We start from the raw sequence: 53,564 nt of genomic DNA, 5'->3' as shown, positions 1-53,564 counted from the left end.
GCTTTTCGTCACCCACTACAGTTGACAAAGAGCCTTTATTAAGTAATGCTACTTAAACTGACTAGGAGCCCCTGTATAACCTGCCCAATCCTTACTATAAAAGCGGTCGTTCAAGTTATAGTTAGGTGCGGGTGTTGGATTACTTACAAATGGATCAACAGCCTTGTCAAAGGCCACCCAACCTTTCCATCCCATATGAATGGTATCTTGCATGAAGTAAGGTTGATCTCCATCTTTTGAGAAGTCAGCAATATTGGTGAAGCCTTGACTTTCCAATTGATAACGGATTTTAGAAACCGTAGCATCATACATTTCCTGACTTAGTCCCGTATAAGCCATCCACTTGCTATTAACAGGTGGGATAACAAAGATAACATTAGTATTTGACTTAGCAAATTGATTTAACACCAACTGTAGGTCACCATATTCTTGTGAAACTTCATACGAAAGATTCTTTTGGAAACCTTTAAGTTTACCAATCTTTTTAGCCAAACGTTTCTTATAGAAACGGTCATCGATACCAAAGTCGTTTGACTTGGTATGAGCTTCTGCATCTCTTACGGCAACCTGGTCAAGTGCCTCGTAAGAGAACTTGTCTGGCAACTCTTTAAGATAAGGAAGAACCTTCTTGTCGTAATTTGCATTATTTGATGCTGCAAAAGGACTGAACAAGGCATCTTCTCGCTTATTAAGCTCTGCCATAAATTGAATATAAGTCTTATCAAGAGAATTTAAATCTTGCCCATTAGCCACTTTAGAAAGTTGAGATTTCATAGTAATCTCAGGTTTCATCTCTAAGATGCGCTGAGCTGCATACTGAGAATTTGCATCCGTCTGATTTTGACTTAAGAAACTACTAAGTTGGTCGTTATTGTAGAACTGCTGGAAAGCCGCAGAATTGTAACCTTTTTTAGTAAACCACTGTGGTGACAAGACATAGACTGCTGTCCCATTTTTCAATTCGGGAAGCATTTGTTGCATTCCCAAATATTGGTTTAGAGAGGCAGCCCCACGTTGTCCAATAAAATATGGGCGATAGTTACGGTCGTATTTTTCAGCTAAAACAGCTGGATGAAGGGCATCAAAACGCAACCACTCACTAGACCCAAAGAAAGGGACAAATCGATGATTCTTATCAGAAAGAGCTGTCGTCTTATTAATACGGCTCTTAAAGTTCTCAGTTGTCAAGGTTACTGCGTTACGTTTTTCAACCTCATAATTATGTTTTCTGCCTTGAGGGTAGGAAAAAATAACTACTACTACCAAGACTAAGGCACAGATTATAGGGCCAAAAATTTGCCATAAACGCTTAAGCATTGCGAAGCTCCGTTACCCCTTCAACAATCTTATTAGCTGTGTTCCAGTCATCACGACCAAATTCTGAAACTGGCACACGAATATCGAAACGTGATTCCAATTCAACGATAAGCTCAACTGTTCCCATAGAGTCGAGAACACCAGCATCGAAAAGGTCTTCATCCATCATGTCTGAAACATCTTCCATGAAGAGTTCATCAATAATTTCAATAACTTCTGATTTTACATCCATTTTTATAATTCCTTTACTTATTTTTTAGTGAACCAAAGGTCATTCAAGAATCCAGAGAAAATCAAGAATGACAACATAACAGTGTTAAATGTAATAAAGATTCCCAAAGCCTTCGTCCATTTATTTTCAGGAAGTGGCTCAAGACCAGCTTTCTTACGTTCTTTATTAATGGTCTTCTTCTTACGTAACCATGCATCATTAATTCCTAGACCAATACCATGGAAAATACCATAAGCAATGTAGTACCAGGTAACTCCATGCCAGAATCCCATAACCATCATATTAATGACATAGGCAACATTTGATGTCGTGTTACGGTTTTTGAAAACCTTGTTACGCATCAAAACCATAACCAAACGCATAAAGACAAAGTCACGGAACCAGAAAGACAAGCTCATATGCCAACGATTCCAAAATTCTTTCAAGTCTCGTGAGATGAAAGGTTTGTCAAAGTTGATTGGGCTCTTAATCCCCATAAGGTTAGATGCTGCTAGGGCAAACATCGAGTAGCCTGCAAAGTCAAAGAAAAGATCAAAACCGAAAACATACATAACACCAAGTGTTGGTAAATTAAAGATACCACCTTGAGCTAAAGCTTGTGTTTTCAGTGAAGGTAAAAGCATACTTCCAAAAATTTGAGCCAAGACAAATTTATAGAGAAAACCGAGCATAATATACTTGACAGCTTGCTCCAACATATTCATCAACTCATCTCTCTCAGGAATCGCTTGGTAATCTTCGTTAAAGCGTTTGAAGCGATCAATAGGACCACTCGTAAAGGTTGGCATAAAGAGCATGAATCGGAGGAATTCTCCAAGTGTAAACTCTTTAAGGACACCATCCCGCATCTCGATAATCATACCAACTGATCGGAAGGTCAAGTAAGAAATACCAAGAAAGTTTAAAAGGGACTGAGTACCATTTATCGCAGGCTCTACCTTAACAAAAATCAAGGGAAGGACTACAAGAAATGAGTGTAAATAGAAAACCCATTTATTGTCCTTTTTACTGCGGTAATGTTTGTAGGAATAAACCCAGATGATTTGCCAAACGATATAGAAGAGTAAGGCTAGTAATTGGCTAGCATGTGTTCCTGTCAGAGCAAGAACAATAAAGGCTAGACTGACCAAACACTCATAAATTGCAAAACGCTTTTTAAAGAAGAGACCCACAAAGATTGGCAATAGAGCTAATCCAAGATAGATAAAATAGAAGGGATTACCGTAGGCTTCTAAATGGGGGAGCTGTTTCAAGAAGTCAATCATCGGTTGTTAACCTCACTGATAAGACCCTTGATATCGATTTTCCCATTTGGTGTTAAAGGCAAGCTCTCACGATAGAGGAACTTAGTAGGCATCATGTAAGACATCATGATATCTTCTAAGTCTGCCTTAATCGCCTTGGTGATATCAATTTCACGTTCAAACTGCTCACGAACACCATCCTTAAGAATCACATAAGCCAAGAGGTTCTGAACCTTATGGTCTTTATTGTAACGTGGCACAGCTACTGCTGAATCAATATACTTAGACTTATTAAGGTTTTGTGAAACATCCTCTAGCTCAATACGGAAACCATTAAATTTAATCTGGAAGTCCATACGACCACCGTAAAGAAGGAGACCTTCATCAGTCATCGTTCCTACATCACCAGTATGGTAAGCAGGAAGGCCATTAAACTCGAAGAAGGCTTCCGCAGTCTTTTCAGGATTGTTCATATATCCTTTTGAAACTGCTGGTCCTGATACGATGATTTCACCCTGTTGACCATTTGGAAGGATATTGCCATCCTCATCGATAATATAAGTCGGTGAATCTTCCTTGGTATAACCAATCGGCAAACGCTTAAGGTTAGCCAGCATCTCATCAGTTACTGCTACTGCTGATAAGGCGACAGTTGCTTCAGTTGGTCCGTAAGCATTGATAATACGTGCTTCTGGGAAACGTTGGCGAAGCTTTTGAGCAGTCTTGACAGTCAACTCTTCTCCGTCAAAATAGAAATGCGTAATTTCTGGCATCTTCTCTGAATTGAAGTCTTCAGACAACATTGCCATATCTGCAAAAGATGGTGTTGATGTCCAAATGGCAATTGGAAGTGAGAAGATCGTTTCAAAGAGCTTCTTGAAGTCCTGTGTAATAGCTGAAGGAAGAGCATAAAGTGTTCCTCCAAGTGCCAATGTAGGTGCCCAGTACATTACCGATAGGTCAAATGAATAAGGCGGTTGAGCCAGCATTTGTGGACGTTTTGGAGTCGCAAATTCCTTATCCGTAATCATCCAGTTGGTGAAACTAAGGAGATTATTGTGTGAAATTTGGACCCCTTTAGGCTTACCTGTAGTTCCTGATGTGAAGATGATGTAATAAGTATCATCCCCCTTAACAGGATGAGTCACTTCGTAGCTAGTCTTGCTTTCAAAAGCTGTTGTCACTTGATCCAATGTTAGAATTGGAGCTTGGACTTCCTCAAGTGGGAAGTCATTGATAGCAATAATCAGACTAGGCTCTGCTACTTCAACGATAGCCGTCACGCGCTCAAGAGCTGAGTGACTATCAATTGGAATATAAGCGTGACCAGATTTAGTCAAAGCGACAAAAGTTGCCAACATTTCATACTCTTGACCGCCATAAACCACAACAGGTGATTTTTCTGGAATATCAAGACTATCAATCTTGGCAGCTAGGCTATCCGAGTCAGCTTTTAAGTCACCGTAAGTGTGAACTTCCCCTAAAATATTGTAAACAGGAAAGTCAGGTTGTGATTGAGCAAACTGCTCAATCGTTTCGATCATATCTTTAATTTTTGTATTCGTCATTATTCTTCCTAAAATTCGTTATAGATAAAATTACCTTGACCTTGTCCTAGGTAATTGTAGAGATAAATTAGGGCCATAAAAATGGCGAAATAAAGCAAGGTTTGTCCTAAAAACACTAGGACGTTTTTATGTTTTAACATTCTAATTTTCGATACCTTTTTTTATATAATATCCTCTTTAGTTTACCATCTTATCAGTATTTTTTCCAATAAAAAAGAAAAAATAACTAAATTTCATTTCTTTTTCATTAATAAGCTTCCGTGATAAATGATTGGCTAAAATCATAAAAAACAGAGCTTAAAAGCTCTGTCGGATTTAACTATTTTGTGTCTTTTGGGCCGTCTGCATACGATAGTACATTCCCTTAGCTTGCATCAGTTGTTCATGGGTTCCGTGTTCAACGATATCTCCATTATTCATGACCAAAATAAGGTCCGCATTCTCTATGGTAGATAATCGATGGGCAATGATGAAACTTGTTCGACATTTCATTAATTTAGCGAAGGCCTCTTGAATGAGAAGCTCTGTACGAGTATCGATACTAGAAGTGGCTTCATCCAAAATTAAGATTTTAGGCACATTGACAAATATGCGAGCAATGGTCAAAAGCTGACGTTGTCCCTGAGAAAGGGATTGCCCCGCATCATTCAAGTAGGTGTCGTAGCCTTGAGGCAACTGCTGAATAAAGAAATCAGCATTGGCAGCCTTGGCCGCTGCTATGACTTCTTCACGACTGGCTTCTGGATTTCCATAGGCAATATTATCATGAATAGTGCCGACCTCAAGCCAAGTTTCCTGCAAAACCATCCCAATCTGTTTCCGAAGACTCTCACGAGTATAATCTGTAATAGGTCTACCGTCCAGTAGAATGTTCCCCTTATCCAAATCATAGAAACGCATAAGTAGGTTAATCAAGGTAGATTTCCCCGCTCCTGTTGGACCAACAATGGCAACAGTACTTGCGGCAGGGATATCAATGCTCAAATCCTTGATAAGAGGTTTATTAGGCAAATAGCCAAATTGGACATGGTCAAATTGAAAACGTCCCTGCACATCTGCTTCTTCCAAGACCGCCTTACCTGTTTCTGTTATTTCCTCTTCATCCAATATCATATAAAGGCGATCAGCACAGGCCAAAGCACTTTGAAGTTCAGATAGAACAGATGAGATATCATTAAAAGGTTTGGTATACTGGGTGACATAATTTAGGAAGGTAGTCAATTGTCCCACTGTAAAAGCGCCACCCGACATGATTCGATAAGCACCAACACCTGCAATGAGAGCATAGATTAGACTATTAACAAAACGTGTAGCTGGGTTAACCGCTGACGAATAAAAGATAGCACCCTGTGAATAATCAGCATACTTACCATTGACGTCTTTAAAACTCCTAACCATCTGGTCTTGAGCATTTAGACTCTGTACTAAAGCTTCTTGAGTCAGACTTTCCTCAATCAACTGAGTCTGCACACCTCGCCATTTAGTTTGATTGCGATAGAGTTGATAGCTCTTCTTTGCGATAAAACGTGCCACAAGCATTGACAGAGGCGTCATCACTAGAACTAAGAGCATCATGAACCAGTCCAAACGAGCCATGGTAATGATAATAACAAATATGGTCAAAAGCCCGACGAAAAATTGGTTAAAGACCATGAGAAGTCCGTTATTTAATTGGTCACTATCTGTAGTCACACGGCTAACCATATCTCCAGTTCCTTGACGGTCAAGGTAACTGAGAGGCATGGCATGAATTTTCAGCATTACTCTCTCACGTAAACTTTCACTATAAGAGTAAATCAAACGGTTATAAATTAAAGGATTTAGCCACTGGATCGCACTATTGGCTATGATAACTACAAGCATCTGCCATATTAATCGTGACATCAAAAGAACAGCATTCATCTTAAGAACAGCATCAACTGCATCACCAATTAAGATAGGTAAGTAAACCGTTAAGGCAACTTGAACAATGGTCCCAATAGTTGCTAAGGAAAAGAGGTAACGCTGGCTTAAGATATCTCTGCTTAAACGTTTAAGCGTCGATTTATTATTTCTAGCCTTCATCAGCGACCTCCTTTTGGTGTTGAGAATAATGAATGTCTTGATAGAGTTTATTAGTGTTAAGCAATGCTTCATGATTTCCCAAGCCAACTTGATGCCCCTTATCAAGCACCAAAATTTGATCAACTGCTTTTAGGCTATTTGTTCTTTGCGAAATAATAATCAAACTCGTTGATTTAAGATTGTCTCTGATAGCCGCTAGTAGGCGACTTTCAGTCAAGTAATCTAGGGCTGAGGTGGAGTCATCCAAAACCAAGAATGGTGCTGGTCTCATCAACGCACGCGCAATAGTCAAACGTTGACGTTGACCCCCCGAAAAATTACGGCCAAATGACTCAACTGGCTCATCTAAACCAAGGTCCTTATCCCTTACAAAATCAGCAGCCTGAGCCATGTCAAGAGCATGCCACAGTTCTTGCTCACTAGGTTCGTGATCAAGCCCTAATGACAAGTTTGAACGAATGGTTCCCCTAAATAACTCGGCTTTTTGCGGGACATAGGCAACCCAAGAACGCCACTCTTTAAGGTTTTTTGGTGATTTTTGATCTTTGAAAATAGCTAAAGAACCAATCTGAGGCTGATATAAGTTCATGATTAAGTTCACCAATGTCGATTTACCCGAACCTGTACCACCAATAATACCTAGTGACTGACCTTGAGTAAGACTGACATGAATCTCTTGGAGTGATGGCGAACTAGCCGTAGGATAGGTAAAGGTCATGTGGTCAATAGCAAGTCCTGTTTCCGACCAATCTGGCTTCCTGAGTGTTAAAGGTGCCTCAATATCCTCATCTTGGAGTTCAAAAATAGCTTGTACCCTTTTCGCCGAAATAAAGCTCTGGTTAAGATTGGTCAACATCATAGCCAATTTAAGAAGCTCCGTCAAAATTTGTAAGAGATAATTGACCAGAGCAATCAGCATCCCTTGAGACAAGAGCCCACCTTGAATTTGCAGATTTCCTTGCCAAAGGACAGCAATCAAAGTCATATTAACAACTAAGAAAGTCAAAGGACTAATGAGACTTGCTATCACACCTGTTTTTAGTTGCCACTTCTTCAGGTCTTTATTAACAGTCGTGAAGTTATCTAATTCACGCTCACTCTGACCAAAGGCACGAATAACCCTCATACCTTCAAGTTGTTGGCGCGTATTAGTAACAATTGACTCATTAATCACTCGAATCTTGGCATATAAAGGATTGACGATGCGACTAGCTAGTACAATAATAAGGGTCAATACCAAGACCATACCAAGAAACCAGAGGGTCAAGCGTGGACTGATTCGGAATGCCATAATAATGGCTCCTGTCACAATAATTGGTGCCCTCAAAAAGAGCCTCAAAAATTGATTTATCCCCGTTTGGATTTGAAAGGTATCACCAGTCAGGCGTGTTACCAAACTTGAAGTTCCAATCTCATCCCGCTTTTCCTTTGATAAACGCATGATTTTCGCATAGAGGTCATTAGTCAACACTCGCGCATAACCAACTGCTGCTCTTGATGAAAAATACTGTGCTGAAATAGCAACGACAACACCAATAACGGCAAGTCCAAATAAGACAAAAATCATCAAAAAGAGATGATTTTTGTCTTTATTTGGAATAGTTGTGTCGACAATTCCAGCAATGACTAGTGGGACCAAAAGTTCGAAACTGGCTTCGATTAATTTAAAAACGGGTCCCAGGATACTGTCTTTGACATATCCTTTAAAATAAACTAATAATGCTTTCATTTGTCTTTCCTTAAGAATGAAGTGTATCCTCTTAGAGACGAGAGAACATACGCATCAAAAAGAGGTTAAACTGCACTTCTTTGGCGTAATAAATATTTCCGCCATTTGTATAAAGCTTACCCCCACCATAATACATGGCAACAGGTTGATAATAAGTATAGGTTTCCTCACTAGTGTTTCCTAGACTTGGAGCAACGACATTTTTTGAATAAGCTTTTGCTAATTCGACGGTGTTAACTCCACCATTATCAGCCACATAATCGATATAGGCCTTACCAAAATTATAAGCTTGTACTGCTGTCCAAGGATCCACCTTATGGTGGGCAGCTTCTTCCAGATTTTCTGACAGCACCGTCACCCCTTGACGAATACTTTCTTTTCGATCTGTGATGGAGTTAGTCACCCCTGTAGAACTTTCACTGGACTGCATCACGTCATCTGTCTTCCCCTTGGTTTCTGTGTAGATCATAGCCAACACCAAATCGACATTGGTTGTATTATCGATGTCGTCTTCAGCCAAAACCTCCTTAACCATGGATTCATAGGTTAAGACATGTTGAATATTGGCATGGATTCGATAACATTGGATACCTATGATGAGGACTACGACAAAAACCGCCAGACGTCTTATCCATTTAAACATATTATTTATTGATGATATCCTCGATATTTTTGATGAGAATAGAGTAGGTGCCATCAGGATTTTGAATAAATTCAACACTATCAGCATCCTGATACACATTATTAGGCACGATTAACTCAATTCCGTTCGATAACGATAATTTTTGATTCTCCAATTTCTTAATTTGACGTGAATGGTCAATATCTGATACCGAAATAGGCTCAGGTATAGCCTCTTTGAGCTCATCAACGAAAGTCAAACGAGCTGTCAAATTATTATCAAAGAGCTGGTCTGCCAATTTTTCAGGTGATAACTCTTGGTCTTCTTCCAAATTATTGAAAATAGCAGATTTCATTTTTCCTTGGAAGTTAAAGTCATCCTGATTAAAATTCTCGGCAATCTTCTGGGCAGTATCTTCAACCATCTTAATCGATTTTTTGACAGATTGTTCAGGCTGGACTTGCAACAGATTTTCAGAGAAATAATTGGCAAAGCTTCCATTATGCTTGATTCGCTTTTCAATCAAATAATACTGCTTACTACTACGATTGATTACCAAAGCTTCATCAGGTGTCTGGGCCGCAGAAGGCAAATTATTTTGTGACAATTGAATAGGATGTTGGCTATCTCCCAAAGAATGAATCAAACTGTCCTTGAGAGCAATACGCAAGAAAGCAAAATACTCTTGCCCTTCTTTGTCAAACTGAATAAAGACCAAATCATTGGTCTTTTGATCTTCAGAAATGACAAATTCTTCCTTCCAAAGTTGGGCAATCTTAACTGAGCTTTCCATCAAATCATCTCCTAGATGACTAATGAAAACATTCTCTGCATCGAAAAAGCCACGTTTAGCCTCATCAGAGAAAACTTTAGAGAGTTTCTTTCTAAAATACTCATCTAAGCGTGGCGTTATTTCAAGAGGCCCTTCTGCTAAAACCAGCTCCGTATCATTTGGCGAAAACTGGTGAATGATAATGCGTTTAATATATAAATCTAACATATTTTTTAATAGAGTGGGAAAGCATCTGTAAGAGCTTTAACCTCTCCACGAATGCGTTCCAAAACTTCAGGTTTATCGTGATTTTCCAAAGCTTCAACCATTAATTCAGCAATTTTACGGCTCTCAGCTTCACCCATACCACGACTTGTAATGGCTGGACTACCAACACGGATACCAGATGTCTTGAATGGAGACAATTGCTCGTAAGGAATACCATTCTTGTTCAAAGTAATATTAACTTCTTCAAGAACGTTTTGTGCAACCTTACCATTTTCAACAACTTTAGTCACATCAACCAAGAAGAGGTGATTGTTAGTTCCACCTGAGATAACACGGAAATCTGGATGTTGATTGAAAACGTCAGCCATGGCAGCTGCGTTCTTGATAACATTTTCCCCATATTCCTTAAAGGCAGGGTCAAGTGCTTCTTTAAGAGCAACAGCCTTAGCAGCAATAACGTGTTCCAATGGACCACCTTGCAAACCAGGGAAGACCGCAGAATTCAATTTCTTAGCGATATCTTCATCATCAGTCAAAATTAAACCACCGCGAGGACCACGAAGTGTCTTGTGAGTTGTTGTAGTGGTCACATGTGCATGAGGAACTGGACTTGGATGATGACCAGAGGCTACAAGACCTGCAATGTGAGCCATATCTACCATGAGGTAAGCACCTACAGCATCAGCAATTTCACGGAATTTAGCAAAATCAATAATACGTGAGTAAGCTGAAGCTCCAGCCACGATGAGTTTTGGTTGTACTTCTTTAGCTTGAGCCAGAATAGCATCGTAATCAAGGAGTTCAGTTTCCTTATCAACGTTGTATGCCACAAAGTTATAGGTCTTACCAGAGAAGCTAACTGGTGCACCATGTGTCAAGTGACCACCCGCTGACAAATCCATCCCCATAACCGTATCACCTGGTTGGATCAAAGACATGTAAACTGCTGCATTGGCTTGGCTACCTGAGTGAGGTTGCACGTTGGCAAATTTTGCTCCAAAAAGTTCTTTGGCACGCTCAATAGCAAGAGACTCGACCACATCAATCACGTCTGTACCACCATAGTAACGTTTACCTGGATAGCCTTCTGCGTACTTGTTAGTCAAGAGAGTTCCTTGAGCAGCCATTACTGCTTTAGATACCACGTTCTCAGAGGCAATCAACTCAATATTGTTTTGCTGACGTTCAGCCTCAGCATCGATGGCGTTCCATAGTTCAGCATCATAAGCTTTAAAATCATCTTTATCAAAAATCATAGAGGTCTCCTTTGAGGTCTAATGGGCTTTCAATCAACTCGCCCGCATATAGTCGAAAGTTATCTCACACTTTCATAGGTCTCTGTTAGTCATTTATTCTATGGTCAACTCTGGTAGAGTCGCCAATAGGTCTTCTTTTGTAATTTTCCCTTGTCTGAGAATCCTAGCAGGTAACACAGACAAGTCTAAAATCGTCGAATCTACCCCTAACAAGGCATCATCATCTTGATAGCCAGTCACCTGAAAATCAAATTGTACTCTAATATCGTCAAAATAACGACCACTAGCCTTCCCAGACTTATTGGCTGAGGGACCAATCAAAGGCCCTTCCGCTTGGATCAGCTCTCTAGTAACAGGATGGTCTGGCAAACGGAAGCCAACCGTCGCCAATCCTGAATTAATCCATCTGGGGACTTTATCATTAGCTTTTAAAATGATAGTCAAAGGTCCAGGCAAAAAAGCATCATAAATTTTTTTGAGATAGTCGGGCTGCTCTTTTGAATAAGACAGGATATCTTCATAAGAAGCGACATTCAAATTCATAGCTTTATCTCTAGGACGATTTTTCAGCTCATAGACATGGTTCACAGCACTCTCATCCATAGCCTTAGCAAATAGACCATAAACAGTCTCTGTGGGAAGGACAACTGCTCCACCGTCAGCCAAGATTTCTCTTAACACTTTATTACTTTTCATCATCCATCACGACCATTCTATCTTGCCCAAATTGGTCCTTAAGAACACGCACACGCTTATCTGGAAAATGTAGAGACAAGAGTTTCTTCAAATCACGGCCCTGCTTATAGCCAATTTCAAAGTAGAGCTTTCCTTTTGGAGTTAAATACTTATCTGCGTCCTCAATAATCTGTCTATAAATAGCAAGTCCCTCTTCATCAGCAAACAGAGCCATTTTGGGCTCGCTAGCCAAGACATTGGTACCAACTTCGTTCTTATCATTTTCAGAAATATAGGGAGGATTTGACACAATGATATCAAAACTACCAGAAATATTTTCGAAAACATCCGATTGCACTAAGCTAATGTCTACCTGATTTAGTTTAGCATTCTCTTTAGCAAGTACTAAGGCGTCAGCTGACAAGTCACTAGCTGTTACTTGCCAAAAGGGGCAACTCTTTTTCAAAGATACCGAAATAGCACCACTCCCAGTTCCGATATCAAGAATCTTGAGCTCTGAGCTAGGGTTTTCCGCTAAAATCAAATCCACTAGTTCCTCAGTTTCAGGACGTGGAATCAAGACACGCTCATCAACCTGAAAACGCAAGCCATGAAAGTCTTCATAGCCCAAAATATACTGAGCAGGCTTGTGATTCATTAGTTGGCTGAATACATAAGCTAACAACTCTGCATCTTCATCTGAAACTTCTTGACGCAATTGAAGAACAAAATGAGTCAAGTCCCATTGCTTCAAACCACGATAAACGAAGGAAAGGGCCTCTGGCTCTTCGCCAACAGCATCAAGCTGCTTCTCATAGTCAGCCAGGACATCCGCTAAAATCATTTGTTAAGCTCTTCCAATTTTTGAGTTTGATCGTAAAGAACTAGGGCATCAATGACTTCATCCATTTTCCCAGCCAAAATCGTATCTAATTTTTGAAGGGTCAAACCAATACGGTGATCAGTTACACGGTTTTGCGGGAAGTTGTAAGTACGGATACGCTCTGAACGATCCCCTGTACCAACAGTCGATTTACGCTCAGCATCTTGTTCATCTTGAGCGATTTGTGCAAAGTGGTCCGCAACACGCGCACGGATAATCTTCATAGCTTTATCACGGTTCTTCTGTTGTGTACGTTCTTCTTGCATCTCTACTTTAATTCCAGTAGGAATGTGAACCATACGAACCGCAGTCGCAACCTTATTGACGTTCTGACCACCGGCACCAGAAGCGTGATAGATATCGACACGAAGGTCCTTAGGATCAATTTCGTACTCTACCTCTTCAACTTCTGGCATAACCAAAACAGTTGCTGTAGAGGTATGAACACGACCTTGACTTTCAGTCACAGGCACACGTTGCACACGGTGTGCTCCTGATTCATATTTGAGTTTAGAATACACGGATTGCCCTGAAACCATGGCAACCACTTCTTTGATACCACCGACACCATTATAAGAGGCTTCCATGACCTCAAAGCGCCAACCTTGTGTTTCTGCGTATTTTTGGTACATAGCTAGAAGGTCACCCGCAAACAAGGCAGCTTCATCACCACCTGCAGCCCCACGGATTTCAAGGATAATATTCTTGTCATCATTAGGGTCTTTTGGCAAAAGAAGAATTTTCAATCGTTCTTCATACTCTTCTTTAGCGGCTTTGGATTCTTTGAGTTCTTCCTTAGCCATTTCTTCCAAGTCAGGATCACCGCTTGCTTCCTTAATCATCTCTTCAGCATCTGAGATACTTTGGATGACTTGCTTGTATTCACGGTAAGCTGTCACAGTTTCACGAGTATTTGCTTCTTCACGTGACAACTCCATGAAGCGTTTAGTGTCTGAAACGACTTCAGGGTCACTAAGCAATTCACCCAATTCCTCATAACGGTCTTCAACCGCTTGTAACTGATCATAAATATTCATTTGTTATCTTTTCTCCTTATATAACTAATAGTCATTTTAGGCCTTATTCAAAGGGATTATGTTTTCGTGAGGTGGATTAAACCAGTGCTTTCGGCAAACAGAGATATAACTCTCGTGGCCTCCAATTTGAACTTGTGCTCCCTCATAAACTGGCTTACCATCTTCCATACGAAGAACCATGGTTGCCTTTCTCGAGCAATAATGACAAATGGTCTTAATCTCATCAATCTTATCAGACAAAAGCAAAAGGTATTTAGAACCTTCAAAGAGATTGTTCTGAAAATCATTTTTGAGACCAAAAGCCATCACTGGGATATCTAACTCATCAACAATTCGTGCCAAATCATAGACATTCGCACGGGTCAAAAACTGAGCCTCATCAACTAAAACACAGTAAGGTCGTGGATCCATATGAGCAATGTAACCAAAAATATCCGTATCATCACCAATAGGATAGGCCTTCCTCTTCATGCCAATACGACTAGAGATATAGCCGACCCCATCTCGATTATCCAAACGACTGGTCAACAATACTACTGGTTTCCCTTGTTCTTCGTAATTATAGGCAACCTTAAGAATTTCAATGGATTTCCCAGAATTCATAGTGCCATAGCGAAAATAAAGTTGTGCCAAACCAGTCTCCTCTAAAATATGTATTGTACTTATTTTATCATAATTCCAAGCGTAAAAGGGAGGGAGACTGAACAATTTTTGAAAAAAGTTCGCCTCACTCCCTTATTTTTATGATAGGTTTAACTTGTGTTTCAAACGGCTCAATCTTATCACCCTAATATAGTTTTACCAGTCTAATAACTTCTTATGAATAGGCTTTAGCCAATTTTTCAAGGAGTTCTTCTTTCTCCTCATCACTAGCAAATGAAGCTTCGATTGCTGTCTTATTATGAGCATAGAAGTCTTGAACTGAGCTATCAAAATGCTTGTGATAGAGTTCGTACTCTTTGGTCAGGTTTGTATCAGAAACGGTACGATTGTCCGTATTAATAGTAATATTAGCACCTGCCGCTTTCATTTTTAGATAAGGAAAATCATCAACTGTAACGGCTGCCTTGGTCTGGAGATTACTTGTTAAACATAACTCTCCTGTGACACCATTTTTGACAAACTCTTCCAAAAGCTTAGGCTCCTGAGCCAAGATTGTTGCATGGCCATTACGCTTAATTCCCATGGCAATCGACTCAGCCAAAAAAGCAGGGCAACCACACTCTCCAGCATGAAAAGTCATCGGACGGTTGTAACTTTGGACTTGTTCAATTAGAGGTTTAATCGCTTTAGGTCCATAATGATGCTCATCTCCGGCAAAATCAAAACCAACAAAGTCACTATCTTCAACCTTATTTGCTTCATTAAGAATACGAGCCGTTAAATCTTGATTTGATTGACGCATGCCACAAACTAGGGCCTTAGCTACAATTCCAAATTCTTCTTGAGCTTGACGTAAGCCTTGACAAACGGCATCAATGGTTTCAGCGACAGTCAACCCCTTATCCATTGACAATTCGGGAGCAAAACGCACTTCAATATAGATAACATTTTCAAGAGCAGCCTGTTTAGCGACATCATAAGCCGCAATGGTCAAAGCTTCCTTTGTTTGAAGCAAAGGACGAATATAATCAAAAGCCTCTAGATAATCTAGGAGACTCTCACAGGTAGCCGGGGCTGTCACATGGTGTCTGAGCTCCGCATCATCCTTAGGTAACTCAATCTTTGCTAAGTCAGCTAGGTGACGAATAGTTTCCAATGATAGAGAACCATCCAAATGGCAGTGTAGTTCTGTTTTAGCCAGCTTATGAAAATCAATAGCAGTCATTCTTTTCTTCCTCTCTAAACATTATGTTTTTATCAGATAAAAATTAATTTTTACTATCTTATCATTCTTATAGAAAAAGTCAAGGTGTCGCGCTAATAGGACGTAGTAGATTCTTGAAATGCCATTAGCATTTTGTTAGGATGTAACTATCAAGAATACAAGGAGAAACTTTATGTCTGACTATATTTTACCAGAAGTTTGGCAAAATCCAACCTCTATGGGAGGTGCCTGGGGCGGCCTCAATCAACCTACAGCTGGTGCACGTTTTGAACAAACTTTACCTAAAGGTGACCAACCTTTCCAACTCTATACTCTTCCGACACCTAATGGTATCAAGGCAACTATCATGCTTGAAGAACTGAAAGAACTCGGTGTGACTCAAGCGGGCTATGACGCTTATCGTATTAAGATTGGTGACGGTGACCAATTCGGATCCGACTTTGTTTCGATCAATCCAAACTCAAAGATTCCAGCCATGATGGATTACTCTGAAGACCAACCGGTTCGTGTCTTTGAATCAGCTAACATCCTGCTTTACTTGGCTGAAAAATTCGGAAAACTCATTCCAACTGATCACGCAAAACGTACGGAAGTTCTCAACTGGCTCTTTTGGCAAACAGGTGCTGCTCCCTTCTTAGGTGGTGGCTTTGGGCACTTCTTCCACTATGCACCTGAAAAAATCGAATATGCCATCAACCGCTTTGCCATGGAAGCCAAACGCCAACTTGACTTGCTAGATAAAGAATTAGCAACCAAACCTTATATTGCTGGTGATGAATACACTATCGCTGATATCGCAATCTGGTCTTGGTATGGCCGTCTTGCTCAAGATAAGATTTGGGACAAGGCTGGTATTTTCCTTGATGTTAAAGAATACAAGCACCTTCAAGCATGGACTGAAAAAATTGCCAACCGTCCTGCGGTTAAACGTGGACTTGAAGTCGACTATAAAGATATCTAGTTTTACAACGGTTTGCCTAGGCTAACCGTTTTTCTATTATTTCATGATATAATAGAAAAAAAATCACAAGGAGATATTCATGACTGTATTTCAAGCTATTTTAGAAAAAATTAAAGCCCATGACACTATTATTATTCACCGCCACCAAAGACCTGACCCTGATGCCATTGGTAGTCAGGTAGGACTGAAGGAAATTTTAAAAACAAACTTTCCAGATAAAAAGGTTCTTGCGACAGGTGTCAATGAACCTACCTTATCTTGGATTGCTGAAATGGATAAGGTAACTGATCAAGACTATGAAGGAGCGCTTGTTATTGTTACCGATACAGCCAACACTCCTCGTATCGACGACGACCGTTTTGATAAGGGGGACTTTCTTATCAAAATTGACCATCATCCTAACGACGATGCCTACGGCGACCTCCTCTTAGTTGATACGACTGCTTCAAGTGCCAGCGAAATTGTGACTGACTGGGCTCTCACTCTTGGCCTTTCCTTGTCAGATGCCGCTGCTCGTGTTCTTTACAATGGTATTGTTGGCGACACAGGTCGCTTCCTCTTTCCGTCTACGACACCTAAAACACTTCAAATTGCGGCTAAACTTCGTGAATACGACTTTGATTTTGCAGCAATGGCTCGTCGTATGGATAGTTTCCCATTCAAAATTGCTAAATTACAAGGTTATGTTTTCGATAATCTAGAAGTCGATGAAAATGGTGCAGCTCGAGTTGTCTTGACACGAAAGGTTTTGGATGAATTCAATGTCACTGATGCTGAAAGTTCTGCAATTGTTGGCACTCCAGGTCGTATTGATTGCGTCGAATCTTGGGCTATTTTCGTAGAGCAGCCTGAAGGGCATTACCGTGTACGTCTGCGCAGTAAAAGCATTGTCATCAACGAGATTGCTAAACGTCATGACGGTGGAGGCCACCCACTTGCTAGTGGTGCCAATTCCTACAGCTTAGACGAAAACGAACAAATCTATCAAGAAATCAAGGATACCGTTGCCCATGCAACTCACTAATCGTCGTGTACGTCTCATGGGGACTGTGATTGACGTCTCTATCTATCATGAAGAACCAGAACCCCTGCTAGACCAGGTTGAAGCACTCCTACATACCTACAATAAGCGTTTCTCAGCCAATGATGACAGTTCCGAACTCATGAAAATTAACAAGGCAGCAGGCTTACATTCGGTGACGGTTCACCCAGAGCTTTTTGAACTTATTGCTCTTGGAAAATGGCATAGCTGCCAACCTGAAAGTCACCTTAACATTGCCATAGGACCTCTCATTCAGACTTGGCGCATTGGTTTTTCGGATGCCAAGTTGCCTCTGCCTGAAGAAATTCGTCCGCTCCTGCAAATTATCAATCCCAATGCCATTGTTCTATCCGAGGAAAATCAAAGCGTTTTTCTCAAAGAAAAAGGGATGAAAATTGATCTTGGTGCCCTGGCAAAGGGATATATTGCAGATCGTATTGCAGATTTTCTTAAAGCGGAAAAAGTGACCAGTGCCCTAATCAATCTTGGAGGTAATGTTCTAACCTTTGGACCAGCTCTCCATAATCCTGATAAAAAATGGCGGATTGGTATTCAAAATCCCAAGGAGACTAGAAACACAAATCTTATGGTGCTTGCTATAAGAGACCAATCTATTGTCACTTCAGGAATCTATGAACGCACTTTTGAAATAAATGGCAAAACCTATCATCATATTTTCGATAGTCAAACTGGCTACCCTGTCTCTAGTGATCTAGCTAGTCTTACCATCATTTCATCCCTCTCAGTCGATGGTGAAATTTGGACGACACGTTTATTTGGCTCAAGTCTAGAATGCATTTTCCAGGAAGTTAGTTCACAACCAAATCTTGAAGCTATCATCGTTGATAAAGATAATCGATGCTTTCAGACAGGTGGCATTTACAAAATGCGAATTTCCTAAAAAATAGTAAAAAAGACTTGTCAAGAAGACCACCTTTTGATAAACTAAAATAGTTAAAAAAACTATGGTGCGGAAAGTACCATGGCAGAAAGGAAATATTTTAACATGAAAAAAGATATCCATCCAGATTACCGTCAAGTAGTATTCATGGACACAACTACTGGTTACCAATTCCTTAGCGGTTCAACTAAACACTCAAACGAAACAGTTGAATTCGAAGGTGAAACTTATCCACTTATCCGTGTAGAAATTTCATCAGATTCACACCCATTCTACACTGGCCGTCAAAAATTCACTCAAGCAGACGGACGCGTGGATCGTTTCAACAAAAAATACGGTCTCAAATAAGCAACATCTTGTTGTTAAGCCATTCCAATTGGAATGGTTTTTTTGTATTCTCTTGGCTGTAATCTCTCCTACTCCCCTCCTTTAAAATAAAAAAACAGCTTCCATATGGAAACCATTTAATCCTATTAACCTGCTTTACCAATAGCCAAAGCCCAGATAAAGAAGAGGGCAAATCCGAACAAGAAAATCAAACCTGCAATAGCAAGTCCTTTCAACCAAGTTGGAAGGTCTCTCTTTGCTTTTGTAACAAGTACATAATTCAAAAGCGCAAAGAAAGGTGTTGTAAGGAATGAACCAATCATGGCAAAACGAAGCATTGTTGCTACTTGACCTTGGAAGAAGAAAATAATGATGAGACCAAGAATAGCTGTCAATGTCATCCAAACATTCAATGGTGTTTGATTTTTTTCTTTTTGGTTAAACAAAAGACGAAGAGAAATTTCGTTAACACGTGAATAACCATCGATAACAGTAATCACAGTACCAAAGATACACAAGAAAGCGATAAAAGTAATCAAATAGCGTGACCACTCACCAAGTACTGAGGCATACATACCAACAAACTGAGCAATATACTTAGCTGATGCTGCTTCTACTGGTTTACCAGTTGGATACTGGATAAGAGCACCGAGTGCTACAAAGAATACTGCAAGAATAGCTGTTCCGATGTAACCAACGTTAAAGTCAAAGAGGGCATCATCAGTGTTAAAATCAACCGTTTTCTTTTTCTCAGCTGACCAAAGTGAGTTAATGGCTGAAATTTCAATTGGAGCTGGCATCCATCCAAGAAGTGAAACGATAAATGGAAGGGCTGCTAACTGCCATGGTGTTTTTTCAACGAAGTCAGCACTGTACTCTGGGTGTTTGATTGCCGCAATAATAACTGCTGCTACTGTTGCAATAGTCAAGGCTGACATGATCCATTTAGCCATACCATCAAGAAGTTTGTAACCACCAAAAAGTAACATACCCCAAATGATTGCAACCAAAATGATTGACCATGTGGTAATACTCAAACCAAGCATTGGAAAGGCACTAGCAATGATGGCTGAACAAAGAATAGAAACACCTGCAGTATTAACCAAGGCTGAAAAGACATTCAAAATAAAGAATACCCAAAGATAGAACTTACCTTTCTCAGCATAACCTTCAACAAGGGTTTTACCCGTATCTGCGGTATACTCAGCACCAAAACGGAAGAATGGGTATTTGAAGAGGTTAGCCAGAATAACCAAGCCTAACAAGGCCCATCCATAAGAACCACCCGCTTGGGTAGATGAAACGATGTGGGAACCACCTACGGCCGCCGAAGCCATTAGGATACCGGGTCCCATTGCTTTTATTTTACTACGCCAGGTAGACTGACTAGTTACACTTGTTTGTGACATAAGAGAATCTCCTAAAACAAATTTTCAGAATAATCTGAATTCATGTTTACCATTTTACACAATTGTTGGAATAATTTCAATAGCATTTCACATATTTTCTGAAAAATAGAAAAAAGCCATCCAAACGGATAGCTCTTTTACTATTTAGACAGTCCTGTAAAGAAATCTACGATAGCTTGCCAAATTTGTGCAAAAATATTTTTGCTATTCTCAAGGGTTTTGTTGGCATTAAAGTTTAGGTTGATTCCAGAGAAGGTATTACCAGCTTTCGAAACGATAGAATCTTTAAGTGAACTCAAGGTTGACTTAAAGCTAGCACTGTCAATGATTGAAGACTTAGACAAATTCAAAGCAAAATTCACCAGAAGATTAACTTGCGTATCAGAAAGATCCAAGTTGTAGTTATTGATGGTTTGCTGAACAATCGTTTTAGCTTGATCTTCAGTCAACTTATTCCCTTTATCAGCAACAGCTGACTTAATATCAGTCATAGCTACATTAAGCTTGTCTGCATCATAGTCAGTCTTACCAGAATTTTCCTCATTGATTTGAGAAAGGGTTTTAAGTTCCTCTTGCGCAAGCTCTTTACTTTCATCTGAAACTTTAGCCCCATTTTGCTCAAGGGAATAGTAAATACCAGCCAGGGCACTTTCTCCTGTAACTGCAATTGGTGCTGCTACCGTAATCTTAGCATGTTCAATACCAAGTGTCGTGGCAGCATTACGGTACATATCTGGAGTGATTTTCGTGATATTTTGCGGTGTCACAATCTCTACACTCAAGGTTTCCTTAGCACCCAGCTTAGCAATCTTAACCGAAGAATATAGCTGAAGACTAGAATCGTCAGCCACATTCATGATATTAGCGTAAGCAGATGTCGTCAAGGTCTTGACATTAGTATCCTTACTACTATCATACCCTAATAAATTCAAGGTTTCATTTCGTTGCTCTTCCGACAATGAATACCCCATCACATAGTCTGGTTGAACATAAGATTCATCAATAACCTTTTGGACTTGTGATGATGTTGCTGCTTGAGCAACCGAAGTAAAGGCTGTTACTGAAGCCAATATAGCCATCCCAGTAACAAGAAGTTTTTTCAATTTCATGTGTGTTTCCTTTCGAAAATAGAATAGTATTCCATAATCTCCTAAAGGACGACTGACTCTAGGCCCAGCCGCTCACCTATTATACCATGACTTAAAAAATTAAGGTCAAAAAAACTACTCGTGCAACTCCAAAGGAAGACCATCTGGATCAGCAAAGAAAGTCATCTTTTCACCGGTAAAAGTGTCCTTGCGAATAGGTTGGCAGGAGATACCCTTTTGTTCTAACTCTTGGACGACCTCTTCAATATTAGTCACTCTGAAAGCTAAATGACGTAAGCCACATGCCTCAGGATAAGACGGACGTTTTGGGGGTTCCACATAGTTCGGATCACTGGTCTTATTGCCGAAGATTTCAAGTTCTATACCTCCACAGCTTAGGTCTAACTTATAATCATGACGTTCCGGACGGTGATTTTCCCGAATAATCTCAAAACCAAGTTTATTGACATAAAAATCTCGAGACAAGTCATAATCAGAAACAATAATAGCAACATGGTGCACTGTATTTAAAAACATATTTTCCTCCATTGAAAAAGGCCCGAAGGCCCTTTTTTAACTTTGAAATTGATTGTATGACTTATTAAAGGCTTCAATAATATCTGAACTTGCCTTGTCAAAATCTACCTGTGATTTCAATTCACCTTTGACGATTGTACGCTGAGTTGCTTCGGCATCCGTACAAGTTACAAGGGTAACTTCAGACTTGCCAGGTGTATCATCAACTACTGCTACTTCAGTTGGTTGGACCACCTTCACCTCACTAATAACATAAGTATAGACTTTATTTTTATCCGTAAGATAAATCTTCATACCTTCCTTAGCCTTATCTAGTGGTGAAAATAGCATGTCAGATGCACCGGCAATACCAAAGACGTGGTGGCTAGCTAGTGAATAGTTGTTTTCACCACCCATGACTTGATCTTCTTTCATCGTTCCTGCACCGTAAGTCAACTCTGTATTGCCAAGTCCTTTGAAAATAGGGAGATTGATACCTACCTCTGGAATAGCAATACCACCAACGACAGGAAGCTCTTGAGCATCCATCTGTGCCTGCAAGACAGACTCTATACTAATTGATTTAACGGTATCAAAGTCAAAGCTAGTCTTAGCTTCCTTGTTTTTCTCAATAGTCTTTTTAGAAACCTTGCTCACTTGATACTTATTTGTATTCCAAGCAATCACTGTGTTTCGAATAGACTTATTGAAAATCAAGGCTAGACCAACAACTAAGAGAACAACAATCAACACCCAGCGAAGAATATCAAGCCACTTACGGCGTTTTTTTGTTACGTTATTTTTCTTATCTTTGCTCATTAGTTGTCACCACTTTCTTGATCTTCGGAAGCTTGTTCAACTTCTTCTGGCTCAACTAAAGCAAAGGTTACAATACGAGCAGAGTCATCCAAACGCATGACCTTAACCCCTTGAGTGGCACGACCAGTTTGTGAAATATTAGCAACGGCAGTACGGATGATAACACCTGTATCGGTGATGACCATGATATCCTCATCACCAAACACTGTTACAATACCTGCTAGGTTACCATTCTTCTCTGTGATATTGGCAGTCTTGATACCTTTACCACCACGACCCTTCGTTGGGTATTCAGTAGCTGAGGTACGCTTACCGTAACCCTTTTCAGTGATAATCAAGACTTCTTGGTCTTCTGTAATGGCAGCTGCACCAACAACTTGGTCACCATCACGAAGAGTTACCCCTTTAACACCGGCAGCCATACGACTCATGCTTCGAATAGTGTTCTCTTTGAAGCGTACACTGTAACCAAATTTAGTACCAATGACAATTTCTTCATTACCAGTAGTCAAGAAGACATTGATTAGCTCGTCACCTTCTCTAAGTTTCAAGGCAATCAACCCATTTTGACGAATGTTCTTAAATTCCGCTTCTTTTGTACGTTTAACTAGACCTTGGCGAGTTACAAAGACAAGGTGATTATTTTCAGAAGCTTCATCACTCTTAGCATTAATGACTGTTTGAATGGTCTCACCTTCGTCCAACTTCAAGAGATTGACGATGGGTAAACCTTTGGCTGTGCGACCGTATTCTGGGATTTCATACCCCTTAAGACGGTATACACGCCCCTTATTAGTCATGAAGTAAAGGTGATCATGAGTGCTTGTTGAGACAATATCACGAACAAAGTCATCATCGTTAACACCAGTACCTTGGACACCGCGACCACCACGTTTTTGTGAACGGAACTCGTCTTGGGCTAAACGTTTAATATACCCTTTATTTGAGAGAGTGATAACAACATCTTCTTCCTCGATGAGGTCCTCATCTTCAAGAGAAATAACTTCTCCGACCATAAGCTCTGTGCGGCGAGCATCTGCAAATTTACGCTTGCTTTCGTCCAATTCTTCCTTGATGATAGCAATGACACGTTCTGGTTTTGCCAAAATATCAGCTAAATCAGCAATCAGAGCCAAGAGATCATTGTACTCATTTTGAATCTTATCACGTTCCAAACCTGTCAAACGACGCAAACGCATATCAAGAATAGCTTGACTTTGACGTTCCGTGAGTTCGAAGCGAGCCATCAACTCAGCTTGAGCCTCAGCATCAGTTTGACTGTTACGGATAATCGTAATCACTTCATCCAAATGATCGAGGGCAATCAACAAACCTTCTAAAATGTGGGCACGTGCCTCAGCCTTATCCTTGTCAAACTGTGTACGACGAACCACAACTTCTTGTTGGTGAGCAATATAGTCAGCCAAGATTTGACGCAAGGAAAGGATTTTAGGCACACCCTTTTCAATGGCCAACATATTGAAGCTGAAGTTAGTCTGAAGTTGCGTTAATTTGAACAAATTGTTCAAGATAACATTGGCAGATGCATCACGACGCACTTCGATGACAAAACGTACCCCCTCGCGAGAAGACTCGTCACGAACTGCTGTAATTCCCTCAATACGTTTTTCCTGGGCCAAACGAACGATATGTTCATGGACCTTAGTCTTATTGACCATATATGGAAACTCAGTGACAACAATACGCTCACGACCTGATTTAGTTGTTTCAATTTCAGTACGCGAACGAAGAACAATAGAACCCTTACCAGTTTCATATGCACGGTGAATACCAGATTTCCCCATGACCAAGCCACCAGTTGGAAAGTCTGGACCAGGAAGAACTTCCATCAGTTCTCGTGTTGTGACTTCAGGATTATCCATCATCAATTTGACAGCATCAATCGTTTCAGCCAAATTGTGTGGTGGGATGTTAGTCGCCATACCAACGGCAATCCCTGTCGCACCATTGACAAGAAGGTTTGGAATACGTGACGGAAGAACGATTGGCTCACGTTCTGATCCATCATAGTTATCTTGAAAATCAACGGTATTCTTATTGAGATCACGAAGCATTTCCAAGGCGATTTTAGACATACGCGCCTCAGTATAACGCTGAGCGGCAGCCCCATCACCATCCATAGAACCAAAGTTCCCGTGACCGTCAACCAACATGTAACGGTAGCTCCACCATTGCGCCATACGAACCATGGCTTCATAGATAGATGAGTCTCCGTGTGGGTGATATTTACCCATGACATCCCCGGTAATACGGGCAGATTTTTTATGTGGCTTATCAGGTGTCACCCCAAGCTCATTCATTCCATATAGAATACGACGTTGTACAGGTTTTAAACCGTCACGAACATCTGGGAGAGCACGAGACACGATAACACTCATGGCATAATCGATAAAGCTCGTCTTCATCTCAGACGTCAAATTAACGTCAATTAAATTATTATCTTGCACTCAAAAATGCCTCTTTTCTTTCATTCAAATCATTCCAAACTCTAATAAAAGAGTATAGAAAATTTCTATAATATTATACCATAAAACGCTTTACTTTTCAGTTGTGTAAACGCTTTCATCTATTATTTCCTTATTATTTCGTGACATCCATCACTTAAAGTGGTAGAATAAGCAGTGTACGGGGTAACCCAATTAAAAAATAAGGAGATGTTTAGACCCATGACTGCAACTAAACAACACAAAAAAGTCATCCTCGTTGGTGACGGTGCCGTAGGTTCATCTTACGCTTTCGCACTTGTAAACCAAGGTATCGCTCAAGAACTTGGTATCATCGAAATTCCACAATTGTTCGAAAAAGCTGTTGGTGATGCGCTTGACCTTAGCCACGCGCTTGCTTTCACTTCACCTAAAAAAATCTACGCAGCTAAATACGAAGACTGTGCGGATGCTGACCTTGTAGTTATCACTGCTGGTGCTCCACAAAAACCAGGTGAAACTCGTCTTGATCTTGTTGGTAAAAACCTTGCTATCAACAAATCTATCGTTACTCAAGTTGTTGAATCAGGCTTCAATGGAATCTTCCTTGTAGCAGCTAACCCAGTTGACGTATTGACTTACTCAACATGGAAATTCTCAGGATTCCCTAAAGAACGCGTTATCGGTTCAGGTACTTCACTTGACTCAGCTCGTTTCCGTCAAGCACTTGCTGAAAAACTTGGCGTTGATGCTCGTTCAGTTCACGCCTACATCATGGGTGAACACGGTGACTCAGAATTTGCCGTTTGGTCACACGCTAACATCGCCGGTGTAAACCTTGAAGAATTCCTTAAAGACACTCAAAACGTTCAAGAATCTGAATTGGTTGAATTGTTCGAAGGTGTTCGTGATGCCGCTTACACAATCATCAACAAAAAAGGTGCTACTTACTATGGTATCGCCGTTGCCCTTGCTCGTATCACTAAAGCTATTCTTGACGATGAAAATGCAGTACTTCCATTGTCTGTATTCCAAGAAGGTCAATATGGTGTAAGCAACGTCTTTATCGGTCAACCTGCAATCGTAGGTGCACACGGTATCGTACGTCCAGTTAACATCCCATTGAACGATGCTGAACAACAAAAAATGAAGGCTTCTGCTGACGAATTGCAAGCTATCATTGATGAAGCATGGAAAAACCCTGAATTCCAAGAAGCTTCAAAAAACTAATCTAACATTAGTTAAATAAAAGTCTCCAGTAGGAGGCTTTTTTCGTATTAAAAAAAAAAGACAGCTAATTCGACTGAATTAGCTGTTTAAGATTATTTAGCTGAGATAGCTGCTTTAGCAATATAGCTAAGCGGTTGGTTAAAGTGTGGTAAGAAGAACAAATCAAGCAATTGAAGACGGTCAATAGTTACACCTTCTTGGATAGCCAATGAGAACATGTGGATTCCCATAGAGATGTCCATGCGTGATACCATTTGAGCACCAAGAACTTTGCGTGTATCTTTGTCATAGACAATCTTGATTGTAACGTCTGCATTTTCATCTTCCATAAAGGCAGCTTTTTGAAGATCTGTTGAAGATACTACTGCTGGATTGAAACCAAAGCGTTTTGCTTTTTCTTCTGTCAAACCAGTTGATACCATGTTCAAACCATAGATTGAGATACCATTTGATCCTTGAACACCGTTTGATTCAACATCGCCACCACCGGCATTATGACCACCGACAATACCTGAACGAACAGCGTTCGAAGCCAAGGCAATGTAGTTCACATCATCGAGGGCATTGTCATAAACGGTAGCACAGTCACCAACTGCATAAACATCTTTGATTGATGTTTCTTGTTTTTTATTAACAAGGTAAGCGCCATTACGGAATGTTTCCAACTTACCAGCACCGAGAGCTGTATTAGGACGGAAACCAACAGCAAGAACAACCATATCGACATCGTAAGCATTTTTATCTGTAACGATGCGTTCTACCTTAGTTTCACCTTCTACTGCTTTAACAGTTTCACCAAATGCCAATTTAATACCGTGGCTTTCCATATTTTTAGCCATAAGGTCAGTCAAGTCATGGTCGTAATAACCTGCCAAACATGTATCAACAACGTCGATAAGGATAACTTCTTTTCCATGACGTTGGAAAGCTTCAGCCAATTCAACACCAATGTAACCAGCACCTACAACCGCCACACGTTTGATATCTTGAGATTTGTCGTTCAATTTATCAATAACTTCTTGAGCGTTTTGGAAAAGTTTAACGAATTGAAGGTTTTCAAGCGTAGCTTCGAAAGTACGGCTACCTTCTTTAATTTCGGCACCTTCGATTGGAGGCAAGATTGGTTGAGAACCTGTTGCCAAAATCAATTTGTCATATGATTCAACATGCTCTTTACCATCTACGAGGGCTGTAACAGTTTTACCATCAAAGTCAATAGACTCAACTGGTGAGTTCATATAAACTTTAGCGCCCTTGCTTTCAAGTCCTTCTTTGTTGGCATAGAAAAGACCATCAGAACCTGAGATTTGATTACCGATCCAAAGGGCCATACCACAACCCAAGAATGAAATGTTAGAGTTTTGGTCGAAAACAACTACTTCATTTTGGTCTCCGTAATTATCGAGAATAGTATTAATACTAAAAGTACCAGCGTGGTTAGCACCAACAACTACGATTTTTGACATAAGTTTGTCCAACTTTCTTTTGATAATAGTTTACTAATTTATTCTACCATAATCGGAAAACGGTTACACCTTTTATGCTCAGACTTTGTTACTTTTTGAACAAATTAAATTTGTATGCTCAAAACCCAAATAGGTCACGACAAAATCTGTAGAAAAACACTTTATGATGATGACGACCTTCCTCTACACCATCTCCGTCTTATCAAATCTTAGTAAGTCTACTCGGCTCTTTAACATAAAAAAAGAGTGAGCAAGTCTCTCTTTAGAGAATACCAACACTCTTTTATCACTATACTAACTCATTAAAATCCCAAACATCTGTCCAACCTTCATAAAATTCGGGTTCGTGACATACCATGAGGACACTACCTTTAAAGGCCTGAAGGGCACGCTTCAATTCATCCTTGGCGTCAACATCCAAGTGGTTGGTCGGTTCGTCCAGAACAAGGACATTATTTTCACGATTCATAAGGAGACAGAAACGAACCTTAGCTTGTTCTCCACCTGAAAGCACCTGAATTTGACTTTCAATATGCTTAGAGGTTAATCCGCATTTGGCTAGAGCTGCACGAACCTCAGCTTGATTTAGAGCTGGGAAAGCGTCCCAAACCGCTTCAAGAGGCGTCTGACGTGAGCCTTCTGCTTCTTGTTCAAAATAACCTAGGTCAATAAAATCACCTGTTTCAACTTCTCCTTCGAGTGGTTGAATAATACCAAGCAGGCTCTTAAGCAAAGTGGTCTTACCGATACCATTGGCACCGACAATAGCTACCTTTTGATTACGTTCGAATGTAAGATTCAATGGAGCCTTGGTCAACGGACGGTCGTAACCAATAACGAGATCTTTGGTTTGGAAAATAAAGCGTCCAGGTGTACGGCTTTCCTTGAAATGGAATTCTGGTTTTGGCTTCTCTGCCTGCAACTCGATAATTTCCATCTTATCCAATTTTTTCTGACGCGACATGGCCATATTTCGAGTAGCAACACGCGCCTTGTTACGGTTAACAAAATCTTGAAGGTCTGCAATTTCCTTTTGCTGACGTTCATAGGCTGCTTCCAATTGAGCTTTCTTCATTGCATAGACAGATTGGAAATTGTCATAATCACCTGCATAGCGAACCAGATCTTGATTTTCAACATGGTAGACAATGTTAATCACATCGTTTAGGAACGGAATATCGTGCGAAATGAGGACAAAGGCATTTTCATATTCTTGAAGATAGCGTTTGAGCCAGGCAATGTGTTCAGCATCCAAATAGTTAGTTGGCTCATCAAGAAGCAAGATATCTGGTTTTTCAAGCAATAACTTAGCCAAGAGAATCTTGGTACGTTGACCACCTGAAAGGTCCGTTACATCTGTATCCATACCAAAATCCATGACACCTAGTGCACGGGCAACCTCATCAATCTTAGCATCTAGTGTATAGAAATCACGCGTTTCCAAACGATCCTGAAGCTCACCTACTTCTTCCATCAGAGCATCAACGTCGGCTCCTTCGTCAGCCATAGACATGTAAATCTCGTTGATGCGTTCTTCAGTTTTAAAGAGCTCATCAAAAGCCGTACGAAGGACATCACGAACGGTCATCCCCTTTTCAAGAACAGCATGCTGATCCAAGTAACCCGCTGTAACGTACTTAGACCACTCTACCTTACCTTCATCTGGCTGCAATTTTCCAGTAACGATAGACATGAAGGTTGACTTTCCTTCACCGTTAGCACCGACAAGACCGATATGCTCACCTTTGAGCAAACGGAATGAGACATTTTCAAAAATAGCACGGTCACCAAATCCGTGACTAAGATTTTTGACTTCTAAAATAGACATAGCATATCTGGGCTGAATCTGTCTTCAGCCCTTTCCTTTCTTGACATTAACTTTACTATTTTACCATTTTTTAGTGAAAATTTGGACCTCTGCTTCTGGAAAATTAAAAAGAAAAAGCAGTACTAACCTGCTAAATCTTTAGTTTCTCTGTAAAATACGTTTGAAGACAGGATAGAGGAGAGGCACCGCAATGATAGTCACTACTGATGTCCCAAAGGTTCCACCAATTTTAGTAAGTGCCAATACCATAGCTGCATTAAGTGGTAAAGCAGCAACGATACTATTAATAATCGTATACTTAACAAAATTTAAAATAATTTTGGTCAATGCCGCTATGACTCCAATGATTATGATGTTAGCCATTTTGTCATTTGATTTTAAAAACTTTTCAAAAACAAGATAGAGAACATAACAAACAATCAAGGATTCTAAAATAGTAATCCAGACCTCAGCAGCATAGCCATTGAAAATATCAAATAGCCCTAACCCTACTGTTGCGACTAGCGCACCTTTTCTAGCACCGAAAATCAAAATAGCAATCACAACTAGGGCATTTCCCAGATGGACAAATTGAGGTCCAAAAGGAATACGAATAAACTGTACACTCACAATAATTAAAGCTGCATACAAACTTAGAATAACTAATTCACGTGTTTTATCACTTTTCATTTTTCTCCTCCAATAGGGCATTAAAACCACTGAATAAATAACCGATATGGGGCTCATAGCAAAGACCATACTTTAAAGGACGACCATCGGACAGTGTTGACGAAAGAACCCTATCCATAACATCCAAGGCCAAATCACAAATCTTTAGTAAATCAAGATTATAAAAGTAACCTGCTGATAAGATTGCCGTTAGTAAATCGCCACTTCCATAAAAATGATAGCGATAACGTTTTTGCATGCGATAAACTGTTTCATTAGTCTCTTTATCAAAATAAGCCAGCCCAATTTTATCTGTCTCAAATGAGATACCTGTCAAAATAACTTTTCTAGGTCCAAGCTTGGTCAACTCTCTCAGAAGCTTTTCAATAGTGGCCTCATCATAGGAACCTGCTTCAAGATAGGGAGTATCCGTCAAAAAGGCAGCTTCTGTCAGATTAGGAATGATGACATCTGCTTGTTGACAGAAAGCTTTCATGGCTTCTACATAGTTTCTATCAAAACCTTGATAGAGACTACCATTGTCACCCATAATAGGGTCAACAAATAGAGCTATCTGTTTATCGCGAGCCAATTGACCTACACGTTTTAGTCCTTCTTCTGACTTAAAATAACCACTCACAAGGCCATCTACTATAAAATCCAAGTGCTCCCACTGCTTACAAAATCCTTTTAGGTCATCCGTAAGATTCCGTACATAGATATTTTCAAACTCCCCTGTATGCGAAGATAAAAGGACGGTTGGTAGGGGAAGGACTTCAGTTTGACAGGCTGACATGATAGGGAGGTTACTAGTCAAAGCAACCTTACCTAGACCAACCAGGTCATTGGCAACAATTACTTTGGTCATCTATTTTCCTTCCCAGGTCTTTTTAAACTGTTTCACAAAACCTGTGTGGAAATAAATGTAGTAGGCCACTCCTAAACCAAGAATAGCAGCTACAATGTCAAAAGGGATCTTCATAATAGCATAGGCAGGCGTACCATAGATAAAGGCTCTTCCTAAGCCATATCCGACTAAGTCAATAATAGCCCCAATCAAGAGACCTAAAGCTGCCCTAGACTTACTCAATTTTCCTAAGTGGCCTCCAACAATGAGTGCAATAGCGAGAACTTGAAGGCTGTGTGTTACTAGAGTTACCCACATAGGAAGAGGGTAAAAAAGAAAATCTCCAATAAAGGAACCTACTCCAGCAATAATAACTGCTTCTGTAGGTGGGAAAATTAAACCAACTAGGAAAATAATAATCCCGTTAAAATAGAAATGACCTCCTGGCACTGGAATAGATAAGAGACTCGAGCTCAAAATAATGACAAGTGCCATGAAAAATGCAGAAATGGTTAAACGTTTTGCTGACATACCTAAAACTCCTTAGTCAATAAATATAGTATAAGTTTATGAAAATTCTGACGATTAGACAAGATAGTATTTTCAATACTGTATGGGTACAGATTTAAGACAATAAAAAAACACCACACATTCATGTGGTGATAAAACTTATTGAGCTTTTTTATCAAAGTATTTGACAGGTGCCTTTTCAAGATTTTGTAGTGAAAGCTTGGCAGTCGCGTTAGCCTCAGTACCGTAATCAGAGAAATCAATGCTAAGATCATGATCAAAATCAGCAACGGCATAGTCAACAACGATTTCTTTAACTTCCTTAGGAGCAATCTTGGTCTTATTTGCAATCTTATCTCGGTCATCATCTTTAGAAAAGACCAATGTAGCAACCTTCACTTCTTCCTTTTCTTGTTTTACATCAAGGACTACCTTCATCAAAAGAGTGTAGGCATTCATGGTTTCTTTACTTGAGTTGGTAAGTTTATAGTGAACGCGTACAGCTTTTTGACCTTCTGGTGATTCGATTTTAGTTGCAGAAAGAACTTGTACACTAGCATCTTGTCCTGTAAATAGCATTTTGTTTTTATCGTAGGTCCAAGTAGGCTCTTTCTCCGGTGTACAAGCTGACAAACCGATAACAGTTAAGCATGCAAGAGCCAGAAGTCCTAAGATTTTCTTAAAAGTCATTCTTATAATCTCCTTAAACTTATTTGAAAGGGGAATTTAGTTTTACCTTACAACCTTTTTATTATGTCAAAATCTAATAATCTTGTCAAATATCTCTAGGTCTCTTGCCCTTAGAAGACAAGTAGGGTAAAATAAGGGAAAATCTGTAAGGGGTCAGTTATGAGTATTTATCAAGATATTGTCGAGACCATCATCAAAGATATCCAAAATGGTACTTTGAAAAAAGGGAGTAAGCTCCCCTCTATTCGTCAACTTAGCCAGACTTATGCCTGTAGTAAGGATACAGCCCAAAGGGCACTCTTGGAACTCAAGTATCAAAACTATATTTATGCCGTACCCAAAAGTGGCTATTACGTCCTTGAAGGTCGCAATGAAGTTGATAATAAGGTGCTTCTTAACCTTAATGATTACAATCGATTGGCCTACGAGGATTTTAAGCTTTGTTTGGATGAAAGTTTGGCGGGGCACCAGGACTACCTCTTCAACTATTATCATGAACAAGCCGGACTCAAAGATTTGCTTGAAGCCTTAAAGAGTCGATTAATTGCTGACGATATTTATGTCAATTCGGATCAGATTGTCATAACCTCAGGAAGCCAACAGGCCCTCTACATCCTTTCACAGATGGATTTTGGTAATGGTGGCTACAAAATTCTCTTAGAACAACCTACCTATCATCGCATGAACCAGCTCGTCAACCGTCAAAATCTAGCTTACGAAACGATTAACCGTGGTTTTGATGGTTTAGATTTTGACCGCTTGGAAGAGTACTTTAAATCTGGACAGATTAAGTTCTTCTATACCATCAGTCGTTACTCCAATCCTCTTGGATTAAGCTATTCTGCCAGTGAAAAAGAAAAGCTGGCCCAACTTGCCAATCAGTATAATGTTTATATCGTTGAGGATGACTATATGGGAGACTTTAGCGATAGTAAAAATCTCCCGATTCACTACTATGACACCCAAAATCAGACCATCTACATCAAATCCTTTTCCATGGCTCTTTTTCCAGGTTTACGTCTAGGTAGCCTTGTCTTACCTCCTAATCTTAAGCCTACCTTTTTGAGCCACAAGGGACTTATTGACTATGATACCAATCTCATCATGCAAAAAGCACTTTCCGTTTATCTCGAAAATGGCATGTTCCAAAAAAACATTAAAAAACTTGGTGACCTCTTCCAACAAAACATGAGTAAAAGTCAAGCCATCATTGAGAAATCTAAGGTTATCATACCTTATCAGATTTCCCCTAGACATGTGACCTGGCAACTTCCTAAAGAGTTTTCACTTGAAAAATTCAAAGCCCACAAACAGATTCGTTTTTTAGAATCCTCCTTTATTAGACCAACTTCTGAAACTTATCTGCAGATAGGTCATGGACAGGAACTGGAATCCTTTATAAAACTTTTAAAAAAGACAAAGTGACAATTAGACACAAAAAAAGCCATCGCTTGATGGCTTTTCTTATTTAGTCTGCTCAAAGCGTAGGTGTACAATGACCTTGTCACCATAACCGTTCCGCTCCAAATCTCGTTGCAAACGGTATGAAATATAATGCTCGGCAATATTGATAAAGCCTGCTTCCATGAGACGATTTTCAACCAATGACTGAATCATGTTAATAGTTGGACGTTCTACCTGAGCATCTTGAAGATCAAGCACTACTTTTTTCGTCACTTGAGCAAGGTTTTGGCGCCAAGTATCATCAAGAACATACACAGTCTGTGCTGCTTTTAAGATGGCTTGGTAAATTTTATCAGGATCAAATTCAGCAACTTGACCATTACGTTTAATAATTTGCATGGCTACCCTCTTTTCATGGCTTTTTCTTTTATTATGCAGAGAATTTACATATTTGTCAAGTGCAAATCCCTGAAAGAGCTATCCAGACTGCTTATTCCCAGAATTTAGAAATGTACACTGGTTTGCCATGTTTATCAAAGGAAAGGGTTGCTGTGTAGGACTCTGACTTATGATGGCGCATATAATTAGCGATTCTCTTGTCACCGTTTATCAGGTGAATGTCATAAGTCTGCCCGTCAGAGCTTACAAAGTGAGCATTAATCCTAGCACTACTCGTTTTTGTCCCAACATGACTAATATCTATTTTTTCCACTTGACCATCAATGGTTTTAGCTATAGGGCCTCTATAGTCTTTGTAAATAGTGACGGTAGCCAAAACATCATCGACTAAAACATAGGTCATTCCGAAAACGAACAGATAAACTATTGGAATGACAATGAAAGATAATTTACTTTTGCGGAACGTTTCTTTATGCCAAGCCCAAATATCCTGAGGTGACATGGTTAAAAATTTTTTAAAATATTGATGAACGAGTAACCTGTAGACTAATAATACAAATATTACTTGCCCCAAGGGATAAGCAAAGCTGGGTAAACCATCAATCAGAACATTGACTTTATCAGATTCAAAAGTGTAATGTCCTAATACCCCATCAAAAAACTCTAAAAACAAATTAACTCCTTTTTGTAATATAGTCTAGTCACTTAAAAATCCATCTTCTCAGATGGATTTTTTAACTATTAACGAACCTCTGCTTCGACTTTCTCAGTAAGGACTTTGGTGATTTTTTCCATGTATTTAGCAACTTCTTCGTCTGTGAGGTTATCATTTGGATTTTGGAAGGTAAGGCTATAAGCCATTGATTTCATACCTGCACCAAGTTTTTCACCTGCGTAAACATCGAAGAGTTTAACGGCAACCAAGCGTTTGACTCCTGCAGAGTAGATAGCATCCAGAACTTCTTGATGAGTTATTTCTGCCTTGAGAAGAAGGGCGATATCACGTGATACTGCAGGGAATTTTGTGATTTCAACAAATGGTTGATCTGGTTGCAAGGCAGCTTCTACAGCACTAAGGTTAATTTCAGCCACATAAGTCTCAGGAATGCCATAGTTTTTGGCAGTTTGTGGGTGAACTTGACCAAGGAATCCAATAGTTTGATCGTCAAGCACAATAGCAGCTGTACGACCTGGGTGCATGCTTGCTAGGTCTTTTGTCGGTACATAGTCAACTGAAACTTCAAGTTTATCAAAGAGAGCTTCAACAATCCCTTTAGCATAGAAGAAATCAACTGGCGTTGCTTTGGTTTGGAAATCTTTTTCAGCTACAAGACCAGAAATAGCGAAGGCAAAGGTATTGATTTCATTTGGCAATTCCTCTTTTGGATTACCATTTTGTTCAAAGACCTTACCGATTTCGTAAATAGCAACGTTACTATTCTTACGGTTAACATTGTAAGCAACGGTATCAAGCATACCAGAGACCATGTTCTGACGGAGGGCTGAACGGTCGACAGTCATTGGCCACATCAACTCTGTCAAGTTAGTTGGTGTCGCAGCAAATTCAACGGCCTTTTCAGGTGTTGTCAAAGCATATGAGATGATTTCAGTCAATCCAGCACCTTCAGCAATGGTACGAACCTTACGGCGAAGCGCTTGTGTTTCAGTCAACTCACCAGCTGTTCCTGCTGCCTCTGGAAGTGTCGTAGGCAATTTTTCATAACCGTAGATACGTGCAATTTCTTCAACCAAGTCTGCTTGGATGCTGATATCCCAACGACGACGTGGTACAGATACTGTGAATTTATCAGCATCACCAGTCAATCCAAAACCAAGTTTCGCAAACACATCTTCAATATCCGCAAAAGTCAATTCTGTACCAAGGCGAACATTCACGTAGTCAAGGCTTGTAGAAACTTGAACTGGCTCTATGTCAACAGATCCCGCTTGAACACGGCCTGCAAGCACCGTTCCATTTGCCAATTCTTGCAACATGGCTGCAGCAAAATCAAGTGCCTCAAGGACAGTATCGTTATTGATACCTTTTTCAAAACGTGATGATGATTCTGAACGAAGGTTGAGACGGCTACTTGTCTTACGAACTGATTTACCATCAAAAACAGCAGCTTCGAGAACGACATTTTTAGAATTGTTGTCAATTTCAGTTGAAGCGCCACCCATAACACCTGCGAGGGCAACTGGTTTGTCAGCAACTGTAATAACAATATCTTCAGCAGTCAATTCACGTTCTTCACCATCGAGAGTGACTAATTTTTCCCCATCACGGGCATCACGAGCAACGATACGTGAATCTTCAAATTTATCCAAATCGAAGGCGTGCATTGGTTGTCCAAAGTAAAGAAGAACATAGTTTGTCACGTCAACCACGTTGTTGATTGGACGGATACCAGCATTCATAAGAAGATTTTGCAACCATTGTGGACTTGGTTGAACAGTAACATTCTCAACCACACGACTAGCATAAGTAGCCACTTTATCACTTTCGATGGCTACTGAAATCTTATCAGAAGCTGGTTTGCTGTCTTCAGTAACCGTTTTTTCTGGGAAGTGAACAGATTTTCCATAGATTGCAGCGACTTCATGTGCCACACCACGCATAGAAAGAGCATCCGCACGGTTAGGTGTAATTGACAATTCGATGATTTCATCATCAAGGTCAAGATATGGGAAAATGCTATCGCCAGGAACGGCATCTTCTGGCAAAATTTGGATACCATCCGCAAATTCCTTAGGAATAATGCTATCTGGAAGTCCAAGTTCTGCCAAAGAACAGATCATACCGAGAGATTCCATGCCGCGAATCTTACCTTTTTTGATTTTGTAATTGTCCGCAATGCGTGCACCAGGAATGGCAACAATGACCTTGATTCCAGCAGTGACATTTGGAGCTCCACAAACAATTTGACGTGGACCTTCAGCATCTCCTGTATCTACTTGACACAAGTGCAAGTGTGTTTCAGGCACATCTTCACATGACAAGACATGACCAACAACCAATTTAGACAAGCCTTCAGCAGGTGTTTCAACACCTTCCACTTCAATACCTGTCGTCGACATTTTTTCAGCGAGTTCAGCAGTGGTAACATCCACATCAACCAACTCTTTTAACCATTTATAACTAACTAGCATAATTATGATATTAAGACCGTGTCCTTGCACAGCAAGGAACAAAGTGACAAGATTTTAGGAAGTCGCCTGAAATCCTAATTTCAGTAGCGACTTATCTAAATCTCGAACTTTGAGGTCGTATTCAAATCCTTTCTTTAAAATTATCAGTTCAACTGATAAATGAGAGAAGAATTTAAACCTCTACTTAGGGCGGGTTCAAATCCTTTCTGTAATTTAGGAATATCTGTTTTTGATTTATGAGGAAGACAAACTTACGAGTTATATCGTCGTCTTAAATCCTCTCTATCAACTTAATAATAGGTTTATAGTTTCAATTTTAGCAACCAATCGCGGTCCACTTTACCATCACCGACCGGAAAATCGTGTTCTGCGAATTTTTCGAAGCCATATTTATCGTAAAATATCTGTGCTTTAAAATTCCTTTCCCAAACACCCAACCAGACCCAATCACAAGCAAGTTCACGAGCTTCTTGTAAAGCAAACTCAAATAATTGCTTACCCAAGCCCATGCCTTGGAAGGCCTGACTGATATAAATACGCTGAATTTGAAAGGCATTGTCCAGGTGCTGCTCTGTTTGGGCAGAACCAACATTGGTCTTTAGAAAACCTGCCTTTTCACCATCAACGAGAATGAAAAAGTAACGCGATTCTTCATGAGTGATTTCATCTAAGAGGACTTCCTCAGAAAGTGCAGTGTCAAAGTAACCTTGCAACTGGGCTTCGGTATTATCATGAGCAAAAGTCTCTCTAAAGGTTTCTTCGGAGATAACTTTTAATTCTGCTACTTCTTCCGGAAGAACCTTACGAATAGCTACTGTCATGACAACCTCCTAAACCTTATTTAAACTGTTCTGAGAAACGAACATCACCTTGGTAGAAACCACGAATGTCGTTGATACCATAACGAAGCATGGCAATACGTTCTTGACCAAGACCAAAGGCGAAACCTGAATATTCTTCAGAATCAACACCAGACATCTCAAGCACTTGTGGGTGAACCATACCAGCACCGAGGATCTCGATCCAACCTGTCTTCTTACATACGTTACATCCTTTACCACCACACTTAAAGCATGACACGTCAACTTCAACTGAAGGCTCAGTAAATGGGAAGTAAGATGGACGCAAACGGATTTGACGTTCTGCACCAAACATTTTTTGGATAATCATTTCAAGCGTTCCCTTAAGATCACCCATTGAGATGTTTTTACCAACGACCAAACCTTCGATTTGGTGGAACTGGTGACTGTGAGTCGCATCATCTGTATCACGACGGAAAACACGTCCTGGTGAGATCATCTTAAGTGGACCTTTAGAAAAATCGTGTTTATCAAGTGTACGAGCTTGGACAGGACTTGTATGTGTACGAAGCAAAATTTCTTCCGTAATGTAGAAGGTATCTTGCATGTCACGCGCTGGGTGGTCCTTAGGCAAGTTCATACGTTCAAAGTTATAGTAGTCAGTCTCAACTTCAAAACCATCAACGATTTGGAAGCCCATCCCCAAGAAAATGTCTTCGATTTCTTCAGCTGTTTGGCTAAGAATATGACGGTTACCAAGTTTGACTTGGCGTCCTGGAAGGGTTACGTCAAGACTTTCAGAGTCAAGTTGGGCTTGAATTTTAGCGGCTTCAACAATTTTAGCGGCTTCATCAAAAGCTTCAGTCAAAACGTCACGAACTTCGTTGACCATTTTACCAACTTTAGGGCGTTCTTCATTAGGAAGGTCTTTAAGCCCCTTCAAAAGATCTGTCAAAGAGCCCTTTTTACCCAAAACTGCAACACGCAATTCTTGTAATTCTTTAGAGTGTTCACCACGCATTTCAGCCAATTTAGCCTGTGTTGAGGTTTTCAACTCTTGCAATTGTGTTTGTAAATCCATGAGATTCCTTTCTGATGTAACAATTTCGAATCGCAAACAAAAAACCACATGCCAAAACTCCAACCCGGAGCGTTGACACGCGGTACCATCCGTTTTTTATCTGGTTACCCAGACCTTGATTCGTCAGTCGTTTTCATGAGTGAATTCGCCGAACTTCCCTTGAGGAGGCTTCCAGTCCATGACCCCCAATCCCTGTCAATTTCCATAAGGTTACTAGTCTCTACGACCTCTATTCAATTACTATCAATTTTACCAAAAAAATAAAAAGCTTTCAAGAGCTGACAAAGAATCCTTTAGTTAATGCCAAAATAGAAAATATGTCTAAGATAATTGACACACCTATATAAATTTGCTACAATTATGTCAGATAAAGTTGACATAATTAATAAATTGCGACTGACAGCAACACACTAGCTTGTCTTTCAGAAGGAGGCCCATTATGAATCATGTCAGGGAATTTAGAAAGAATATGGGGCTTTCGCAATTAGAACTTGCAAAGTCTATTGGCGTTTCCCGACAGACTATTAACATGATCGAAAATAACAAATATAACCCAACACTAGAGCTCTGTCTTAATCTAGCTAAAGCTCTAGATACGGATCTTAACAGTCTCTTTTGGGATGAAAATCCGAATAGAGATATAAGATAGAAAGAGGTAAATCATGATTAAAGAAACTTTCACTGACAAACTAATTAAACGTTTTTATGGTATCACAGGTCCTTTAGATGAACAAAAGCGCCAACAGGTTGATCGAATGGGTAACATAGCTTTCGTAGTTCTTTTCTTTACCTTACTTTGTGTTAATGGTATTGCCTTTCTTATAGGCTTTAAGTATCCCGAACTTGTAGCTCGTATTTATCCTATCCTCCTCTTGATTATCATTCTGTTAGTTAGCAGCATCCTTACTTATAAGTTAAAGATAAGTGCTGTTAATGCTTTTGACGAGGAAGAACTGACTGAGAAAGAGAAAAAACAACTTAAGCACGTGGGGCTTAAGTCAGGTTTATGCTTTGGGATTAGCATGTTCTTAGGCATGCCCCTAGTTCACTTCTTAGTTGACAATAAAGACTATTTGACAGAATTATTCTCAATCCATAATATGCTATCAGGCATTTTTGAAGCTATCCTTTTTGGGGCTATCATGCAGGGCTTGGTCAATGCTGGTATCAAACAAGCCAAATCTCAAGCTGAGAAAGGTGACCAATAAACTAAAAAGACAAAGAAAAATCCAGGTTTCCCAGCCTGGATTTTTCGCTCGAAAGAAGACTTCTTAGACTTGTATACGCGAAGCCTAAATGTGTCCAGAAAATCGTATCTTAACACATACACTATAACTAACTTAAAAAACACCATATCCCCATATGACATTTCCTTAAATATTGTAACATGTCAGTGGGAAATGACAAGTCGCCCTCTCTCTCATAAACCCTAAAATCCTAATCATAGCCTTTTTTATGCCATTTTACGCAATCGATTGCGTAATTTTGAAAGCGCAAACTTAATGATTTTCTGAAAGTCCTTGCAAATTTTTTGAGACTATGAAAAAAGATAGTGATAAAGCTATCAACTATCTTTCATGAAAATATAATCTATTTTTAGTCTAAATCAAGGTCTTTTAGTTTGACCGAAACGATTTTCGAGACACCTGATTCCTGCATAGTTACCCCATAAATAGAGTCTGCCGCGGACATGGTTCCTTTACGGTGGGTAACTACGATAAACTGACTAGACTTGTCAAAACGATTGAGGTAGTCACCGAAGCGTTTAACATTGGCTTCATCCAAAGCCGCTTCTACTTCGTCTAGGATAACAAATGGAATAGTCTTTACACGAATGATGGCAAAGAGGAGGGCCAGAGCTGACAAAGCCTTTTCACCACCAGACATAAGGTTAAGCGATTGAATTTTCTTACCTGGTGGCTGAACTGAAATTTCTACTCCAGCCTCTAGGAGATTGTCTGAGGTCAAAATCAAGTCAGCTGAACCTCCACCGAACATCTGCGTAAAGGTTTGTTTAAAGCTTTCTCGGATAGCCTCAAAGGTTGCTTTAAAGCGTGATTTCACTTCATCATCCATGTCATTAATGGTATTTAGAAGGAGACTCTTGGCTTCGAGCAAATCATCCTTTTGGCCGTTCAAGAAATCTAGACGTTGCTTAACCTCTTCAAATTGGGCAATAGCATCCACATTGACTGGCCCCAAAGCTTTAATCGAACGCTCAAGACCTTGCAGATTCTGGCGGGTTTGTTCGACATTGTCAAGAGGGCTAGCCTGACCTTTGGCTGCTTCGAGCGTCATCTGATAATCTTCAGCCAACTGAGTCGCAAACTTACGAAGTGATTGACTAATCTGACTTTCACGCTCTTCCAGGCGAGTCTGTTGACGAATCAAATCCTCGTTACGATTGCCAGCTTTTGCCAAACGCTCCTCCAAATCCTCCAACTGACCTTCGTAATCTTGCACCTGAATCTTGGCACGGACAAGAGCTTGTTCCAAATCGTCTTTACGTTGAACAGCCTCTTTATGCTGTGCTTGCAGATGGGGAAGGCGGTCAGTTTGGTCTTCATCAACCTGGTTGTTAAGGAGTGCCTTAAGACTATCCGATTCTTGCATTAACTCAGATAAGTCAGCTTGAAGACGATTGCTCTCTGTCTTCGCAAAACGCAATTCTGCCTGCAAGTCACGTTCCTTCAACTGAAGTTCAGATTGCTTGTCTAGGAGCACCTGTTTTTGTTGACCAAGAGCATCTTTATCTTCCTTAATTGCCTCAATACGGTCGTTAATGGCCTCACGCTTGGATGCAATTTGTGCTAACTCAGCTTTAAGTTGCTCAGCCTTATCTTGCAGATTTGCACCTTCAGATCCCTGAGAATCCTGTTTGAAACTATCTACTAAGGCTTGATTTTTCTCTACATCTGACAAGGCTTGTTGATGTTCTAAGCCTAGTTTTTGCTCTTGCAGACGAGCATTCTCACCATCTACCTTAAGATCTTCTAGCGCTTTCTGTAGAGCCTTACGTTTAACCTTAAGGGCTTCAACTTTGGCTTCACTATCACTTAATTGAGCCTTAATCTGGTTAATTTCAGCAGTCAATGCATCTAGTTCAGGCTTGATAAAGAGACTATTATTTTGTTTGTTGGTACCACCAGCAAAGGCACCACCTGGACGAATCTCAGAGCCATCAAGAGTAACCATACGCACTTGGAAACGAACCGCTCGAGCCGCCTTATTGGCATTGTCAATGGTATCAAAGATTGCCGTAACCCCAAGGAGGTTTTGGAAAATATTAGATAAGCGGTCCTCATAAGTAACCAAATCGGAAGCCATACCTATAAAACCTGGTGCATTGGCAAGACTTTGAGCAAATTGTTCATTAAGTTGACGTGGCTTAATAGTGGTCAAAGGCAAGAAGGTCGCACGTCCCTGACGATTTCGTTTCAAGTAGTCAATCGAACGCTTAGCAGCCGCTTCGTCCTCAACAATAATGTTTTGCCCGCTAGCTCCCATAGCAATCTCAAGAGCCGTCTGATAACGCGTGTCAAAGGTTAAGTGTTCACTGACTGCACCAATAATTCCCTGAATGAATTGGGCATTTTGAAGGACAGCCTTCACCCCTGCATAGAAATTAGAATGATTTTTCTGAATAGATTCTAGACTTTGACGACGAGCATCTTTACTTTTAAGATAATCCATGAGGTCAAACATCTGCTTTTGAGCCTCTTGGTAGTCCTTATCAAGAGCTTGATAAGTCTGAGCCTTTTCTTTGTAGCTAGCTAGGAGGTTTTGAAGACTCTCTTGGGCTGCTTGATAAGCTTTTTGGGCTTCGCTGGCCACTTCCTGAGCGGAGAGCAAATCAGCTTGAGCTTGTTTAAATTCTTCAGCTTGTGCCTCAAGCGCTTGTGTCTGACTGTCCATGTCGTGAGTGACCTGAGTCAAACTGTTGGAAACCTTGGCTTCCTCCTGCATCAGACCAACATAGTCCTCACGTAAACGTTCAATAAGCGTATCTGGGTCATCAGAAAATTGCTCCAGTTCTTTTTGAATAGCGATTAGCTCTTGGGCAAGGCTATCCAACTCAGCATTCAATTCAACTTGGCCTTGATTAACCTTATCAAGTGATGCCTGAGCTTCTTCTTTCAAATGCTCTAACTCACTGAGACGAGCTTCAGTTTCTTCTTTTTTCTCTGAACGCTGCTGACTCTCCATGGTATAAAGATCAATTTGACGCTCAAAGTCACTAATAAGTCGTGTGACATCCACCAAGGTTTGTTGGTCAGAAGAAATTTGTTCTGAAATTTGATGTCGTTTTTGTTTGAGTTCTTGGTTCTCAGTCTCTAGGCGATGGCGTTCCTCATAATAGCTGGTTAATTTTTCCTTGACCTCTGACAAATCCTCTTGGGTCTGGCTCAAGTCAGACTTACCAATTTCAATATCGTGGACCAAAAGATTAAGCTGAGTCTGTCTACGTTCCTCATCTAATTCCAAGTAACGTTTAGCAGTCGCTGCTTGCTTTTCAAGCGGTTTAACCTGACCGTCCAGCTCGTAAATGATATCTTCCAAACGATCAAGGTTATCTTGGGTTTGATTAAGCTTACTTTCCGTTTCTTTCTTACGTGTCTTATATTTAAGAACCCCTGCGGCTTCTTCGAAAATAGCGCGGCGTTCTTCAGGTTTGGCATTAAAAATAGCCTCAACACGACCTTGGGAAATAATAGAAAAAGAATCACGCCCCAGACCGGTATCCATGAAGAGGTCATGAATATCACGCAGACGAACTTTGCGACCATCAATCAAGTAATCATTGTCACCGTTTCGATAAATGTGACGCTCCACACGAATGGTTTCGCCAGCACCCGCGATAAAACCATCACTGTTATCAAGAGTGACTGCCACTTCCGCATAGTTGAGAGCCTTACGAACCTCTGTTCCTGCAAAAATAACGTCAGGCATCTTGCCCCCACGCAAGCTCTTGGCAGATGATTCACCCAGTGCCCAGCGCAGACTCTCTGTAATATTTGATTTTCCCGATCCATTTGGACCTACAACGGCTGTTACTCCCTTGTCAAAGATGACTTGCGTCTTATCCGCAAAGGATTTAAAGCCCTGCATTTCAATTGATTTCAAATACATGCTTAATTTCCTAGTTGTTCAAGGGCAGCCTTTGCCGCTGCCTGTTCAGCTAATTTCTTAGATTTTCCAAGACCTGTGCTGAGTTCCTTACCATCAACAGCTACCTGCATAGTAAATTCTTTGGCATGAGCTGGTCCAGACTCGTCGATAACAGTATAAGTAATATCAACCGTACCATTGACCTGAAGACGCTCTTGCAAGGCTGTCTTATAGTCTGTGACGCGGTCAAAGTTTCCCTTTTCAACCTGAGGAATCATGACCTGATTCAAGAATTTCTCAACAGCAGGCAAGCCTTGATCCAGATAAAGGGCACCGAGGAAGGCCTCCCAGAGGTCACCTAGGATAGTGGCACGTTCACGTCCACCGGATTTTTCTTCCCCTTTACCAAGACGAATATACTGCTCGAATCCGCAAGCCTTTGTAAAACCTGCCAAACTTTCTTCACGAACGATAGTACTACGCATCTTAGACATTTCCCCCTCTGGCTTGTTAGGGTAGCGATTGTAAAGATAAACGGAAATGACTAATTGCAGAGCCGCGTCTCCTAAAAATTCCAAACGTTCATTATGTGAAATGTTTAGGAGGCGGTGCTCATTGGCATATGAGGTATGGGTAAATGCTGTTTCTAAGAGGTCTTTTTGGCTAAAAACAATACCAAAATCCTGCTCAAGTTTTTGTTCAAGTTGATTCATGAAACTTCCTTTCTTTTTAAGCACACTAATTATAATTATATCAAAAAAAAGCTGATTTTCATGATAGAAAACTGCTTTTAGACCCTATATCAGCTTATTTTGTGAGATTTAACCTATTCAACTAAAAAAGCTGAGCAAGCTGCTCAACTTCATTTTCTTAATAATCTGGACGAACAACACCTGTAACTGTCTCACGTGTTGCTTCGACATCTTCTTCAAGGACGACCTTGATGATACGTTTAGCTTCTTCTGAAGTACATGCAACCAATGGCAAACGAAGTGGTCCAACTTCGAAACCAAGATGGTTGAGAACAGCCTTGACAGGTGCAGGACTTGGTACTGAGAAGAGAGCGTTAACTTTAGGAATAAATTTACGTTGGATAGCTGCTGCTGTCTTGAGGTCACTATTTTCAATAGCTTCAAGCATGGCGTGCATCTCATCACCATTTGTATGAGAGGCTACTGAGATAACACCGTTAGCTCCAAGGTTCATAGCGTGGAAGGCATCCCCATCTTCACCGGTATAAACCAAGAAATCTTCTGGTTTATGTTCGATAAGGTAGGCCATATTAGCAAGGCTGGTACATTCTTTAACCCCGATAATATTTGGATGTTCAGCCAAACGAAGCATGGTATCAGGAGCCATTTCAACAACCACACGACCAGGGATGTTGTAGATGATAATTGGCAAATCAGAAGCATCCGCAATAGCTTTGAAGTGTTGGTACATACCTTCTTGTGATGGCTTGTTGTAGTAAGGCACGATAGCAAGACCAGCTGCAAAACCACCAAATTTGGCAACTTCTTTGGCAAACTCGATAGAGTCTCGTGTATCGTTGGTACCGACCCCAGCAATTAATGGCACACGTCCATTAACGATTTTCTGAACAGCCGCAAAGAGTTCCAACTCCTCATCGTGAGTAAGTGTTGGACTTTCAGCTGTTGTCCCCGCCAAAAGAAGAGCTTCTGTATGGTGAGCCAAAAGATGCTCAATCAATTCTGGAAGCGCATCATAATTGATTGAGCCATCTTCGTGGAAAGGTGTAATAAGGGCTGTGATCAGTTTGACATCTCTTAATTGATCAATTGACATAATATTCTCCTTCAACCGTTTTCTAATCCTTTCCATTTTACCATAATTTTGACCAGACAGACAGATAAGTTAACAATTTTCTGAAAACGTGAGGACTGACTATTTCAATATGATAGTCAAAACACAAAAAAACAGAGAGAAGTCTCTCTGCTTTATAGGAATCATAACGCAGTGGTTGATTGGAACTACTCATGTCTGCAGCATTCGTACTTCCTAATCAACTGTGCGGGGGTGGTATAAAAGTCCTGTGGACTTTTATAGCCTAAGCCTTAAATTATAAAAGCGAAGGAGAAATCAAACTCTTCGAGTTACTGATTTCTGTTTCGCTCCCTATTTCAATTCAAATTTCAATTCTGAAGTTGGGCGAACCAAACCACGTTCGTGAAGTGTTTCTGCGATTTGTACTGAGTTCCAAGCGGCACCTTTAAGGAGGTTATCTGAAACAACCCACATGTGGATACCTTTTTCAGCATCCAAGTCTTTACGGATACGTCCGACAAATGTATCACGTGAACCTACAGCATTAACGGCTTGTGGGTAGACTTGGTTAGCAACGTCGTCTTCAAGGACTGCACCTGGGAATTCTGCAATAGCAGCTTTCACTTCGTCAATTGGTGCCACTTCTTTTGTTTCAATGTAAACTGACTCTGAGTGAGCTGACAAGACTGGAATACGTACACATGTTGCTGATACGGCAATGCTATCGTCTTCCATGATTTTCTTAGTTTCGTTTGTCATCTTCATTTCTTCGTAAGTGTAGTCATTTTCAGTGAAGACGTCGATTTGAGCCAAAGCATTGAAGGCGATTGGGAAGTGTTTCTTATCGCCACCACATGGCAAGATTTCAGCTTTAACATCACGTGGGTTAACGCCGTCATTCAAAACTTCTTTCAACTCACGTTGTGTTTCAAGGATTGCTCCCATACCAGCACCTGATACGGCTTGGTAAGTTGACACGATGATACGGTCCAAGCCCCATTTTTGACGAACTGGCTCAAGGGCAACCATCATTTGAATCGTTGAACAGTTAGGGCAAGCGATAATACCGTTGTGAGCATCAAGCGCATGTGCATTGACCTCAGGTACAACCAATGGTACATCTGGGTTTTGACGGAAGTATGATGTATTATCAACGACTACTGCACCTGCTTTAACAGCGTATGGTGCATATTTAGCAGAGGTAGATCCACCAGCTGAGAAAAGTGCAATATCTACACCTTCAAATGCGTCTTCAGTCGTTTCTTCGATAGTCACATCTTGACCTTTAAATTGCAAGACTTTCCCTGCAGAACGTGCAGACGCAAGGTAGCGAATTTTATCGATTGGAAGTGTTGATTCTTCCAACATTTTGATCATTTGAGCACCGACGGCACCTGTAGCACCGACAACAGCAACTGTGTATCCCATAGTAAAACCTCTTTCGGAATTTTCTATCAATTTAGTTTAGTGAATCTATTATACTACGTTTAAGCCCAGTTGAAAAGGGTTAAAAGGCCAAGAATAAAGAAAAAATCCCCTACCAAATGGTAAGGGATAGGAGGCATCTTTCGATGAGAGTAGCAGGTTCACACAACTACTCAAGGTCCGCTCCTGCGTTACAATCTAATGTAGACCTCCTCAGCGCAAAAGGCTCTAAAGAGCCAATCGACTCATCGCATGTTTCTATTCTAGCATATTGAACGACAGAGTCAAGCTCTTGATTTCTATAAATACTTACTTCCCTCACGAATGCTAAGAGATGACATTTGACTAGCATGTTGATCAATAAAAGCCCGAACCCAATCAGGATTTACCTTTGAGTAATTGCGCAAACTCCAACCGATAGCCTTGTTAATGAAAAACTCAGTCTGTCCAAAGTTGTTACAGATAACCTCAGCTAAGAGGTTTGTATCAGTCAATTCTTTACGCATAAGCTGGTGGTCGATGGCAATACGTCTCAACCAAAAATCCTCATCCAGACTCCATTGACGCATGATATTCTTGGTTTCTGGGTAGTGAAAAGTAATCTCCCCGATGATACGGTCCAACTGATCTATACTGTCCCACCATGATTTGGTTTGAGCCAATTCCTTTAGCTTTGGAAAATCTTCAGGTCTAAGCTCCTTCTTCTTTTTATCCAGATAATCCATAGCAATATATTGAAACTCACGGTAAGGTTGCTGCCAACACTCTTCCACAAAAGTCCAATCAATTGGATGTTTTATGAAAGGCTTAAAAAACTCTCTTTCAATCTTTTTGAGAATTGGTTTTTGAACGCCAAGAAAGCTGAATTTATTTTTCATATAAGCTTCCATTGCTGGGACTTTCGTTGGATTAGCTTGGTCTTCTAACAATTTCAAAAGAATTTTTGTATCCATATGATTCCTCCTTTTTTACATCAAAGGTCCAATCAAAGAAAAGAGATAGCCACATAGACGATGAGCTAAAGGCATTTTTGATAAACTTTCCAATGTCACTTCCTCTGAAAGAGCCTGAGTTTTCTCAAAATCTTGTTCAATCTTAATCACTTCCAAATTTTTATAGAGATAAACCCCGTCTTCAAAATTTTGATAGAGACTTCGGTAGTCTGTATTAATGGTACCTACCACAGCTTGTTGACCATCAGAAACATAAACTTTAGCATGGACAAAGCCTGGGGTATAGCGGAAAATACGGACGCCAGCATCCAAGAGGGCTTTAAAATAGGTCGTCGCAATATCAAAGGCATACTGTTTATCTGGAATTCCTGGCATAATGATACGAACATCCACACCTCGTCTGGCCGCAAAGGTCATGGCCCGAACCAATTCGTCATCCAAAATCAGATAAGGCGTCATGATATAGACATAATTAGTTGATGTATTTAGAAGATGTAAATAAACATTTTCGGCAACCTTGTGGTAGGTCAGCGGTGAATTGCCATAAGGGAGTACAAAGCCTTGACTCTTTCTTTGTTGAGGTTTTTCTTGTAGATAGTACTCCACATCCGTTTTATCCTCTATTCCAGTCACTGTCCACATGGTCAAAAAGAGAGCTTTTAGCGTTTGAACTGCTGAACCATCTAAACGAAGGGCTGTGTCCTTCCAATGACCAAAGCGTTCTCGTTTATTAACATACTCGTCAGCGATATTAACGCCACCAGTATAAGCAACTTGACCATCAATCACTGTAATCTTTCGATGGTCTCGGTAATTGTAATAGGTTGATAGAACGGGTTTGACTGGTGAGAAGGCCTGGGCTTTAATGCCAACCTTGTGTAGTCGCTCAATATAATCGTAGGACAAGGTAGTCATCTCATTCATCCCATCAAACATGACACGAACGTCCAGACCTGCCTTGGCCTTCTCCTCTAAAATTGTTAAAATCTCGCCCCACATGATTCCTTCGTCAATGATGAAATATTCCATGAAGATATAACTCTCCGCCTTTTTCAAATCCTCCAACAAGGCTGGAAGCATGTCATCTCCAAGTGGAAAATAGGTAACCTCTGTGTTTCTGTAGATAGGAAACTGTGCTGGACTATGCTCCAAAAAATAAGCTAATTTCTGTAATTGGCGATCACTTTGGGATAAATAATCAGCAACTTCTGGATTGGTGCTTAAATGGTCGGATGCCTGCACTGTAGCATCCTCAAGCCGTTTCTTCAAGCGTCTGACACCCAAATCAGCCAGTGAAAAGTAAAGCAGAGCCGTCCCAAAAATTGGAAAGAGGGCAATGATAATCATCCAGGACAGTTTGGAACGAGAATCCATGGAACGATTGAGCAAGTAAAAGAAGGTAAAGACACTCAACAAGTGTTCCCATAAGATAATGGATGGGAAATGCTCTTGTAGGCTGAGATATGAAAAGACAAGAAAGGCCAATTCCAGTAAGAAGAACAGGAGGATGGGAACCTTTCGGTTAAGTAGAATTTTGCCCCATCTGGAGGGCTTTTGGGGTAACAGTCTAGCACTTTGTTCTTGAGTCATATAGGCTCCTTTCGTGTAGGGGAGACCATTACAACTTTCCGGTCTCCTTCAGTAATTTTATTAGTATCGTTTTAGCCTATGAAAAAGGCAGGAATAATTAGCTATTGCAATTTAGAATTGGCGTGGTTTCTACTGTATTTTCCTGACAGGGCCATCTATGGTCTTTTGCATCCAGACGATATCATGCCATTTGTTAAACTTATAGCCAATCTTTGGGAAATGAGCCACTTGAACATAGCCCCGCTTTTCATGCATGGAAATGCTCGCTTCGTTCGGAACAGCGATACAAGCCAGAAAGCGTAAGTAGCCTCGTGCTTGCAACTCCTCTTCTAAGGCCGTATAAAGGGCCGATCCAATCCCTTGTCCACGCGCCTCTTTGGCTACATAAATAGACAATTCAGTGGTCCAATCATAGGCTGTACGAGCATAATAGGTTGAGGCATAAGCATAGCCTAGCACTTGGCCATTCTCTTCCGCTACTAAATAGGGGTATTTTTCAAGCGTCTTGCAAATGCGTTTTTCAAACTCTTGAACACTGGGAACCTCATATTCAAAGGTAAAAGCTGTCTTCTCGACATAGGGTGTATAGATGGCCTGGATAGCTTGTGCATCTGACAAGCTGGCTGGACGAATGGTTAACATCATTTTCTCCTTCGACTTCATTATCTTTATTTTAAACTATAAAAAAAGAGGGCTCAACCCTCTTATAACAAGTCTTGTCACTACATCAATGGCGCAACTAATCTGGTCAATAAGCCCAAGCACTTCTGGTGAAATGGTCGATTTTTAACATCAGTCATGCTGACTCGATGACACTTGGCCATTGTCGCTTGGAAATCTTCCTCAATACCAACCACTGATGACGTCCTGTAAAGATAGGTCGCACACTCAAAGTGGTGATAAAGACTGCGGTAATCCAAATTAATCGTTCCGACAACAGCCCTACTATTGTCACTCACAAATACCTTTGCATGAACAAATCCAGGAGTGTACTCATAGATTTTTACGCCGGATGCCAAAAGTGTTGGGTAGTAAGTCTTAGCGAGGTAGTAAGCTGACTTTTTATCAGGAATACCAGGCATGATGATACTGACGTCTACCCCACGCTCGGCCGCAAATTTCAAAGCATGTAGTAACTCACCATCTAAAATAAGATAAGGCGTCATGATGTGAACAAAATCACGCGCATGGTTAAGGATGTCAATATAGACATTCTCACCAACTTTATCCTTGTCCAATGGAATATCTCCATAAGGAACAACAAAGCCAGGGGTATCAAAGACCTTATGTTCAACCATATACGGCGTAACATCTAAGGTTTCGTTAGAATAGGTCCACATCTGAAGAAAGAGAACTAAAAAAGTATCAACCGCTGGGCCCTCCAGCATCAAGGCAGTATCTTTCCAATGACCGAAACGCTCAATCTTGTTGATATACTCGTCAGCTAAATTAACCCCGCCTGTGAAAGCAACCTTACCATCAATCAGCAAGATTTTTCTATGGTCACGATAGTTGTAATAGGTCGACAAGAAAGGCGTTACAGAGGCAAAAACACGAGATTGAATCCCAATTCTCTCCAAACGTTTCTTATAGTCGAAACTTAAGGTTGAAAATTCATTCATTCCGTCATATAGGACTCGCACTTCCACCCCTTCTTGAACCTTTTGTTTCAAGATTGCTAGGATTTCACCCCACATTTCACCTTCACCAATAATGAAATATTCCAAGAAAATGTACTTCTCCGCTTTAAGAAGTTGCTTCTTCATTTCCTCAAACTTGGCTTCACCACTTGGGAAATAGGTCGTCTTCGTGTGACGATAAACTGGAAAGGAACCGTTCACATTTTCAAGATATTGGACCAAGTTATAGTTGCTGGTGTGACGCTGTTTAAGCTCTTCGAGGGCCTGATTATCTTGTTTCAGAATACCAGAACTGCGGTCAATATTGCTCTGAATAGCACGCTTCATCCCTGTGTAACCTATATCAAGTTTCGTATAAGCCAAGAGCAAGGTTCCGATAATTGGAAAAGGCAAGACTATCAGGAGCCAAGTATTGACGGCTGTTGATTCCATATCACTTTGAAAGAGATAAATAATGGCCAGAATACGAAGGACTACTTCTGTAACTTGCAGGTGTATCCTATATTGATGCAACCAGAGGTAAGACATGGCCACAACAACAAGCTGCAGTAAGATGATCAAGAAGATAATCGTAGCACGACTAAAGATTCCACGAAGAAAGCCGCGACGACTCTTATCATAAAGACGTTCAATTTTAGCTTCGTTTTTGATAGCATGACTCCTTTCCCTTTTTAATTAATCTTATTATAACAAAATTTGTAAAATTAAGCTAGACAGAAAAAGCCATCTAGGCTAGTCTCAGATAAACACCACATTTATCTGAAAGGAACTAACATATAGGACGAAATGGATTACCGAAACAAATGGATTTTACGAATGTTTCTCAAAATTATGAGGCTGGGACAAAAGTCCTAGCCTCTCAATTTGTCTTTGGATTGTCGAGAAAGACGCAGTGGTTGAGTGGGCTCTACTACGCTGATTTCATCAGCTTTTACAGCCCTACTCAACTGTGCGGAGGTGGGACGACGAAATCGAATTCTAACGAATTACCGATTTCTGTCCCACTCTCAAGAAATAGAATTCCTAGGAAATCATTGAATTATCAATCACCCTACCAAGTTTTTCTGAGTTACTTGAAAAGTCTAACTTAATTTGACAATTTAGGTCCCAATTTGTAAAATTAAGCTAGACAGAAAAAGCCTATGTTAGGCTCAGATAAACACCACATTTGTCTGAAAGGAACTAACATAAATGACCTATACTCATCTTACCACAAACGAGCTTGTAACGATAGAGGCTTACTATCAAGAAAACATAATAAAAATTAATATAAAAAGTGTCTAAAATACATATTTAAACACTTTTTGTATGCTATAATTTTCATTAACACTATAACAAAGGAGAACCAAATGAAACGTTTAAATACTCTATTTCATATTATAAAAGTTACAGGATTTAATCAATTTTTGATAAGTTTTGTAAGTTTTATTTTTATTTCAGGAGGAATACTTTTATTAGTTGAACCTCAAATAAGTAATTACTGGGATGGACTATGGTATGCTTTTGTCACATCAACAACAGTAGGTTACGGAGATATACTAGCTACTACTCTAATCGGACGTATTACTAGCGTCTTTTTAACTGTATATGGACTTATTTTTTTTGGATGCTTATCAGCCGTAATTGTCAATTACTACAGCAAATTAAATACACCTAATAATAAAACTGACTAACATATTTCTTAGTTACTGTAAAAAATAATTCTTTCTCTGCCAATTCCAAACGGCTACAATTTCCTGACCTCGCGATACTTCTTGACTATCCTCTCCAGTCTGAACAAGATTACCATCTTCGACATCATCTAAGTCTAATTCTTTCTTGATAGTCTTGAAGAGTTTGCCAAATCCAATCTGTCGTTTCCGATAAAGTCCCTCAAACAAATCACCCGTTATCCGTTCTTTCGTCTCTTCAGACAAGACAATCACTTGTTTGTCATTCTCTTTCTCGACATCAAATGGATTTTACTAATATTTCTCAAAATTATGAGGCTGGGACAAAAGTCCTAGCCTCTTTATTGTTTTTGGATTGTCGAGCAAGACGCAGTGGT

49 protein-coding genes are annotated in these 53,564 nt (G+C 40.3%); 9 read left to right on the top strand and 40 right to left on the bottom strand.

The features are described 5' to 3' along the window. Positions 1–48: 48 nt before the first annotated feature. The 15 genes from dltD to add all read right to left on the bottom strand — a co-directional run bounded on the left by dltD (position 49) and on the right by add (position 15,455). Positions 49–1,317, bottom strand: a complete 1,269-nt coding sequence (gene dltD / locus HMPREF2637_RS05640) for a D-alanyl-lipoteichoic acid biosynthesis protein DltD (RefSeq protein ID WP_064521196.1) — start codon at positions 1,315–1,317, stop codon at positions 49–51. After that, the gene (gene dltC, locus HMPREF2637_RS05635; protein ID WP_002891149.1) at positions 1,310–1,549 is read right to left on the bottom strand and encodes a D-alanine--poly(phosphoribitol) ligase subunit DltC; all 240 of its coding nucleotides are present in this window, start codon (positions 1,547–1,549) and stop codon (positions 1,310–1,312) included. The genes dltD and dltC overlap by 8 nt, the downstream gene beginning before the upstream one ends. A gap of 17 nt (positions 1,550–1,566) precedes the next feature. Continuing rightward, positions 1,567–2,814: a D-alanyl-lipoteichoic acid biosynthesis protein DltB gene (gene dltB / locus HMPREF2637_RS05630; protein WP_002891150.1), complete on the bottom strand. Its 1,248-nt coding sequence runs from the start codon at positions 2,812–2,814 to the stop codon at positions 1,567–1,569. Next, positions 2,811–4,361 carry a D-alanine--poly(phosphoribitol) ligase subunit DltA gene (dltA, locus tag HMPREF2637_RS05625; protein ID WP_014634613.1) on the bottom strand — a complete coding sequence of 517 codons (1,551 nt, stop codon included), beginning with the start codon at positions 4,359–4,361 and terminating at the stop codon, positions 2,811–2,813. Before dltA ends, dltB begins: the two co-directional genes overlap by 4 nt. 8 nt (positions 4,362–4,369) lie before the next feature. Further along, complete coding sequence (locus HMPREF2637_RS05620) at positions 4,370–4,501, bottom strand: teichoic acid D-Ala incorporation-associated protein DltX (protein WP_002885174.1); 132 nt, start codon at positions 4,499–4,501, stop codon at positions 4,370–4,372. A 175-nt stretch (positions 4,502–4,676) separates the two neighbouring features. After that, entirely contained in the window at positions 4,677–6,425 is a 1,749-nt protein-coding gene (locus HMPREF2637_RS05615) for an ABC transporter ATP-binding protein (protein WP_064525043.1), read from the bottom strand. Beyond that, entirely contained in the window at positions 6,415–8,154 is a 1,740-nt protein-coding gene (locus tag HMPREF2637_RS05610; protein WP_064525045.1) for an ABC transporter ATP-binding protein, read from the bottom strand. The genes HMPREF2637_RS05615 and HMPREF2637_RS05610 overlap by 11 nt, the downstream gene beginning before the upstream one ends. Before the next feature lie 31 nt (positions 8,155–8,185). Then, a complete protein-coding gene (locus HMPREF2637_RS05605) occupies positions 8,186–8,797 on the bottom strand; it encodes a lysozyme family protein (protein WP_064525048.1) in 612 nt (203 codons plus the stop codon). A 1-nt stretch (position 8,798) separates the two neighbouring features. Beyond that, entirely contained in the window at positions 8,799–9,776 is a 978-nt protein-coding gene (locus HMPREF2637_RS05600; RefSeq protein WP_002891157.1) for a nucleoid-associated protein, read from the bottom strand. 5 nt (positions 9,777–9,781) lie between these two features. After that, positions 9,782–11,032, bottom strand: coding sequence for a serine hydroxymethyltransferase (gene glyA / locus HMPREF2637_RS05595; RefSeq protein ID WP_070839580.1), 1,251 nt, complete (start codon positions 11,030–11,032; stop codon positions 9,782–9,784). A gap of 93 nt (positions 11,033–11,125) precedes the next feature. Next, positions 11,126–11,731 carry an L-threonylcarbamoyladenylate synthase gene (locus HMPREF2637_RS05590; protein ID WP_070839577.1) on the bottom strand — a complete coding sequence of 202 codons (606 nt, stop codon included), beginning with the start codon at positions 11,729–11,731 and terminating at the stop codon, positions 11,126–11,128. Next, on the bottom strand, positions 11,718–12,551 hold the full coding sequence (gene prmC / locus HMPREF2637_RS05585; RefSeq protein WP_070839574.1) for a peptide chain release factor N(5)-glutamine methyltransferase: 834 nt from the start codon (positions 12,549–12,551) through the stop codon (positions 11,718–11,720). Before prmC ends, HMPREF2637_RS05590 begins: the two co-directional genes overlap by 14 nt. Then, positions 12,548–13,627, bottom strand: coding sequence for a peptide chain release factor 1 (gene prfA, locus HMPREF2637_RS05580; RefSeq protein ID WP_004182370.1), 1,080 nt, complete (start codon positions 13,625–13,627; stop codon positions 12,548–12,550). The genes prmC and prfA overlap by 4 nt, the downstream gene beginning before the upstream one ends. Before the next feature lie 36 nt (positions 13,628–13,663). Then, the gene (locus tag HMPREF2637_RS05575) at positions 13,664–14,260 is read right to left on the bottom strand and encodes a thymidine kinase (RefSeq protein ID WP_070839570.1); all 597 of its coding nucleotides are present in this window, start codon (positions 14,258–14,260) and stop codon (positions 13,664–13,666) included. Positions 14,261–14,444: 184 nt separating this feature from the next. Continuing rightward, on the bottom strand, positions 14,445–15,455 hold the full coding sequence (gene add, locus HMPREF2637_RS05570; RefSeq protein WP_064525056.1) for an adenosine deaminase: 1,011 nt from the start codon (positions 15,453–15,455) through the stop codon (positions 14,445–14,447). A 172-nt stretch (positions 15,456–15,627) separates the two neighbouring features. On the opposite strand from add, the gene yghU reads away from it, so the two are divergent. The 4 genes from yghU (at position 15,628) to HMPREF2637_RS05550 (ending at position 18,707) form a co-directional block, all read left to right on the top strand. Beyond that, the gene (gene yghU / locus HMPREF2637_RS05565) at positions 15,628–16,416 is read left to right on the top strand and encodes a glutathione-dependent disulfide-bond oxidoreductase (protein WP_037600781.1); all 789 of its coding nucleotides are present in this window, start codon (positions 15,628–15,630) and stop codon (positions 16,414–16,416) included. Between the two features lie 79 nt (positions 16,417–16,495). Further along, entirely contained in the window at positions 16,496–17,440 is a 945-nt protein-coding gene (locus HMPREF2637_RS05560; RefSeq protein ID WP_064525059.1) for a DHH family phosphoesterase, read from the top strand. Continuing rightward, positions 17,427–18,359 carry an FAD:protein FMN transferase gene (locus tag HMPREF2637_RS05555; protein WP_060971338.1) on the top strand — a complete coding sequence of 311 codons (933 nt, stop codon included), beginning with the start codon at positions 17,427–17,429 and terminating at the stop codon, positions 18,357–18,359. Before HMPREF2637_RS05560 ends, HMPREF2637_RS05555 begins: the two co-directional genes overlap by 14 nt. Before the next feature lie 105 nt (positions 18,360–18,464). Then, a complete protein-coding gene (locus tag HMPREF2637_RS05550; protein ID WP_003093591.1) occupies positions 18,465–18,707 on the top strand; it encodes a type B 50S ribosomal protein L31 in 243 nt (80 codons plus the stop codon). Between the two features lie 125 nt (positions 18,708–18,832). On the opposite strand, the gene HMPREF2637_RS05545 is transcribed toward HMPREF2637_RS05550, so the two are convergent. The 5 genes from HMPREF2637_RS05545 to gyrA all read right to left on the bottom strand — a co-directional run bounded on the left by HMPREF2637_RS05545 (position 18,833) and on the right by gyrA (position 24,986). After that, positions 18,833–20,095, bottom strand: a complete 1,263-nt coding sequence (locus tag HMPREF2637_RS05545; protein ID WP_064525062.1) for an NRAMP family divalent metal transporter — start codon at positions 20,093–20,095, stop codon at positions 18,833–18,835. Between the two features lie 140 nt (positions 20,096–20,235). Then, positions 20,236–21,204, bottom strand: a complete 969-nt coding sequence (locus HMPREF2637_RS05540) for a DUF1002 domain-containing protein (protein ID WP_037600827.1) — start codon at positions 21,202–21,204, stop codon at positions 20,236–20,238. 114 nt (positions 21,205–21,318) lie between these two features. Continuing rightward, the gene (locus HMPREF2637_RS05535) at positions 21,319–21,720 is read right to left on the bottom strand and encodes an SMU1112c/YaeR family gloxylase I-like metalloprotein (RefSeq protein WP_064525065.1); all 402 of its coding nucleotides are present in this window, start codon (positions 21,718–21,720) and stop codon (positions 21,319–21,321) included. Between the two features lie 36 nt (positions 21,721–21,756). Then, positions 21,757–22,518, bottom strand: coding sequence for a class A sortase (locus HMPREF2637_RS05530; protein ID WP_064525068.1), 762 nt, complete (start codon positions 22,516–22,518; stop codon positions 21,757–21,759). Further along, the gene (gene gyrA / locus HMPREF2637_RS05525; RefSeq protein ID WP_064525071.1) at positions 22,518–24,986 is read right to left on the bottom strand and encodes a DNA gyrase subunit A; all 2,469 of its coding nucleotides are present in this window, start codon (positions 24,984–24,986) and stop codon (positions 22,518–22,520) included. Before gyrA ends, HMPREF2637_RS05530 begins: the two co-directional genes overlap by 1 nt. Before the next feature lie 219 nt (positions 24,987–25,205). On the opposite strand from gyrA, the gene HMPREF2637_RS05520 reads away from it, so the two are divergent. Continuing rightward, positions 25,206–26,192, top strand: coding sequence for an L-lactate dehydrogenase (locus tag HMPREF2637_RS05520; RefSeq protein ID WP_037600761.1), 987 nt, complete (start codon positions 25,206–25,208; stop codon positions 26,190–26,192). Positions 26,193–26,284: 92 nt separating this feature from the next. Here HMPREF2637_RS05520 and nox read toward each other — a convergent pair whose 3' ends face one another. The 6 genes from nox to HMPREF2637_RS05490 all read right to left on the bottom strand — a co-directional run bounded on the left by nox (position 26,285) and on the right by HMPREF2637_RS05490 (position 32,181). Further along, positions 26,285–27,658 carry a H2O-forming NADH oxidase gene (nox, locus tag HMPREF2637_RS05515; RefSeq protein ID WP_048675487.1) on the bottom strand — a complete coding sequence of 458 codons (1,374 nt, stop codon included), beginning with the start codon at positions 27,656–27,658 and terminating at the stop codon, positions 26,285–26,287. A gap of 289 nt (positions 27,659–27,947) precedes the next feature. Next, entirely contained in the window at positions 27,948–29,486 is a 1,539-nt protein-coding gene (locus HMPREF2637_RS05510) for an ABC-F family ATP-binding cassette domain-containing protein (protein ID WP_003096870.1), read from the bottom strand. 138 nt (positions 29,487–29,624) lie between these two features. Continuing rightward, positions 29,625–30,155 carry an ECF transporter S component gene (locus HMPREF2637_RS05505; RefSeq protein WP_064525074.1) on the bottom strand — a complete coding sequence of 177 codons (531 nt, stop codon included), beginning with the start codon at positions 30,153–30,155 and terminating at the stop codon, positions 29,625–29,627. Beyond that, on the bottom strand, positions 30,145–31,002 hold the full coding sequence (locus HMPREF2637_RS05500) for a pyridoxamine kinase (protein WP_070839567.1): 858 nt from the start codon (positions 31,000–31,002) through the stop codon (positions 30,145–30,147). Before HMPREF2637_RS05500 ends, HMPREF2637_RS05505 begins: the two co-directional genes overlap by 11 nt. Further along, positions 31,003–31,512 (bottom strand): ECF transporter S component, encoded by a 510-nt coding sequence (locus HMPREF2637_RS05495; protein WP_060973262.1) that lies wholly within the window; start codon positions 31,510–31,512, stop codon positions 31,003–31,005. A gap of 138 nt (positions 31,513–31,650) precedes the next feature. Beyond that, a complete protein-coding gene (locus HMPREF2637_RS05490) occupies positions 31,651–32,181 on the bottom strand; it encodes a DUF5067 domain-containing protein (RefSeq protein ID WP_064525079.1) in 531 nt (176 codons plus the stop codon). 159 nt (positions 32,182–32,340) lie between these two features. Between HMPREF2637_RS05490 and HMPREF2637_RS05485 the strand changes: the two genes are divergently transcribed. Continuing rightward, positions 32,341–33,606: an aminotransferase-like domain-containing protein gene (locus tag HMPREF2637_RS05485; RefSeq protein WP_064525082.1), complete on the top strand. Its 1,266-nt coding sequence runs from the start codon at positions 32,341–32,343 to the stop codon at positions 33,604–33,606. Positions 33,607–33,645: 39 nt separating this feature from the next. Here the strand turns inward: HMPREF2637_RS05485 and HMPREF2637_RS05480 are convergent, their stop codons facing one another. The 5 genes from HMPREF2637_RS05480 to pheS all read right to left on the bottom strand — a co-directional run bounded on the left by HMPREF2637_RS05480 (position 33,646) and on the right by pheS (position 39,015). After that, positions 33,646–33,984 (bottom strand): ATP cone domain-containing protein, encoded by a 339-nt coding sequence (locus HMPREF2637_RS05480; protein WP_002891184.1) that lies wholly within the window; start codon positions 33,982–33,984, stop codon positions 33,646–33,648. 91 nt (positions 33,985–34,075) lie between these two features. Further along, the gene (locus HMPREF2637_RS05475; RefSeq protein ID WP_064525085.1) at positions 34,076–34,657 is read right to left on the bottom strand and encodes a hypothetical protein; all 582 of its coding nucleotides are present in this window, start codon (positions 34,655–34,657) and stop codon (positions 34,076–34,078) included. Between the two features lie 68 nt (positions 34,658–34,725). Then, positions 34,726–37,164 (bottom strand): phenylalanine--tRNA ligase subunit beta, encoded by a 2,439-nt coding sequence (gene pheT, locus HMPREF2637_RS05470; RefSeq protein ID WP_354384749.1) that lies wholly within the window; start codon positions 37,162–37,164, stop codon positions 34,726–34,728. A 272-nt stretch (positions 37,165–37,436) separates the two neighbouring features. Further along, positions 37,437–37,955 (bottom strand): GNAT family N-acetyltransferase, encoded by a 519-nt coding sequence (locus HMPREF2637_RS05465; protein WP_070839564.1) that lies wholly within the window; start codon positions 37,953–37,955, stop codon positions 37,437–37,439. 16 nt (positions 37,956–37,971) lie between these two features. Then, positions 37,972–39,015 (bottom strand): phenylalanine--tRNA ligase subunit alpha, encoded by a 1,044-nt coding sequence (pheS, locus tag HMPREF2637_RS05460; RefSeq protein WP_014633009.1) that lies wholly within the window; start codon positions 39,013–39,015, stop codon positions 37,972–37,974. 439 nt (positions 39,016–39,454) lie between these two features. Between pheS and HMPREF2637_RS05455 the strand changes: the two genes are divergently transcribed. After that, entirely contained in the window at positions 39,455–39,664 is a 210-nt protein-coding gene (locus HMPREF2637_RS05455) for a helix-turn-helix transcriptional regulator (RefSeq protein WP_064525094.1), read from the top strand. Between the two features lie 13 nt (positions 39,665–39,677). Further along, positions 39,678–40,223 carry a DUF3278 domain-containing protein gene (locus tag HMPREF2637_RS05450; protein WP_064525097.1) on the top strand — a complete coding sequence of 182 codons (546 nt, stop codon included), beginning with the start codon at positions 39,678–39,680 and terminating at the stop codon, positions 40,221–40,223. Between the two features lie 388 nt (positions 40,224–40,611). On the opposite strand, the gene smc is transcribed toward HMPREF2637_RS05450, so the two are convergent. The 8 genes from smc to cls (HMPREF2637_RS05410) all read right to left on the bottom strand — a co-directional run bounded on the left by smc (position 40,612) and on the right by cls (HMPREF2637_RS05410) (position 52,150). Then, the gene (gene smc, locus HMPREF2637_RS05445; protein WP_070839561.1) at positions 40,612–44,145 is read right to left on the bottom strand and encodes a chromosome segregation protein SMC; all 3,534 of its coding nucleotides are present in this window, start codon (positions 44,143–44,145) and stop codon (positions 40,612–40,614) included. 2 nt (positions 44,146–44,147) lie between these two features. Further along, complete coding sequence (gene rnc, locus HMPREF2637_RS05440) at positions 44,148–44,837, bottom strand: ribonuclease III (RefSeq protein ID WP_004182345.1); 690 nt, start codon at positions 44,835–44,837, stop codon at positions 44,148–44,150. Positions 44,838–44,994: 157 nt separating this feature from the next. After that, on the bottom strand, positions 44,995–45,930 hold the full coding sequence (gene dapA / locus HMPREF2637_RS05435) for a 4-hydroxy-tetrahydrodipicolinate synthase (RefSeq protein ID WP_013990425.1): 936 nt from the start codon (positions 45,928–45,930) through the stop codon (positions 44,995–44,997). Between the two features lie 330 nt (positions 45,931–46,260). Continuing rightward, a complete protein-coding gene (locus tag HMPREF2637_RS05430; protein ID WP_003096845.1) occupies positions 46,261–47,337 on the bottom strand; it encodes an aspartate-semialdehyde dehydrogenase in 1,077 nt (358 codons plus the stop codon). Positions 47,338–47,633: 296 nt separating this feature from the next. Further along, the gene (locus tag HMPREF2637_RS05425) at positions 47,634–48,287 is read right to left on the bottom strand and encodes a DNA alkylation repair protein (protein WP_002885253.1); all 654 of its coding nucleotides are present in this window, start codon (positions 48,285–48,287) and stop codon (positions 47,634–47,636) included. A 15-nt stretch (positions 48,288–48,302) separates the two neighbouring features. Beyond that, positions 48,303–49,877: a cardiolipin synthase gene (gene cls, locus HMPREF2637_RS05420; RefSeq protein ID WP_070839558.1), complete on the bottom strand. Its 1,575-nt coding sequence runs from the start codon at positions 49,875–49,877 to the stop codon at positions 48,303–48,305. Positions 49,878–50,006: 129 nt separating this feature from the next. Next, entirely contained in the window at positions 50,007–50,519 is a 513-nt protein-coding gene (locus HMPREF2637_RS05415) for a GNAT family N-acetyltransferase (RefSeq protein ID WP_002885332.1), read from the bottom strand. Between the two features lie 80 nt (positions 50,520–50,599). After that, positions 50,600–52,150, bottom strand: coding sequence for a cardiolipin synthase (gene cls, locus HMPREF2637_RS05410; protein ID WP_171963578.1), 1,551 nt, complete (start codon positions 52,148–52,150; stop codon positions 50,600–50,602). 683 nt (positions 52,151–52,833) lie between these two features. Here cls (HMPREF2637_RS05410) and HMPREF2637_RS05405 point away from each other — a divergent pair. Then, the gene (locus HMPREF2637_RS05405; protein WP_261787309.1) at positions 52,834–53,190 is read left to right on the top strand and encodes a potassium channel family protein; all 357 of its coding nucleotides are present in this window, start codon (positions 52,834–52,836) and stop codon (positions 53,188–53,190) included. Positions 53,191–53,202: 12 nt separating this feature from the next. On the opposite strand, the gene HMPREF2637_RS05400 is transcribed toward HMPREF2637_RS05405, so the two are convergent. Continuing rightward, positions 53,203–53,442, bottom strand: a complete 240-nt coding sequence (locus tag HMPREF2637_RS05400) for a protein rep (RefSeq protein WP_002885362.1) — start codon at positions 53,440–53,442, stop codon at positions 53,203–53,205. Positions 53,443–53,564: the final 122 nt, after the last annotated feature.

Source organism: Streptococcus sp. HMSC065H07 (assembly GCF_001837325.1).
In the GTDB taxonomy this organism is placed as follows: Bacteria; Bacillota; Bacilli; order Lactobacillales; family Streptococcaceae; genus Streptococcus; species Streptococcus salivarius_H.
Note: the sequence above shows the minus strand (reverse complement) of the source record. Positions and strands in the feature narration are given on the sequence as shown.

Coding starts and splice junctions, on each gene's coding strand:
- HMPREF2637_RS05480 (WP_002891184.1), bottom strand. CDS start 33,984: ATGCAAATTATTAAACGTAATGGTCAAGTTGCTGAATTTGATCCTGAT.
- HMPREF2637_RS05500 (WP_070839567.1), bottom strand. CDS start 31,002: ATGACCAAAGTAATTGTTGCCAATGACCTGGTTGGTCTAGGTAAGGTT.
- HMPREF2637_RS05490 (WP_064525079.1), bottom strand. CDS start 32,181: ATGACTTTTAAGAAAATCTTAGGACTTCTGGCTCTTGCATGCTTAACT.
- pheS (WP_014633009.1), bottom strand. CDS start 39,015: ATGGATTTACAAACACAATTGCAAGAGTTGAAAACCTCAACACAGGCT.
- HMPREF2637_RS05545 (WP_064525062.1), bottom strand. CDS start 20,095: ATGTCACAAACAAGTGTAACTAGTCAGTCTACCTGGCGTAGTAAAATA.
- add (WP_064525056.1), bottom strand. CDS start 15,455: ATGACTGCTATTGATTTTCATAAGCTGGCTAAAACAGAACTACACTGC.
- cls (WP_070839558.1), bottom strand. CDS start 49,877: ATGACTCAAGAACAAAGTGCTAGACTGTTACCCCAAAAGCCCTCCAGA.
- dltA (WP_014634613.1), bottom strand. CDS start 4,361: ATGACGAATACAAAAATTAAAGATATGATCGAAACGATTGAGCAGTTT.
- HMPREF2637_RS05455 (WP_064525094.1), top strand. CDS start 39,455: ATGAATCATGTCAGGGAATTTAGAAAGAATATGGGGCTTTCGCAATTA.
- dltC (WP_002891149.1), bottom strand. CDS start 1,549: ATGGATGTAAAATCAGAAGTTATTGAAATTATTGATGAACTCTTCATG.
- dltB (WP_002891150.1), bottom strand. CDS start 2,814: ATGATTGACTTCTTGAAACAGCTCCCCCATTTAGAAGCCTACGGTAAT.
- rnc (WP_004182345.1), bottom strand. CDS start 44,837: ATGAATCAACTTGAACAAAAACTTGAGCAGGATTTTGGTATTGTTTTT.
- HMPREF2637_RS05615 (WP_064525043.1), bottom strand. CDS start 6,425: ATGAAGGCTAGAAATAATAAATCGACGCTTAAACGTTTAAGCAGAGAT.
- HMPREF2637_RS05590 (WP_070839577.1), bottom strand. CDS start 11,731: ATGATGAAAAGTAATAAAGTGTTAAGAGAAATCTTGGCTGACGGTGGA.
- yghU (WP_037600781.1), top strand. CDS start 15,628: ATGTCTGACTATATTTTACCAGAAGTTTGGCAAAATCCAACCTCTATG.
- prmC (WP_070839574.1), bottom strand. CDS start 12,551: ATGATTTTAGCGGATGTCCTGGCTGACTATGAGAAGCAGCTTGATGCT.
- prfA (WP_004182370.1), bottom strand. CDS start 13,627: ATGAATATTTATGATCAGTTACAAGCGGTTGAAGACCGTTATGAGGAA.
- HMPREF2637_RS05550 (WP_003093591.1), top strand. CDS start 18,465: ATGAAAAAAGATATCCATCCAGATTACCGTCAAGTAGTATTCATGGAC.
- HMPREF2637_RS05555 (WP_060971338.1), top strand. CDS start 17,427: ATGCAACTCACTAATCGTCGTGTACGTCTCATGGGGACTGTGATTGAC.
- HMPREF2637_RS05520 (WP_037600761.1), top strand. CDS start 25,206: ATGACTGCAACTAAACAACACAAAAAAGTCATCCTCGTTGGTGACGGT.
- HMPREF2637_RS05610 (WP_064525045.1), bottom strand. CDS start 8,154: ATGAAAGCATTATTAGTTTATTTTAAAGGATATGTCAAAGACAGTATC.
- HMPREF2637_RS05415 (WP_002885332.1), bottom strand. CDS start 50,519: ATGTTAACCATTCGTCCAGCCAGCTTGTCAGATGCACAAGCTATCCAG.
- smc (WP_070839561.1), bottom strand. CDS start 44,145: ATGTATTTGAAATCAATTGAAATGCAGGGCTTTAAATCCTTTGCGGAT.
- HMPREF2637_RS05560 (WP_064525059.1), top strand. CDS start 16,496: ATGACTGTATTTCAAGCTATTTTAGAAAAAATTAAAGCCCATGACACT.
- HMPREF2637_RS05540 (WP_037600827.1), bottom strand. CDS start 21,204: ATGAAATTGAAAAAACTTCTTGTTACTGGGATGGCTATATTGGCTTCA.
- HMPREF2637_RS05620 (WP_002885174.1), bottom strand. CDS start 4,501: ATGTTAAAACATAAAAACGTCCTAGTGTTTTTAGGACAAACCTTGCTT.
- HMPREF2637_RS05425 (WP_002885253.1), bottom strand. CDS start 48,287: ATGGATACAAAAATTCTTTTGAAATTGTTAGAAGACCAAGCTAATCCA.
- HMPREF2637_RS05510 (WP_003096870.1), bottom strand. CDS start 29,486: ATGTCTATTTTAGAAGTCAAAAATCTTAGTCACGGATTTGGTGACCGT.
- HMPREF2637_RS05465 (WP_070839564.1), bottom strand. CDS start 37,955: ATGACAGTAGCTATTCGTAAGGTTCTTCCGGAAGAAGTAGCAGAATTA.
- HMPREF2637_RS05535 (WP_064525065.1), bottom strand. CDS start 21,720: ATGTTTTTAAATACAGTGCACCATGTTGCTATTATTGTTTCTGATTAT.
- HMPREF2637_RS05600 (WP_002891157.1), bottom strand. CDS start 9,776: ATGTTAGATTTATATATTAAACGCATTATCATTCACCAGTTTTCGCCA.
- HMPREF2637_RS05430 (WP_003096845.1), bottom strand. CDS start 47,337: ATGGGATACACAGTTGCTGTTGTCGGTGCTACAGGTGCCGTCGGTGCT.
- HMPREF2637_RS05485 (WP_064525082.1), top strand. CDS start 32,341: ATGAGTATTTATCAAGATATTGTCGAGACCATCATCAAAGATATCCAA.
- dapA (WP_013990425.1), bottom strand. CDS start 45,930: ATGTCAATTGATCAATTAAGAGATGTCAAACTGATCACAGCCCTTATT.
- HMPREF2637_RS05505 (WP_064525074.1), bottom strand. CDS start 30,155: ATGAAAAGTGATAAAACACGTGAATTAGTTATTCTAAGTTTGTATGCA.
- dltD (WP_064521196.1), bottom strand. CDS start 1,317: ATGCTTAAGCGTTTATGGCAAATTTTTGGCCCTATAATCTGTGCCTTA.
- glyA (WP_070839580.1), bottom strand. CDS start 11,032: ATGATTTTTGATAAAGATGATTTTAAAGCTTATGATGCTGAACTATGG.
- HMPREF2637_RS05605 (WP_064525048.1), bottom strand. CDS start 8,797: ATGTTTAAATGGATAAGACGTCTGGCGGTTTTTGTCGTAGTCCTCATC.
- HMPREF2637_RS05495 (WP_060973262.1), bottom strand. CDS start 31,512: ATGTCAGCAAAACGTTTAACCATTTCTGCATTTTTCATGGCACTTGTC.
- HMPREF2637_RS05450 (WP_064525097.1), top strand. CDS start 39,678: ATGATTAAAGAAACTTTCACTGACAAACTAATTAAACGTTTTTATGGT.
- nox (WP_048675487.1), bottom strand. CDS start 27,658: ATGTCAAAAATCGTAGTTGTTGGTGCTAACCACGCTGGTACTTTTAGT.
- HMPREF2637_RS05530 (WP_064525068.1), bottom strand. CDS start 22,518: ATGAGCAAAGATAAGAAAAATAACGTAACAAAAAAACGCCGTAAGTGG.